This window comes from Streptomyces changanensis (genome assembly GCF_024600715.1).
Taxonomy (GTDB): Bacteria; Actinomycetota; Actinomycetes; order Streptomycetales; family Streptomycetaceae; genus Streptomyces; species Streptomyces changanensis.
The window spans coordinates 57,672-113,989 of sequence record NZ_CP102332.1 but is presented as its reverse complement, the minus strand read 5'-3'; the positions used below and the strand labels follow the sequence as shown (position 1 = coordinate 113,989).

51 protein-coding genes and 2 pseudogenes (1 of these 53 only partly in view) are annotated in these 56,318 nt (G+C 73.1%); 29 read left to right on the top strand and 24 right to left on the bottom strand.

What is annotated here, in order from left to right:
- Both NRO40_RS00475 and NRO40_RS00470 read right to left on the bottom strand, forming a co-directional pair.
- Positions 1-1,307, bottom strand: partial view of a sensor histidine kinase gene (locus NRO40_RS00475; protein WP_058940044.1) — the 5' portion only. The gene continues 994 nt to the left of window position 1, outside the view; 1,307 of the gene's 2,301 nt are visible here — the first part of the coding sequence; its start codon is at positions 1,305-1,307; its stop codon lies beyond the left edge, outside the window.
- 26 nt (positions 1,308-1,333) lie between these two features.
- A complete protein-coding gene (locus tag NRO40_RS00470; protein WP_058940045.1) occupies positions 1,334-2,107 on the bottom strand; it encodes a LuxR C-terminal-related transcriptional regulator in 774 nt (257 codons plus the stop codon).
- 223 nt (positions 2,108-2,330) lie between these two features.
- On the opposite strand from NRO40_RS00470, the gene NRO40_RS00465 reads away from it, so the two are divergent.
- A complete protein-coding gene (locus NRO40_RS00465; RefSeq protein ID WP_058940046.1) occupies positions 2,331-2,714 on the top strand; it encodes a hypothetical protein in 384 nt (127 codons plus the stop codon).
- Between the two features lie 26 nt (positions 2,715-2,740).
- Positions 2,741-3,028 carry a hypothetical protein gene (locus NRO40_RS00460; RefSeq protein ID WP_058940047.1) on the top strand — a complete coding sequence of 96 codons (288 nt, stop codon included), beginning with the start codon at positions 2,741-2,743 and terminating at the stop codon, positions 3,026-3,028.
- A 188-nt stretch (positions 3,029-3,216) separates the two neighbouring features.
- On the opposite strand, the gene NRO40_RS00455 is transcribed toward NRO40_RS00460, so the two are convergent.
- The 4 genes from NRO40_RS00455 to NRO40_RS00440 form a co-directional block, all read right to left on the bottom strand.
- Complete coding sequence (locus NRO40_RS00455) at positions 3,217-3,516, bottom strand: YciI family protein (protein ID WP_058940048.1); 300 nt, start codon at positions 3,514-3,516, stop codon at positions 3,217-3,219.
- A 206-nt stretch (positions 3,517-3,722) separates the two neighbouring features.
- Positions 3,723-5,525, bottom strand: a complete 1,803-nt coding sequence (locus NRO40_RS00450; protein ID WP_058940049.1) for a vWA domain-containing protein — start codon at positions 5,523-5,525, stop codon at positions 3,723-3,725.
- Positions 5,522-6,583 (bottom strand): ATP-binding protein, encoded by a 1,062-nt coding sequence (locus NRO40_RS00445; protein ID WP_058940050.1) that lies wholly within the window; start codon positions 6,581-6,583, stop codon positions 5,522-5,524. Before NRO40_RS00445 ends, NRO40_RS00450 begins: the two co-directional genes overlap by 4 nt.
- A gap of 299 nt (positions 6,584-6,882) precedes the next feature.
- Positions 6,883-7,341 (bottom strand): PPOX class F420-dependent oxidoreductase, encoded by a 459-nt coding sequence (locus tag NRO40_RS00440; RefSeq protein WP_058940051.1) that lies wholly within the window; start codon positions 7,339-7,341, stop codon positions 6,883-6,885.
- Between the two features lie 293 nt (positions 7,342-7,634).
- On the opposite strand from NRO40_RS00440, the gene NRO40_RS00435 reads away from it, so the two are divergent.
- Both NRO40_RS00435 and NRO40_RS00430 read left to right on the top strand, forming a co-directional pair.
- Positions 7,635-8,243 carry an SGNH/GDSL hydrolase family protein gene (locus NRO40_RS00435; RefSeq protein ID WP_058940052.1) on the top strand — a complete coding sequence of 203 codons (609 nt, stop codon included), beginning with the start codon at positions 7,635-7,637 and terminating at the stop codon, positions 8,241-8,243.
- A 101-nt stretch (positions 8,244-8,344) separates the two neighbouring features.
- Entirely contained in the window at positions 8,345-9,298 is a 954-nt protein-coding gene (locus NRO40_RS00430) for an alpha/beta hydrolase (protein ID WP_058940128.1), read from the top strand.
- Between the two features lie 114 nt (positions 9,299-9,412).
- Here the strand turns inward: NRO40_RS00430 and NRO40_RS00425 are convergent, their stop codons facing one another.
- Together NRO40_RS00425 and NRO40_RS00420 are read right to left on the bottom strand one after the other, a co-directional pair.
- On the bottom strand, positions 9,413-10,060 hold the full coding sequence (locus tag NRO40_RS00425) for an HAD-IA family hydrolase (protein ID WP_058940053.1): 648 nt from the start codon (positions 10,058-10,060) through the stop codon (positions 9,413-9,415).
- A gap of 8 nt (positions 10,061-10,068) precedes the next feature.
- Positions 10,069-10,827 (bottom strand): DeoR/GlpR family DNA-binding transcription regulator, encoded by a 759-nt coding sequence (locus NRO40_RS00420; RefSeq protein ID WP_058940054.1) that lies wholly within the window; start codon positions 10,825-10,827, stop codon positions 10,069-10,071.
- A 73-nt stretch (positions 10,828-10,900) separates the two neighbouring features.
- On the opposite strand from NRO40_RS00420, the gene NRO40_RS00415 reads away from it, so the two are divergent.
- The 3 genes from NRO40_RS00415 (at position 10,901) to NRO40_RS00405 (ending at position 14,666) form a co-directional block, all read left to right on the top strand.
- Positions 10,901-12,142, top strand: a complete 1,242-nt coding sequence (locus NRO40_RS00415; protein WP_058940129.1) for an MFS transporter — start codon at positions 10,901-10,903, stop codon at positions 12,140-12,142.
- A gap of 343 nt (positions 12,143-12,485) precedes the next feature.
- Positions 12,486-13,694 carry an NAD(P)/FAD-dependent oxidoreductase gene (locus NRO40_RS00410; RefSeq protein ID WP_257375303.1) on the top strand — a complete coding sequence of 403 codons (1,209 nt, stop codon included), beginning with the start codon at positions 12,486-12,488 and terminating at the stop codon, positions 13,692-13,694.
- An 18-nt stretch (positions 13,695-13,712) separates the two neighbouring features.
- The gene (locus tag NRO40_RS00405; RefSeq protein WP_198549234.1) at positions 13,713-14,666 is read left to right on the top strand and encodes a sigma-70 family RNA polymerase sigma factor; all 954 of its coding nucleotides are present in this window, start codon (positions 13,713-13,715) and stop codon (positions 14,664-14,666) included.
- A 357-nt stretch (positions 14,667-15,023) separates the two neighbouring features.
- Here the strand turns inward: NRO40_RS00405 and NRO40_RS00400 are convergent, their stop codons facing one another.
- Positions 15,024-16,295 (bottom strand): phospholipase D-like domain-containing protein, encoded by a 1,272-nt coding sequence (locus tag NRO40_RS00400; RefSeq protein ID WP_058940056.1) that lies wholly within the window; start codon positions 16,293-16,295, stop codon positions 15,024-15,026.
- Positions 16,296-16,679: 384 nt separating this feature from the next.
- Positions 16,680-17,543: an NAD(P)-dependent oxidoreductase gene (locus NRO40_RS00395; protein ID WP_058940057.1), complete on the bottom strand. Its 864-nt coding sequence runs from the start codon at positions 17,541-17,543 to the stop codon at positions 16,680-16,682.
- 70 nt (positions 17,544-17,613) lie between these two features.
- Between NRO40_RS00395 and NRO40_RS00390 the strand changes: the two genes are divergently transcribed.
- The gene (locus NRO40_RS00390; RefSeq protein ID WP_058940058.1) at positions 17,614-17,979 is read left to right on the top strand and encodes a MerR family transcriptional regulator; all 366 of its coding nucleotides are present in this window, start codon (positions 17,614-17,616) and stop codon (positions 17,977-17,979) included.
- A 296-nt stretch (positions 17,980-18,275) separates the two neighbouring features.
- Here the strand turns inward: NRO40_RS00390 and NRO40_RS00385 are convergent, their stop codons facing one another.
- Entirely contained in the window at positions 18,276-19,103 is an 828-nt protein-coding gene (locus NRO40_RS00385) for a class I SAM-dependent methyltransferase (protein WP_058940059.1), read from the bottom strand.
- A 465-nt stretch (positions 19,104-19,568) separates the two neighbouring features.
- On the opposite strand from NRO40_RS00385, the gene NRO40_RS00380 reads away from it, so the two are divergent.
- Entirely contained in the window at positions 19,569-21,050 is a 1,482-nt protein-coding gene (locus NRO40_RS00380) for a peptidase M16 family protein (RefSeq protein ID WP_058940060.1), read from the top strand.
- A 216-nt stretch (positions 21,051-21,266) separates the two neighbouring features.
- Here NRO40_RS00380 and NRO40_RS00375 read toward each other — a convergent pair whose 3' ends face one another.
- Both NRO40_RS00375 and NRO40_RS00370 read right to left on the bottom strand, forming a co-directional pair.
- Complete coding sequence (locus NRO40_RS00375) at positions 21,267-21,692, bottom strand: STAS domain-containing protein (protein ID WP_058940061.1); 426 nt, start codon at positions 21,690-21,692, stop codon at positions 21,267-21,269.
- Positions 21,693-21,872: 180 nt separating this feature from the next.
- Positions 21,873-22,052, bottom strand: a complete 180-nt coding sequence (locus tag NRO40_RS00370; RefSeq protein WP_157901770.1) for a hypothetical protein — start codon at positions 22,050-22,052, stop codon at positions 21,873-21,875.
- A gap of 743 nt (positions 22,053-22,795) precedes the next feature.
- On the opposite strand from NRO40_RS00370, the gene NRO40_RS00365 reads away from it, so the two are divergent.
- Together NRO40_RS00365 and NRO40_RS00360 are read left to right on the top strand one after the other, a co-directional pair.
- On the top strand, positions 22,796-23,197 hold the full coding sequence (locus tag NRO40_RS00365; protein WP_058940063.1) for an ATP-binding protein: 402 nt from the start codon (positions 22,796-22,798) through the stop codon (positions 23,195-23,197).
- A gap of 780 nt (positions 23,198-23,977) precedes the next feature.
- A complete protein-coding gene (locus tag NRO40_RS00360; protein ID WP_058940064.1) occupies positions 23,978-25,468 on the top strand; it encodes an arsenate reductase/protein-tyrosine-phosphatase family protein in 1,491 nt (496 codons plus the stop codon).
- 442 nt (positions 25,469-25,910) lie between these two features.
- Here the strand turns inward: NRO40_RS00360 and NRO40_RS00355 are convergent, their stop codons facing one another.
- Positions 25,911-26,414: a hypothetical protein gene (locus tag NRO40_RS00355; RefSeq protein ID WP_079046748.1), complete on the bottom strand. Its 504-nt coding sequence runs from the start codon at positions 26,412-26,414 to the stop codon at positions 25,911-25,913.
- Positions 26,415-26,833: 419 nt separating this feature from the next.
- A complete protein-coding gene (locus tag NRO40_RS00350; RefSeq protein ID WP_058940067.1) occupies positions 26,834-27,586 on the bottom strand; it encodes a hypothetical protein in 753 nt (250 codons plus the stop codon).
- A gap of 77 nt (positions 27,587-27,663) precedes the next feature.
- On the opposite strand from NRO40_RS00350, the gene NRO40_RS00345 reads away from it, so the two are divergent.
- The 3 genes from NRO40_RS00345 to NRO40_RS00335 all read left to right on the top strand — a co-directional run bounded on the left by NRO40_RS00345 (position 27,664) and on the right by NRO40_RS00335 (position 29,894).
- A complete protein-coding gene (locus tag NRO40_RS00345) occupies positions 27,664-28,236 on the top strand; it encodes an ArsR/SmtB family transcription factor (RefSeq protein WP_058940068.1) in 573 nt (190 codons plus the stop codon).
- A gap of 524 nt (positions 28,237-28,760) precedes the next feature.
- Positions 28,761-29,276, top strand: a complete 516-nt coding sequence (locus NRO40_RS00340; RefSeq protein WP_232790911.1) for a M23 family metallopeptidase — start codon at positions 28,761-28,763, stop codon at positions 29,274-29,276.
- Between the two features lie 438 nt (positions 29,277-29,714).
- The gene (locus tag NRO40_RS00335; RefSeq protein ID WP_157901771.1) at positions 29,715-29,894 is read left to right on the top strand and encodes a hypothetical protein; all 180 of its coding nucleotides are present in this window, start codon (positions 29,715-29,717) and stop codon (positions 29,892-29,894) included.
- Positions 29,895-30,172: 278 nt separating this feature from the next.
- On the opposite strand, the gene NRO40_RS00330 is transcribed toward NRO40_RS00335, so the two are convergent.
- Complete coding sequence (locus tag NRO40_RS00330) at positions 30,173-30,562, bottom strand: ArsR/SmtB family transcription factor (RefSeq protein ID WP_058940070.1); 390 nt, start codon at positions 30,560-30,562, stop codon at positions 30,173-30,175.
- Positions 30,563-30,657: 95 nt separating this feature from the next.
- Here NRO40_RS00330 and NRO40_RS00325 point away from each other — a divergent pair, with 95 nt between their 5' ends.
- The 7 genes from NRO40_RS00325 to NRO40_RS00295 all read left to right on the top strand — a co-directional run bounded on the left by NRO40_RS00325 (position 30,658) and on the right by NRO40_RS00295 (position 39,880).
- Positions 30,658-32,640: a heavy metal translocating P-type ATPase gene (locus tag NRO40_RS00325; RefSeq protein WP_058940071.1), complete on the top strand. Its 1,983-nt coding sequence runs from the start codon at positions 30,658-30,660 to the stop codon at positions 32,638-32,640.
- A 586-nt stretch (positions 32,641-33,226) separates the two neighbouring features.
- Complete coding sequence (locus NRO40_RS00320) at positions 33,227-34,267, top strand: LacI family DNA-binding transcriptional regulator (RefSeq protein WP_058940072.1); 1,041 nt, start codon at positions 33,227-33,229, stop codon at positions 34,265-34,267.
- Positions 34,264-35,796, top strand: coding sequence for a sugar ABC transporter ATP-binding protein (locus NRO40_RS00315; protein ID WP_058940073.1), 1,533 nt, complete (start codon positions 34,264-34,266; stop codon positions 35,794-35,796). The genes NRO40_RS00320 and NRO40_RS00315 overlap by 4 nt, the downstream gene beginning before the upstream one ends.
- The gene (locus NRO40_RS00310; protein ID WP_058940074.1) at positions 35,786-37,735 is read left to right on the top strand and encodes an ABC transporter permease/substrate-binding protein; all 1,950 of its coding nucleotides are present in this window, start codon (positions 35,786-35,788) and stop codon (positions 37,733-37,735) included. The genes NRO40_RS00315 and NRO40_RS00310 overlap by 11 nt, the downstream gene beginning before the upstream one ends.
- Positions 37,736-37,811: 76 nt before the next feature.
- A complete protein-coding gene (locus tag NRO40_RS00305) occupies positions 37,812-38,714 on the top strand; it encodes a ribokinase (protein ID WP_058940075.1) in 903 nt (300 codons plus the stop codon).
- The gene (rbsD, locus tag NRO40_RS00300) at positions 38,711-39,100 is read left to right on the top strand and encodes a D-ribose pyranase (protein WP_058940076.1); all 390 of its coding nucleotides are present in this window, start codon (positions 38,711-38,713) and stop codon (positions 39,098-39,100) included. The genes NRO40_RS00305 and rbsD overlap by 4 nt, the downstream gene beginning before the upstream one ends.
- 258 nt (positions 39,101-39,358) lie before the next feature.
- Positions 39,359-39,880: a GNAT family N-acetyltransferase gene (locus NRO40_RS00295; RefSeq protein WP_058940077.1), complete on the top strand. Its 522-nt coding sequence runs from the start codon at positions 39,359-39,361 to the stop codon at positions 39,878-39,880.
- 752 nt (positions 39,881-40,632) lie between these two features.
- On the opposite strand, the gene NRO40_RS00290 is transcribed toward NRO40_RS00295, so the two are convergent.
- Both NRO40_RS00290 and NRO40_RS00285 read right to left on the bottom strand, forming a co-directional pair.
- Positions 40,633-41,700: a ferritin-like domain-containing protein gene (locus tag NRO40_RS00290; RefSeq protein WP_058940078.1), complete on the bottom strand. Its 1,068-nt coding sequence runs from the start codon at positions 41,698-41,700 to the stop codon at positions 40,633-40,635.
- Between the two features lie 279 nt (positions 41,701-41,979).
- On the bottom strand, positions 41,980-42,591 hold the full coding sequence (locus NRO40_RS00285; RefSeq protein ID WP_079046734.1) for a lytic polysaccharide monooxygenase auxiliary activity family 9 protein: 612 nt from the start codon (positions 42,589-42,591) through the stop codon (positions 41,980-41,982).
- Positions 42,592-43,625: 1,034 nt separating this feature from the next.
- Between NRO40_RS00285 and NRO40_RS00280 the strand changes: the two genes are divergently transcribed.
- Positions 43,626-43,994: a MarR family winged helix-turn-helix transcriptional regulator gene (locus tag NRO40_RS00280; RefSeq protein ID WP_058940080.1), complete on the top strand. Its 369-nt coding sequence runs from the start codon at positions 43,626-43,628 to the stop codon at positions 43,992-43,994.
- Between the two features lie 220 nt (positions 43,995-44,214).
- Here NRO40_RS00280 and NRO40_RS00275 read toward each other — a convergent pair whose 3' ends face one another.
- The 4 genes from NRO40_RS00275 to uppS all read right to left on the bottom strand — a co-directional run bounded on the left by NRO40_RS00275 (position 44,215) and on the right by uppS (position 48,119).
- Positions 44,215-45,429, bottom strand: a complete 1,215-nt coding sequence (locus NRO40_RS00275) for an RNA polymerase sigma factor (RefSeq protein WP_058940081.1) — start codon at positions 45,427-45,429, stop codon at positions 44,215-44,217.
- 8 nt (positions 45,430-45,437) lie between these two features.
- On the bottom strand, positions 45,438-45,845 hold the full coding sequence (locus NRO40_RS00270) for a YciI family protein (RefSeq protein WP_058940082.1): 408 nt from the start codon (positions 45,843-45,845) through the stop codon (positions 45,438-45,440).
- 124 nt (positions 45,846-45,969) lie between these two features.
- Positions 45,970-47,436: an oxygenase MpaB family protein gene (locus NRO40_RS00265; RefSeq protein ID WP_058940083.1), complete on the bottom strand. Its 1,467-nt coding sequence runs from the start codon at positions 47,434-47,436 to the stop codon at positions 45,970-45,972.
- Positions 47,433-48,119, bottom strand: a complete 687-nt coding sequence (gene uppS, locus NRO40_RS00260; protein ID WP_058940130.1) for a polyprenyl diphosphate synthase — start codon at positions 48,117-48,119, stop codon at positions 47,433-47,435. Before uppS ends, NRO40_RS00265 begins: the two co-directional genes overlap by 4 nt.
- Positions 48,120-48,688: 569 nt before the next feature.
- On the opposite strand from uppS, the gene NRO40_RS00255 reads away from it, so the two are divergent.
- Entirely contained in the window at positions 48,689-49,357 is a 669-nt protein-coding gene (locus NRO40_RS00255) for a hypothetical protein (protein WP_157901772.1), read from the top strand.
- Positions 49,358-49,595: 238 nt separating this feature from the next.
- Here the strand turns inward: NRO40_RS00255 and NRO40_RS30725 are convergent.
- Together NRO40_RS30725 and NRO40_RS00250 are read right to left on the bottom strand one after the other, a co-directional pair.
- Positions 49,596-50,009, bottom strand: a pseudogene (locus NRO40_RS30725) (LysR substrate-binding domain-containing protein); the annotation flags it as partial.
- An 80-nt stretch (positions 50,010-50,089) separates the two neighbouring features.
- A pseudogene (locus NRO40_RS00250) lies at positions 50,090-50,302 on the bottom strand (hypothetical protein); the annotation flags it as partial.
- Positions 50,303-50,486: 184 nt separating this feature from the next.
- Between NRO40_RS00250 and NRO40_RS00245 the strand changes: the two are divergent.
- The 6 genes from NRO40_RS00245 (at position 50,487) to NRO40_RS00220 (ending at position 56,253) form a co-directional block, all read left to right on the top strand.
- The gene (locus NRO40_RS00245; protein ID WP_058940085.1) at positions 50,487-51,056 is read left to right on the top strand and encodes a hypothetical protein; all 570 of its coding nucleotides are present in this window, start codon (positions 50,487-50,489) and stop codon (positions 51,054-51,056) included.
- Between the two features lie 123 nt (positions 51,057-51,179).
- Positions 51,180-51,797: a hypothetical protein gene (locus NRO40_RS00240; RefSeq protein ID WP_058940086.1), complete on the top strand. Its 618-nt coding sequence runs from the start codon at positions 51,180-51,182 to the stop codon at positions 51,795-51,797.
- A gap of 483 nt (positions 51,798-52,280) precedes the next feature.
- Complete coding sequence (locus NRO40_RS00235) at positions 52,281-53,738, top strand: family 43 glycosylhydrolase (protein ID WP_058940087.1); 1,458 nt, start codon at positions 52,281-52,283, stop codon at positions 53,736-53,738.
- A gap of 635 nt (positions 53,739-54,373) precedes the next feature.
- A complete protein-coding gene (locus NRO40_RS00230) occupies positions 54,374-54,907 on the top strand; it encodes a hypothetical protein (protein ID WP_058940131.1) in 534 nt (177 codons plus the stop codon).
- Positions 54,908-55,008: 101 nt separating this feature from the next.
- Positions 55,009-55,605 (top strand): hypothetical protein, encoded by a 597-nt coding sequence (locus NRO40_RS00225; protein WP_058940132.1) that lies wholly within the window; start codon positions 55,009-55,011, stop codon positions 55,603-55,605.
- Between the two features lie 267 nt (positions 55,606-55,872).
- On the top strand, positions 55,873-56,253 hold the full coding sequence (locus NRO40_RS00220; protein ID WP_232790912.1) for a RidA family protein: 381 nt from the start codon (positions 55,873-55,875) through the stop codon (positions 56,251-56,253).
- Positions 56,254-56,318 lie beyond the last annotated feature (65 nt).

Below are 56,318 nucleotides of genomic sequence, written 5' to 3'. Positions count from 1 at the left end.
GCCGTCTGGACCACCGCGACGACGGCCATGACCCCCAGGTGCGGCAGGCACACCGCCGCCAGTCCGCCGCGCACGTCACCCACGGCGGCGCGCAGCGTCTCCCGCTGCCCGCGCGGCCGCCGCGGCGCGCGGCCGCCGTGCGCGTCCGGTGCCGGGGCGCTCCACCGCAGGGTCACCGTCGTGCCGTGTCCGGGCCTGCTGCGCACGTCGGCCACCCCGCCGACGTCGGCCATGCGTCGGCCGACGGAGTCGCGCAGGCCCAGTGCGGTCCGGCGGACCTGGGACGGGACGAATCCGCGGCCGTCGTCCGCCACGGTCAGTTCCAGGCCCCGGCGGTCCCCGCGCAACCGGACCACGACGTGCGCGGCACCGGCGTACCGTACGTTCCGCAACGCCTCGACGGCCGCTCCCGCGCACGCGGCGGCCACCTCGTGGGGCACCGTCAGTTCCGTCGGGAAGTCCGTCGTCACCCGCGGCCGTGGGACGCCGCCCACAGAGGTCGCCGTCAGCCCGGTCAACAGCGGTACGAGGTCGGCGACCCCCGCGCCGTCGCCCGCCCCGTCCCCGCCGCCCGTCCCGTCCACACCACCCGTCCCGTCCACGCCACCCGCCCCGGCCGAGCCGGACGTCAGCGCGGCCACCGCGCGGCGGGCCTCCGCGCGCCGCTCCCCGGCGGTGACGCCGCTCATGCCCGCCGCGCGCAGCGCCGACCCCACGTCGTCGTGCAGCAGCCGCTGGAAGTCACGCCGGGCCCGCCGGGCGGCCCGTTCCCGCGCGGCGGCCTCGCTCGCGTCCTCGTCCTCGCGCATGGCGATGTCCGCGCGGTCACCGGCGGTGCGCAGGACGGGGGCCAGCACCGCTGCGGCCACCCCTCCGGCGAACGCCGGCCAGATCCCCTCCAAGGCGGTCCCCGCGCCCTGCTCCCACCCGGCGACCACCTGCGCCGCCAGCGCGGCCACCGCCGCCGCCCGCCCCCGGGCCCCGGGCAGGTACGCCACGGCGAGGAGGACCGCGGCGGTCGTCACCATGCAGCGCAGGCCCACCACCAGCTCGGCGGACCGGTGCAGCGCGCAGGCCGTGTGCACCACCCCGGCCACGGCCACGGCGGACCAGGCGTCGACCGGACCGATGCGGACGAAGGCCCCCCGGTAGGCCCACACCGTCGCGGACGCGGCGAACAGCGCCGCGGCGGCCACGAGCGACGGACGCCGGTCATCCGAGACGGCCAGCGACACGGCCGTGAGCCACCACGCGAGCGAGAACAGCAGGGACAGACCGGCGAAGGAGCGGCGAAACGCGGTCTCCACACCGGATCGATGGGTATCGCGCCGGGTCACCCGGCGGCATCCGCAGAGGACGCGCCGGGCCCGCCGGGCCCGCCGGCGTCCGTGTGGGTGACGGGGTCGCGGTCGGTGTCCGTGCCGGTCGGGTCGAGGTCGATGTGACCGTCCACCATCGAGCGGTACACCAGCTCGGCGGTGCTGGCCGGCCCGGTCCCCTCGTTCTGCGCGAACGCCTCGATGGACCGCCTCCGGTAGGTCTTGACCGTCTCCTCGCTCAGGTACAGACGGCGGGCGATGGCCGGCGGCTTGAAGCCCCGCGCCAGCAGCTCCAACACCTCCAGCTGACGCTCGCTCAGCCGCAGCTTCCCGCGCCGGTCGTGCACGATCTGGTGGGCCAACCGGCTCGACACGTACGCCTTGCCCGCGTGCGCCGCCCGGATCGCCTCCACGAGTTGGGCGTCCGGATCCTCCTTCAGCACCAGTCCGAGCGCTCCCGCCTCGATGCCCCGACGCACCACCACCGGGCGGTGCTCGCGGCTGAACAGCATGACCCGCGGACCCCACGCGCGCAGGCGGTGGACGTTGGCGGCGACGTCGCTGCCGTCGTTCAGCTCGATGTCGAGCAGGACGACCGACGGGAGCGCCGTCACCCGGGACGGCAGCTCATCGACGTTCCCGGCGCTGCCCACCCAGTCGACCTCGGGCGCCGAGCCGGCGAGACACGCCCGGATGCCGTGCAGGATCATCGGATGGTCGTCGACCGCCGCCAACCGCGGTCCGGTCGCGGTGTCGTCGCCGGTGTGCGGTCCCCGTGCGTCGTTCATACCGCCCCCCTCGCGGCCCGCCGGCCACCCGGCCGGACTCACGGCCGACGGGGACAGGTCTACCACCCGTGGACGCCCGACGTCTGTCCCCGTCCCCGGGGACAGACACGCGTACCGCCGCGCGGTCAAGGTGGGCCGACCAGCCCCGCACGACGCCCGGTTCGCCGCAGCGGCGGACCGGGGCGGAGCCGAGGACGCAGGACATCACACCAGGAGGACGTACATGGGCAGGTTCACCAAGCGGGTCGGCGGCTTCGACTCGCCGCACTCGGTCGAGGACACGTTGCAGGTCCTCTTCAACGGCGTGGCCGAGCAGCTCAGCACCCCCTCGCCGACCGTGTCCGCGCCTGGCGTGGAGGCGGCGGTCTACCTGAGCCGCTTCGACACCAGCGGCGTGACGGTGACGGCGGGCAACAGGATCGAGACCTACTTCACCTTCCACGTCGACCTCACGCCCACCACCGGCGGCTGCACCGGCGAGGCGTACTTCGACCGGCGGATGGGAGCGATCACCCGCTGGATGGGCAACGCCATGGGCCTGACGGGCGGCCTGGCGCTGGTGTTCCAGCGGTGCAGCGTACGTACCCGCGGTTGGACCATCGCCTGACACGACGGAAGGAAGGGTGAACAGTGATGGGGCAGATCACGTGCAGGTGCGGTCAGCGTCTGGAACGGTGCTGCTCCCGCGGGTGCGGCCGCTGCACCTCGGGGCAGCGCTGCCCGCGGCACGGCAAGGACTGGGCCGTCACGACCGGCGGTGACCTGTTCAGCGCGGGCCGGCCGGGCAGCGGCGCCAAGTGCCGCAAGGACCAGGTGCCCGTCGTCAACTGCCCGTACTGCCGGGGGCGGCGGGGCAGGACCTGCGACACCTGCGGCGGTACCGGCCAGACGTGCCCGAACCACGGACGCTTCTGGACGTGACCCCGGGCCCGGGGGGGCCCGGCGCGGTGCGGCCCCTCCCGGGCCGCGCCGCGCCGCTGCGCGAAGGTGTCCCGCCCGTCCCCGAGCGCCTCGCCGCCGGGGACGGCCGCGCTCCGGTGTGGGCGACGACGGCCGGGGGTGCAGGCAGCCGGAGGTCGGCCGCCGTCCACCCCCCCCGCTCCCGACCGTCACGCAGGGAGCTGCTCCTTGTACCGCTCCAGCGCGGGCGCCGTCTTCGTGGCGATGAACTCCGTGATCCGGTACGCGCACACCCCGGCCGTCGTGAAGGGGTCCGCCGCCGCTATCCGCTCGGCGCGGGCACGGTCGATGCCCGCCGCGACGAGCACCCCGCCGTCACGCGGGTCCTTGCGGCCGGAGGCGATGACGACCCCCTCCTCGTACAGGCCGTCCAGCCAGGCCACATGGGCCGCGAGGTGTTCCTCGACGCGCTCGATGGGCGCTGTGTAGGTCAATTCCATGATGAACATGACCGGCAGGCTAGCCGGACGCCGCGGCCCGGCTCGCCCCCGCTGCCGCCTGACCCGCCCGTCCCGGCGCTGCGCCGCCGGGACGAGGCCGGACTTCCGGGTGATCGTCGGCGTACCGCCCCGGGGAGGGCCTGTCGTCGCGCGCCATGAGGCCGCGGGAGCGGAGGAGGTCCTGCCCGTTCGTGTCCCGCCCGAGGACCGCCGGTTCAGCGGAGCCGGAACACCGGCCCCCGTGGGGAGAAGGGCAGCGTCGCGCCGTCCGGGACGAGATAGGCGTGCTCGCGGCGGACACGCAACACGTCGCAGTACCCGTCCGTGATGATCAGCACCGGCGCCTCGGGCGGGAAGTCCTCCGCCCGCTGGAGGAGGTCCACGCCCGGCTGGAGGACCGTACCGCCGCGGCCCCGGACCCTTACCCGCCCGGCGATCTCCGTCGGCGGCAGGTACCCGGCGTCGTACGGGGCCGCGTCGCAGAACACGACGCGGGCGGCCGGTACGTCGCGGGCCTGCGCGTACGAGGCGATGGCGCCGAGCGCCTTGCCGAGGAGCCGCGCGTTCATGGAGCCCGAGGTGTCCAGGACGACGCCGAAGGTGCAGCGCGCGACCTCCTCGGGCGGGAAGTACCGGCCGGCGCGCGGGATGTCCGGGGTGGACGCCTGGCGGCGGGCCGGCCGGGCGTGACTGCGCACCGGCTGGGGGCGGGGTACGTACTCGTCGAACCAGCGGGCCAGCCGCGCGTCCCACGGCACGGGCGGGTGGCTGAGGGCCCGGATGGCCTGGACGAGCCCGGCCGGCAGCAGCCCGCGCCCCCCGCTGACGTGCAGGTCGAAACCCTGGGCCAGGCCGCGCCGGTAGAACTCGTCCAGATCGACGTAGTCGCGGGGCCGCCCGCCGAGGGGCTCGCCCAGGATGTCGCCGACGCCCTTGCCCCGCAGGGTCGCCAGGCGCCGCGTCCTGCGGGCGTCGGTGACGATCCGGTCGTACACCTCCTCGGCCGACAGGCCCTTCAGGTCCGGGTCGTGCAACAGCCCCTCGGGCATGGTGCCCACGCCCATCTCGACAAGCCAGCCGTTGACGACGTAGTCGGCGGCGACGTTGAAGAGGTACGGGTCGCGGGCGCCGCGCCGGTCGCCGTGGCGGAGCGCGGCGTGGAGCATCTCGTGGGCGAGGACGAACCGCCACTCCTCGTCCTCGTACCGGCGCAGCGGGTTCAGGTAGATCTCGCCGAGCGCGGCGTCGACGGCGGCGACGGAAATGCCGTGCCCGCGCGCCAGTTCGGCGTCGGCGACCAGCGTCATGCCGGACGCGACGCCGCCGAGCAGCGGGTAGGAGGAGACGAACCAGCCGAGCGCCCGCTCCAAGGGCTGCTTGATACGGATCTCGCCGGTGACGGCGTCGCGCCGCCCGCCCGCGACGTCCATGGTCGCGGAGACGGTACGGGTCAGGGCCCGGGCGAAGACCAGCTGCCAGTCGGGCGCGGTATGCTCCCGCGGCCACGGCACGAGGACCTGGTCGGGAGCGTCGCCCGCCGTCCCGCGGCGCTCGTGCGCGGCGGGGACACCGGTCTTGCGCCAGCGGGCGGCGAGCTGCTCCTCGTCGCCGTCCGGGAACGTCACCGGGTGGTCCTCGGGGGGCCGGCCGATGTGCAGGGTGAGCATGAAGCGGTTGACGACCGCGCAGCGGGCGGCCAGCTCGACGCGGTCGGGCTGGGCGCGCCTCTCCTGGTGGGCGGGGACATGACCGAAGCCGAGGTGGATGAGGCAGTGGGCGAGGGCCCACGCCCACGCGGCGGGCTCGGCGCGGCGGTCGGGGTGGACGTGGATGCGGCCGTCGGAGTCGACGACGGCCAGCCCGTGACGGGGACTCAGCCCGCAGTCGCGGGTACGGCAGATCTCGGCGTCCAGCGCCGCGAGGGCCGGGTGGCGCTTGACAAGGGCGAGCCCGGCGGCGAACGCCTCCCCTGCCGGGTCGTCGCGCCGGCCCTTGCCCGTCCTCGCGCCTCGGCTCACCGGCGGGCCTCGACCAGCCGGGGCATGTCCCGGGCGGCCTCGACGAGGAACCACGCGGGCAGCACCGGCTGCCCGTCCTCGTCGTCCCGGATGACGGTCTGGGCGACCTCGACGGAGATCTCGGCGAGCTGGACGAGCAGCGACTTGGCGCGGTACGCGGTCTGCCGCAGGGCGGGCGGGATCTGGTCCTTCGTCGCGGGGAGTTCCCTGATGAGACGCCCGCGGAACGCCTCGGCGAGGTAGTAGAGCAGGTCCCGGTCCTCGATACGGTTCGGCCAGCCGGCGTCGCCCTTGATGATGGCGTCGATGCCGTGGGAGTGCCGCACGATCTTGGCGTAACCGCAGAAGGAGACGGCGTGCGCGGGGGTGAGCGTGCCGTGCGCGAGGATCTTGAGGGTGTCCTCGTCGAGCGTGGGCCCGAAGGAGTGCAGCGCGTCGGAGAGCATGTGCCAGGACCGCGGTGTGGAGAACGGCTCCTCGGTCTTGGGTGGCTGCGACCAGAGGTGGTCGGGCCGGTCGGTGACGTAGTCGGTCACCCACGGGTGGATGCCGTTCTCCCCCGCCCACACCAGCCAGTCGGTGGCGGAGGCCCGCAGATGGACGTGCGTGAGACGGTTCACGAGCGCCGAGGCGATGGGCCGGGCGAGGGCGTTGTCGGTGGCGCGGTTGCCGGCGCCGATGACGAGGGACCCGGCGGGCAGCTCGTAATTCCCGACGCGGCGGTCGAGGATCAGGGAGTAGAACGCCTTCTGCACGTCGGGCGTCGCCGCGTTCAGCTCGTCGAGGAAGAGGCAGTACGGCTCGTCGCGCGCGATGGCCTCGGGCGGGCAGAAGACCGACTTGCCGTCCCGGATCTGCGGGACGCCGATGAGGTCCTCGGGCGCTAGCTGGGTGCCGAGCAGGCTGACGCACTCCAGGCCGAGCGACTCGGCGAAGCCGCGCACGAGGGACGACTTGCCGATCCCGGGCGCGCCCCACAGGAAGACGGGGCGGACGGTCGCGAGGCCGAGCAGCAGCTCGGGGATCCGGGCGGGCGTGACGGTGACGGCTGCCTGCAAGCGTGGGGCTCCTGTGCCTTGCGCGGGACCCGTCCGGTACGCCGGACGGCCGGTCGACACCCGCACGACCATGCGGGCCCGCCCAGTCTGAGCGCCCGACGGGTACCGACGCAGCCGAATTTCGGCGCGCCGGACGCCGGGCGGCGGTGCCGGACAAGGACGCGGGTGGTGATGGGGCACGGGCGGGATACAGGTGGTGATGATCCCCGCGCCGGGTTCGGCGCCGACGGCGTCCCGGACGGGACGCGCGTCGCGTGGTCGAGCAGGCCGTGGTGCGGCCGGTGCCGAGGCTGCCGGCGTCAGCCGTCGATGTCGAGCGCCGTGCCGTACAGCCGTTCCACCGCCAACCGTATGACGACCCGGCGCTCGGCGACGAGCTCCTTCAGGAAGGCGTCTTCGTCGCTCGGCCTCGCGGCCTGCGGGACCATCGCGAGCAGCTCTCGCCCGACGGCGTCCCCCGGGACGGTCGTCACCTCGGACACCTCCGCCCGGCCCTCCGCGACGGCGAAGGACCACACGTCACCCCCCGAGACGTGCAGGGCCGCGCGCGGGTCGCGGCGCAGGTGCTTGACCTTGACGCGGTCAGCGGTCGTGGAGAAGCGCAGGACGCGCGTGTCAGGGGACCACTGGTAGAGCATCGTGGTCAGATGCGGATGGCCGCTGCGCTTGTTGGTGGCGAGGGTGCCGAACTGCTGGTGGTCCAGCAGAGTCGAGAGGGCTTCGTCGGACAGGGTTCTGGGTGCGGGGCCTTGTGACATGACAAGCCCAACTCCCTTGTCTGCCCGAGTATTCCGCGGCCTCGCCGGCCCATGCGCGCCAGTCCGCGGGTGCGCCCCGTGGCCGGTGCCCCGCGACGAGGGCTCGGCGGGCCGCCGGCCGGTCCCGGCGAGCCCGTCGAGCCCTTCCGCGGCCGGCGACCACTCGGGCCGGTCGTGCCCGGTGGCGCCGAGCTCGTATTGCATACATGATCTTGTAGGGGCAGCATGGCCCGACGGCGGGACGCGCCGCGGTCATCAGGGACGCGCGGCGGCCGCCGTCAGAGGGGGCAGGCATGATCAGGCTCGCGGACGGGCCCATGACGTGGGTGGCGGCCGGGGACAGCATCACCCAGGGCGTGTTGCACACCCACGGAGCCCGCGGCTGGGTCGAGCACCTGCACGAGCGCGTTCGGTGGCAGCTGGGCCGGCTCACCGACACCGTGGTCAACAGCGGTGTCTCCGCGTGGGGCGCCGTCGACGTACTCGCGGCCCACGAGCGCCTCATCGGCCGGTTCGAGCCGGACGTGCTGTCCGTGTCCCTCGGCACCAACGACTGCCTCGCCGGGGAGGAGGGGCTGCCGGAGTTCCACGACGCGATGCGCCGGATCGTCACCGCGGTGGGCCCGCGGACGCAGGTCGTCCTGCAGACACCGGCACTGGTCGGTGTCTCGGGTCGGGAGCGGCGCGCGGCACTGCCGGCGTACTGCCAGGCCGTACGGGACATCGCGAAGGACACCGGGTCCCTGCTCGTGGACCACGAGGCCCACTGGCGCGAGCACCACGGTGAGACCGATCCGATCCAGTGGCTCGACGACCCGGTCCACCCGAACGCGGTCGGCCACCTGCGGTTGGCGAACCACACCCTGGACGCCCTGGGCTTGGGCCCGCTGGACCCCCTCTGATCGAGAACGTCCTTCGACGCGTTACGGCGCCCTGATCGCCCACGGTGGTCAGCGGCCGGGAACGGTCCACCGAGCTGTCGGCGGACCGGACGGGAGAGACCATGACCTTCGATCCGCAGCTACGAGCCCTGTACGACCAGCGTGCCGCACAAGGCGTCGTGCCGTTGTACGAGATGACCCTCGCCGAGGCCCGGGCGGCGGACCTGGCCGCCGTCCAGGCCGCCGCGGGAACCCCCGAGCCCGTGCGGGAGGTGTTCGACGAGGTGATACCGGGCCCTGCCGGAACACTGCCCGTGCGCGTCTACCGGCCCGAAGCCGACCACGGACCCCTCCCGGTCCTCGTCTACTTCTTCGGCGGCGGCTGGACACTGGGGAGCATCGAGACGAGCGACGCCATCTGCCGGAGCCTGGCCAACGCGGCGGGCTGCCTCACCGTCGCGGTGGGGTACCGTCTGGCACCGGAGAACAAGTTCCCCGCCGCGGTCGAGGACTGTTTCGCGGGCTTGCGCTGGACCGCGGAGCACGCCGCACGTCTGGGAGGCGACGCCTCGCGCATCGCTGTCGGCGGCGACAGCGCCGGTGGGAACCTCGCCGCCGCCATGACCCTCATGGCACGGGACGCGGGCGGCCCCGCCCTCCTGGCCCAACTGCTCGTCTACCCCAACACGGACTACTTCGCGGACACTCCGTCGCGCCGTGAGAACACCGACGCGTTGCTGTTCAACGACAAGTCCGTGCAGTGGTACTGGGACAACTACCTGACCTCCCCCGAGGAGGGAGGGAACCCTCTCGTCTCCCCGCTGCGCGCCTCCTGCCACGCGGGTCTGCCGCGGGCTCTCGTCATCACCGCGGAGTACGACCCGCTGCGCGACGAGGGCGAACAGTACGCCCAGCGCCTGCGCGACAGCGGTGTCCCGGTCGAGTCCACGCGCTACCCGGGGGTGGCCCACGGCTTCTTCGCCATGTCAGGCGCCCTCGACGCGGGCGGCCGCGCCCTCGACCAGGCGGCCGCCTATCTGCGCGCCGCCTTTGCCGGCGACTCCACCGCGGCCTGAGGAGACCGGGGAGGGGACCGCGTACGCGCGGTCCCCTCCCCGGTGGGGCGGCCCCTGGGACCCCGTCCCGCGCGGTGGCCGCGTGGCCCCCGGCGGGCCGTGTGGCCCCGGCGGTCAGCCGCCCGTCCGGTCCGGGCTTTCGGCGGCCGCGTCGAGCCGGTGCTCCCTGAGTGTCGCGCGCAGTGCGGCCGGGCCGGTGAACAACGCACCGCGCAGGCCGGCGGCGCGCGCCGCGCTCACGTTCTCCTGCCTGTCGTCCACGAAGAGGACGTCCGCCGGTTCGACACCGAGCGCCCGCACACTCCAGGCGTACGCACCCGGACGGGGTTTGGCGTGACCGATCCGGCAGGAGAACCCGCACACCTCGAAGTGCCTCAGCCAGGCGTGGTGCGCCTCGTAGTGCGAGGCCAGCTCCGGTGGGATGTTGGAGAGCAGACCGAGGCGCCGGCCCGCCGCCGCGAGCTCCTCGACGAGCGTGACCATCTCCCCGTCGACCGCGCTCCAACTGCGGACGTCGGTCTCGATGAGCGTCGCGATCCGGGCGGTGTCGAAGCGCGCGCCCAGCGCCGTCCCCACCTCGCGCCAGTAGGCCGGACCGATCAGCTCGCCCCGGTCGTACGGCGGGCGCAGTCGCCAGTACGCGTCCCAGAAGGCGGGCGCGGCCGCCCCGGAGGTCGAGACCAGCACCGCTCCCAGGTCCGGGGACTGGTGCCGCGCGATGACGCCGAACAGGTCGAAGAGGACCGTGCCGGGAGATGTCATGGTCCGTCTCACACCTTCCGTACGATGACGCCGGCCGTCGCCAGCGCGTCGGTCACCCCGGTCGGCGCCGTCTCGTCGGTGACCAGGGCATGGAGCGCGGTGGGTGGCGCCACGAACGCCAGGGCCGTGCGGGAGAGTTTGGCCGCCTCGGCGACGGCGACGGTACGCCGCGCGGATCTGATCGCGGCGCGTTTGACGGCCGCGTCGGCGAGGTCGTAGGCGGTCAGCCCGTCCTCGCCGGTGAGGCCGCAGCAGCCGATGACGGCCGTGTCGAAGCGGACCGCGGCGAGGGAGGCTTCCGTGAGGGGCCCGGTCAACGCCAGCTCGCCTGGCCTCGGCTCGCCGCCCGGGAGCAGCAGCCGCACCGACGGGGCGCCGGTCAGCGCGTTGGCGGCGTGCAGTGACAGGGGCATGACGGTGACGCTGCGGTCGCGAAGCGCCCTGGCGACCTCCAGGCACGTCGTTCCGCTGTCGATGACGACGGACTCGCCGTCGGCGATCAGCGCGGCGACGTCCGCCGCGATCCGACGCTTGACGTCCACGCCCTCCTGCGCCCGCAGCCCGAACGGCGGCTCCTCGCCGCGGAGGAGCAGACTTCGGGCGCCGCCGCGGAAGCGTTCCAGCACGCCCTGTTCGGCCAGGACCTCCAGGTCGCGGCGCACCGTCATCTCGGAGCAGCCGGCGAGCCCGGCCAGCTCGGCCACGCTCAGCTCGCCCGCCTCCCGGACGGCGGCTGCGATCCGGCGGTGTCGTTCAGTGGTTCCCATGAGAAGATTGCACACATTCCATGTTCGAAAGTCAATATATCGAACGTCTTGGCTGTTCGTTATGCTCGCCGCCATGAACACATCCGTGAGAGCCGCTCGACGCGCCACGTTCGCCTTCTTCGCCCTGAACGGCTTTGTGATGGGCGCGTGGATCGTCCACATCCCCGCGGTCGAGTCCCGTACCGGGATCAGTCATGCCATGCTGGGGTGGCTCCTGCTCCTGCTGGGCGCCGGTGCGTTCGTCGGGATGCAGTTGTGCGGTCGCCTCACCGACCGCGTGGGCGCCCGCCGGGTCGTGCCCGCGGGGGCCGTGCTGTGCAGTGCGGCGGTGGTGCTGCCGGCCCTGGCCGTCGACGCGGCGACCCTCGGGGCGGCGCTGTTCCTGCTGGGATTCGGCAACGGCTGTCTCGACGTCAGCATGAACACCCACGCCGTCCAGGTGGAGCGTGGATACGGCCGACCCGTCATGTCCGCGTTCCACGCGGTGTTCTCACTGGGTGGCGTCCTCGCCGCGCTGGTCGGCGCGCGGCTCGTCACCTGGGGTTGGGACCTCGGGGTGACCCTGACCGCCGTCGCCGTGACCGGTCTCGTGGTGACCCTCTGCGCCACTCCGGCCCTCCTGGGTCCGCCCGTCCCCGCCGGGGGTGGCGCGCGCTCCGACGGCACGGCGTCCACCGGCACGGCGGCCGACGGTGACGGCGTGCGCCCGGCCGGGCGGCGGCGGACACCCCGACGGGTGTGGGCCCTGGCCGTGCTGGCCTTGCTGCTCATGCTCTGCGAAGGCGTAGCCAACGACTGGAGCGTGCTGCACCTGGAGGACGTGCTCGGCGCGCCCGCCGCCACGGCGGCCTTCGCCTACGGTGCCTTCGCCACGGCCATGACGGTGGGCCGGCTGCTCACCGACCGGGTCGCCGCCCGCACCGGACCCGTGTTCGTCGTCCGCTACGGCGCGTCCGCCGCGGGCGTCGGTCTGGCCGTCGCCGCGCTGTCGCCCTGGGTGGCGCCCGCGCTGGTGGGATGGGCGGTGTTCGGGCTCGGACTGTCCGGCTGCGTCCCGCAGTTCTTCAGCGCCGCCGGACACGCCGACGAGGACGCGGCCGGCGCCCACGTCTCCCGGGTCGCGGGGTTGGGCTATCTCGGCATGCTGGCCGGACCCGCCGTGATCGGCCCGCTGACCCATCTCGTTCCCCTGAACCTCGCGCTGCTGCTGCCCGTGGCGCTCTGCGCGGTGGCGGCCGCGGCCGCCGGCGTGCTCCGCGCCGAACCGCCGCGCGAGGCGGATCGGAGCGGCAGGTGCCGGACCGAGGCGGTGTGACGACCGTCCCCGCGGCAGGCGGCCGAACCGTCCCGTCCGACGGGTCGTACGGGCATCGGGGGACTCCAGGGCCGTGCGGATCGTGCGTCACCGTGCGGCCGGCGCGGTCGAAGGCCGCGTTCGTCGGGACGCTCGTGGTGCCGACGGCGCGGCTGTCCGGGGTCGCCGACGGGACGGCCGGACCGGCGAGCCTGCCGTCGGTCGGCTCCGCGGGCCTCGCTGTGAGCACCGGCGGGCGACGCTCCCGCCGCTCCGTGACCCACATCACAGGTGGTTCCTGTCAGCAATCGGGGCGCTGTTCCGCTCAAGTCACCGAGAGCAAGCGAACCGACAGGAGCGACCCATGAAGCACCGCATCGTCATCCTCGGCGCGGGTTACGCCGGGGCCCACGTGGCCGGGAACCTCGCCCGCCGGCTGTCCCCGGCGGACACCGAGATCACCGTGGTCAACGCCGAGCCGCACTTCGTCGAGCGGCTGCGGCTGCACCAGCTCGCGGCCGGCCGGCGGATCGAGGCGCGGAAGCTCGCGGACGTCTTCGCGGGTACGGGGATACGGCTGCGCCTGGCCCGTGCCACCGCCGTCGACCCCGAGCGCCAGGTCGTCGCCGTGGCCGACGCCGCCGGCAGCGGCGAACTCGGATACGACACGCTCGTCCACGCGCTCGGCAGCCACGTCGTCGACCGCGGCGTCCCCGGCGTGGCGCAGCACGCCTTCGACGTCACCGGCCGGCCCTCGGCGCTGCGCCTGCGCGAGCGCCTGGACGCCCTGGGCAGGCGGCCCGAAGGCGGGAACGTGCTGGTCGTCGGCGACGGGCTGACCGGCATCGAGACCGCCACCGAGATCGCCGAGCTCCGCCCCGGCCTGTCCGTGACGCTGGTCGCCCGGGGCGAGCTGGGCGACCGGCTCTCCGCCGGCGCCCGCCGCCATCTGCGCCGGGCCTGCGACCGGTTGGGCATCACCGTCGTGGAGCACACCAGCGTCGAAGCCCTCGAAGCGACAGGGGTGCTGTGCGCCGACGGCACGGCCCTGGCGTCCGACGCGACCGTGTGGACGGCCGGGTTCGCGGTCGGCCCCCTCGCCGCCGCCGGCGGGCTGGAGGTCACCGAGAACGGTCGGATCGTCGTCGATCGCACCATGCGGTCGGTCTCGCACCCGAACGTCTACGCCGCCGGCGACAGCGCCTACGCCATCGGCGACAACGGCCGGCCGCTGCCGATGTCCTGCGCCTCGGCCGGCTCCACCGGCATGCAGGCGGTGGCCGCGATCGCGGGACGCCTGACCGGCCGCGCGGTCCCGAACACCAAGCTGGAGTACCTGGGCAACCACATCAGCCTCGGGCGGCGGGACGGGATCCTGCAGATGGTCGACGACGAAGGACAGCCGAAGCCGACGTACGTGGGCGGCCGGAAGGCCGCGCGGATCAAGGCGGGCATCCTGACGATGTCGCTATGGGCCACCTCGCACCCGACCTACGGCCTGCCCAAGCGCAAGCGCCGCCTGACCACCGTGCCGGGCGCGTCCGCTGGGTCCGCCCAGCGGTCGATGGCCTAGCCACCTGAGGTGATCCTCGTGAACAGCACCGCCACTGATCGCTTCGACACCGGTCGGTTCGAGGCCAGCCGGACCCGGCTGGCGTCGCTGGCGTACCGGCTGCTGGGCTCCGCCACCGACGCCGAGGACGCCGTGCAGGACGCGTTCCTGCACTGGCAGGCCGCCGACCGGCAGCGGATCAAGGTGCCGGAAGCATGGCTGACCAAGGTCGTCACCCACCTGTGCCTCGACCGGCTCCGCTCGGCACGGGCCCGCCGCGAACGCGCCGTCGGCACCTGGCTGCCCGAACCGCTCCTCGACGGCGACCCGATGCTCGGCCCGGCCGACACGTTCGAGCAACGCGAGTCGGTGTCGCTGGCCGTGCTGACCCTGATGGAGCGCCTGTCACCCGTCGAACGGGCCGTCTACCTCCTGCGCGAGGCTTTCTCCCACAGCCATGCCGAGATCGCCGGGATCCTCGACATCACCGAGTCCGCGAGCCAGCAGCACCTCCACCGGGCTCGGCGCCGCGTCACCGCCGCCCGCCGACCCGGCGGCGAGCGTGACCCGGCATCCGCCCGCAGGATCGTCGAGGAATTCCTCGCCGCTGCCACCTCGGGCCGCACCGAACGGCTGGTCGCGCTGCTCACCGACGACGCGACCGCCATCTCCGACGGCGCCGGTCTGACCGAGAGGCTGCTGCGGTACGACACCGCGCAGCGCATCGCCGCCGTCGCACGGGCCGGCTTCACGCCTACACCCGCGAAGCGGCGACTCGTCGGCGGCACGCCCGCCATCCACTACACGCTCGTCAACGGCGCCCCCGCCATCCTCGTCGTGCTCGGCGACCGGGTCGTCGGCGCGGTGACGTTCGACCTCACCGACGGCCGGATCGCCACCGTGCGGGGCATCGCCGCTCCCACCCGCCTCACCCGCCTCACCGAGGTCTGGCGGCAGCACGAACCGAGGGCGCCCCTCATCGCCCAGTGGTGACCCGGCACCGGACCGCGGCCACACCCTCGGCGCGCCGAGAATGTGGCCGCGGTCCGGTGGTCGGACCGGGCGTCCGGCCGGTACCGCGGTGCCGGGCCCCGCCTTCGACCGGGTGCCGGCATCGACCGGACACCCTCCGGGGCCCCGGCCCGCCGGGCCGCCGCACCGCGTGGCCGTCCGCGGTCGCGCGCACGGGGCAGGTGGGCCTCCGGCAGTCCGCGAGACACGCGGGCCCGTACGGTACGGCCGCCCTCACCCTGACTGCGTTGTGTCCGTCATCGAGCGCCACCCGCGAGGGTGCCCGGCTGCGCCCGGGCGTGCCGGGTGCCCCACAGCCGGGTCGCGTCCCCGGCCCGCTCAGTCGTCCGAGGTCGACTTCACGCCCTTGCACGCGTCGGTGTCGTCCGCGGCCCCCGGGACCGCCGCCGCCTTCGCCGCGTTGAAGTTCGCCACGTACGCGTCGTGATGGGCGGAGTCGTCGATCTTGAGGAGGGCCTCGTCGTTCTCGCGCAGCGCCGGCCCCGAGTAGTTGTGGCTGCCGGTCCAGACCAGCTTGTTCACCGCGCCGTCGTACTTGCCGTCGATCAGCAGGTACTTGGAGTGGATCACGGAGTTGGTGGTCTTGGGGTTGCCGTCCTCGTCGTGGTTGTGACAGCGCAGCGTAGGACCGCCGGAGGCGTGGAGGGCCTCCCAGGTGCCCGGGGTCCCGGAGCCGGCGGCGCTGTCGGTCTCCGCGTAGAGCACGTCGACGGCGCAGCCCGCCCTGCGAAGCGCCGTCAGCTTCTCCGCGACGCCCTGACGGGTCAGCCGCAGCACGGCGACGCGGACCTTGGTCTGGCGGGTGGTGGTGCCCTCGGTCCACTTGCAGGTCACGTTGTCGAGCGTGTTCCAGATGGTGTCCCGGGAGTTGCCCGTCCCCGAGTAGGGGAAGAAGTACGCCTTGAAGGGGGAGTGGGCGACCGACGTGTACGTCCACGCCCGCCAGTCCATCGCGACGAGCTTGTCGAAGTAGCTCGCGTACGTGCCGTACACGGCAGGGTTGGACGGGAGCACGAAGGCGTCGTTCCACATACGGGTGTACGCCGAGGGCGACATGTTCGACGAGCTCTGCACCACCAGGTCGGAAGCCCCGTCCACCTGGGAGAACAGCCAGAACTTGTTGTGGTTGAGGGAGCTGCTCGGCAGCGCGTCGGGATCGCCCAGACAGGACTGCTTGGGCGGGCACAGGCCCACGAACGACCCCTTGGTGCGATCCGTGCCCAGCGCGTCCTTGAGGATGGCGTACGAACCGTCCGTGGGGATCACGCTCGTCGAGTCGAGCATGACCTGTACGTTCACCCCGCGCTGGGTGTGGGCGTCGGCGAGGGCCCGGGCCACCTCCTCGTCGTACAGGTGGTACAGCGCCACCTTGATGTCCGACTGGGGGGCGGCGGTGGATATGTAGGTCAGCAGCCGGATCCGGATCGCGTGCTGCTCTTCGTACGTGCCGGTCGGCTTGTTGAAGATCGGCCCCTGGGGCACGACCGCCGCCGCCTCGTCGGCGCCGCCGAGGTGGATCCCGGCAGCCAGCACCATGGTGCTCAGGGCCGCGGCGAGCCTGCGTGATCTCCAGCGTGATGCCGTGCGCATCGTGTCCCCTCCCGGTTCAAGCCGCCGCCGCAGCGGCGGTCCTGAGGTGTTGTTCGGCATGGCCGATGGTCGGCGCATGACATGTCGACAGGGAAACGATCTTTCCAGAAGCAGCGGAGCGCACCGCACGGGCACCCCCACCCGCCTGCCGCAACAGGAGGGAAGGCCCCCGGCCGGCCGGGGGGCGGCCCACGCCGCCGGGCCCCGACAGCGCGGCCGCCGGCCGATCGGCCCCCCACATGGCCGGCGCGGAGGCCGGGGCCCGCCCAGGCGGCCCGGCCCCCAGGCGGCCCGGCCCCCGGACGGCACGGCCCGCGTCGCACCACGCACGCCCGCCAGACCCGAGGGGCGGTGCCCCGCGGCGCCGAGGACCGTCAGCGCTCCTCACGGCGTGCGGAACTGCTCCACCAACGCCGCGTATCCGCCGGCGCCGTGACCGGCGGTCACCGCTCGCTCGGCCAGTGCCTTGACGAGTCTCGGCAACTCGGCGTTGACGCCGAGCGACTCGCTCTCCTCGACCACGTGCGCCATCGCCGCCAGATGGGTGTCGACCGTACCGTCGTCGGCGGGGTAGGTGCCGTCGTCCACCTGCCGCGCGTAGCCCGGCAGCCAGCCGGCCACCGTGTCGATCGCCGTCTGCGCGACGGGGAGGTACGCGGTGGCGGACACACCGGCCGTCCCCAGGATCGCGGCGCCGTTGAGGAAGCCGTCGAGCATGCCCCACATGAGGACGAGCGTGGCCATCTCGTGCGTCGCCGACAGTCCGGGGTCGTCGCCGAGGTGGAGGCCCGTGCCGAGACTGCCCAGCGTGGACTCGTGGGCCTCGTACAGCGGTCGCGGCCCGCTGTAGGCGACCACGGCGGCGGCCGTGCCGACGGCCTCCGGGACGGCCATGATCCCGCCGTCGAGGTAGCCGCCGCCTCGCCGCGCCACCTCCTCGGCGAGCGCTCTCGCGCGGGAGGGCGTGCCCGAGGTCAGGTTCACCACGACCCGACCGTCGAGCGGTCCGTCGAGGACGTCCGCCACGGCGTCGTAGTCCGACACGCAGACCACCACGAGCGGGGCGGCCGCGAGCGCGGCCGCCGGAGACTCGGCGAGCGTCGCGCCCCGAGCCACCAGGCCGTCGGCCTTGGCCCTCGTACGGTTCCACACGGTCGTCGGGTGTCCCGCGCGCAGGAACGCCTCGGCGAGGGCGCCGCCCATCAGGCCGAGTCCCAGAACCGTGACGGGTGTGCCGATGTGCGTCATGTGCTCCTCCTCTGATCGGTGGGACGATCGTCGACGTTCACACCGGTATGAAGGTCAAGGGGGAGAGCGCATGCTGATCGGGGAGCTGAGCCGGCGGACCGGGGTGAACCCGCACCAACTGCGGTACTACGAGGCGCAGGGCCTGCTGGTGCCCGACCGCGGTGACAACGGCTACCGCGCGTACGGTGACGACGCCGTCCTGGCCGTGGCCCAGATCAGGAAGCTGCTCGACGCCGGGCTGTCGACCCGGGAGATCGGGTACCTCCAACCGTGCGTCAGCGGGGTGGCCCCCGACCTGCGGCCCTGCCCGGAGACCCTGGACCTGCTGCGGGCGCGCATCGCCGCACTGGACGAGCAGATCGACACGCTCGTCGAGTCCCGCGGGACACTGCGGAAGTACCTGGCGGCCACGGAGCGCCGGCTGGCCGGCCAGTAGCACGACGTCAGTTCGGCGTCCGGTCCTGTTGCGGGCCAGATGCGGCCGCGGATGGTGCGGACGCCGGCCCGGCACCACTGCGCGTCCGGTGTGGAGCACCTGGCAGGGTGTCAGATCGGCGTCGAGTCTCCTCGGTCACGCCAATTGGGAGGCGGTTTCACTGACCGCAGCCCGCCGGTGGTCGTCGCCCGTCCCGCCATCCGGCTGCCGAAGGAGCTGCGGGTCCTGCCCGCCCGCCACCCCGTCGCGCTGTTCGCACGCGGCGAATCCGCCGTCCTCCCACGGGCCCCGTGCCGTCACGGGGACAGGGGCAGTTGGTCACCGGTGGCGCCGACCTCCAGGCGCGCGTAGTCGGGGTGGTCCAGTCGGTGGTGCACGTAGATCTGGTCGGCCCACGGTGGGTCGAAGGGCGTGAACGCGCGCAGTCCCAGCACCCGGCCGATCGGCCTGGCGGGGTGGTCGGCGTTGAAGTCGGCGATGGCGGCGGCTTCGCCGATCCGCTCGATGGTGCCGGGCACGTCGTCCAGGTAGCAGGTGACCCGCGGCAGCAGGTGCTCGTGCGCCGGACGCCGGAAGACCTCCAAGGCGGTCACGGTCGAGGAGTAGTAGTCCAGGTCCAGGCTGACGAAGCCGACCGGGTGCCGGCGCAGCAGCTCCGCCCGGGAGGCGAGGTACGCGGGCAGGGTCTCGGCGAGGTCCCCCAGTACCAGCTCCGCCTCGCCCAGGCGGGCGCGGAGCCGGTCGTGGTCCATGGTGTAGAAACCGGGGCCGAACAGGTAGGGGAGATCGCGGGGGTCCCTGGTGGCGGGCATGCCCGCACCGCTGTCGAAGCCGACCACCCGCACCGCCACCCCGGTGGCGGCGGCGTAGTACCGGGCGTGCTCGGCCAAGGCCAGCAGCCCGTTGCCCCCGGCCACTCCGAACTCCACCACCGTCACCCCCCGGTGACCCAACCGCGCGGCCAGCTCGGTGGCCCGGCGCACCCCGTAGGCGTAGTGCGGCCGCTCCACCAGACCGAACCGGTACGCCCCCGCGGAGCCGGTCCCGGGCAACCGTCGCAACAGCCGGTGCAGGGCGGCGTGCCGGGTGCCGGACTTCGACCACTCCCACAGCACGTCCGCCACCCCTCCCTGCGGTCGACGGCCGAAGGGATGACCCTTCTGAGCGGTCGAACGTGAGCTCCTGGGCATCACGACACCCCCTGCACGACGGGCAATGGTCACCCGCAGCCTTCCCTCCCTCCCCCCACGCCCAACCGCGGCCCGTGCCGGGGAGCCCGCGCGTCCGGCCCGGCCCGGTGGGCGCGTCGCCGGGCCGGGAGCCACCGTGCAGCCGGTGGTCCGAGGGCCGGAGCACGGGCCGGTCCGCATGGCCCCCTGGTCGACACCGCGGGTCCGCGTGACGCGACGAACGCATCGCCGTACGTGCTCCGACACCGCCCGGACCGGCCGGCGGCCACCCCCGCGGCGCCGCCCGCCGCTCCCGTGACTCGCCTGCGCTGTCTGGGCCATCCCGCCCGCGGCGCCCTCGATGGCGGGTGGCGCGGGCTCGGCGCGGGCCCGGCGCGGGCTGTCAGTAGAGTCGGGCCCATGCAGCGCACGACCGTCGACGGTGTCACCGTCCTGTGGGCCCCTGGCCCGGCCCCCCTCAGCGCGGCGCTCACCTTCGGGTGCGGCGCCCGCGACGAGAGTTTCCGCACCATCGGGGTCACCCACCTCATCGAGCACCTGGCGATGAGCACGCTGCCCCGGCTGCACCACGAACACAACGCCTCCGTCGACCTGGAAGTCACCCGCTTCACCGCTTCCGGCCGCCCGGAACAGATCACGGCCTTCCTGGCGGCGATCTGCGCCGCCCTGTCCGACCTGCCGCTGGACCGGATCCGGCACGAGGCCGGCATCCTGACCGCCGAGGCGTCCTCGGTCACGTCACCGGCCGCCGCCTTCCTGCTCAACCAGCGGTTCGGGGCCCGAGGTCCCGGTCTCGCGCCCTACGTCGGGCCCGGTTACGACCGGCTCTCCGCGGACGCCGTCCGGGCCCACGCCGCCGCGTACTTCACCCGCGGAAACGCCGTCCTCCAGCTCACCGGGCCTCCGCCCGAAGGTCTGCGGCTGCCCCTGCCCGAGGGCCGGCCGCCGCAACGCACGACTCCGGCCGCGCGTACCGGTGCGTCCTGGGACGAGGCGCCGATCGAGGGAGCCGCCATCGCCCTGGCCACGCCCGTCGGCTCACCGGCGGCCGCTCTCGGTCTCGCGCTCCTCGAGCACCGGCTCACCGAGCTCGCACGGCATCGTCGCGGCCTGAGCTACGTGGTCCAGGCCGAGTCGAGCCTGCGGGACGAACACACCCTGGACACCCTGCTCTCACTGGACTGCCGCCCCGGCCAGGAAGCCGAGACGGCGGAGCTGCTCTGGCAGGAAGCACTGCGCCTGGGTCGGGAGCTGCCCACCGAGGCCGAGCTGAAGGACGAGATCGAGGGCTTCCGGGAGAGCTACGAGGACCCGCGGGCCGTGGAGGCCGAGCTTGACCGAGCGGCTGCCGCCCAGCTGTTCGGACTGCCGCCCCGGGACGCCGCGGCCCGGCTGGCCGCCCTGCGTGCCGTTGTGCCCGAGGACGTGCGTGCCTGTCTCGCGCGAGCCACCGCCGGCGCGCAGTTGGCCGTGGCGCCGGACGTCGAGCCCCGGCTGGCCGCCCCGGACGGACGGCCGCTGCCTCGGGGTGCCTGCTGGGAGCACGGCGTGCTGCCCGCGGGCGAGGTGTTCCGACCGCCGCTGTCGGCGCGCGCGAGGTACGGCGCGGCGCGCCGGTCCCGACTGGTGCTGACCGGCGACGGTGTGGCGGAGATCGACGGGGACGGGCGACTGCACCACATACGCTTCGACGAGATCGTCGGCCTGGAGCGGGATGGTGAGGACCGCACGCTCTTCGGGGCGTCCGGCTGCCTGATGGAGCTCTCGCCCCGGAAGTACAGCGGGTGCGGCAAGGTGATCCGAGCGGTGGACGCCGCGGTGCCGGCGGGCCTCGCGTACGAGGCCTCGGCACTGGCGCCGCAGGACCCCGAGAAGACGTAGTTCGGTTCGGGCCGGGTGAGGGGCCCCGGGGGCGTCGCACGGGCGGGGGAGGAGTGCGGCCGTGCCGGGGAGCCCTGCGGCCCGGCCGTACGGCCATGCCCGGCTTGTCCCTTGCCGCCCGTGAGTACGTCGCCGGGCCCGCCCGGCCCGGCGACCACCCGCCGCTCGGTGCCCGCCCGCCCCCTGGTGGTACCACCGGGGCCCGGGCCGGGCCGGTCACGTCGGGGTTGCCCCGCTGTCGGCGTCGGCGTCGGCGTCGGCGTCTGCGTCGGTGCCGGTGCCGGTGTCGTGTTCGGCCAGGGCCAGCCGGGCCTGCTCGACGGTGGGGGCGAGGGTGAAGATCTCCTGTGCGCCGACGAGCGTCAGGAGGGACATGAGCCGTTCCGGGGCCGCCGCCAACACCAGCCCTCCGTCGGCGTCGAGGACGGCCTCCCGGACCAGCAGCAGAATGGTGAAGCCGCGCGAGTCGCAGAACTCCAGCCCCGCGCAGTCCAGCACGATGCGCCGGTAGCCGGCTGCGAGCAGCTCACCGACCGCACCGGTCAACGGCGCCTCGCCGGCCATGTCGAGCTCACCACTCAACGCCAGCACCGCGTCCCGCTCCACGATCGCCGGCGTGATCTCCAGCCTTGCCACCGGCATCCCGCTCTCCTTCTCCCTCGGCACGGCCATGACGGCACCCACCCTATGAAGTCCCCGACCGGAGCACCCCCCTCGCGCGACACTTCGATTTCCGTCCGGCCCCCCCCGCACGAGTCCCCTGATCACTCACGGCCGCCGTGGTCACGTACGGCGAGCAGCGGGGCGAGGAGTGGCCGCGGCTCACACGGGAGCATCACCGTCCTGCCCGGGGTCGTCGGGAGGCAGCAGGTCGTGCATCCGAGCCGCTTGGCGGCGCACCCGCGCCACCGCCGCCGACATCTCCTGAGCCGCCTGCTCCGCGGCGTCCTCGCCCGTGGCAGCCGTCCCAGCTTCCGTGTCCTCCTCGCGGTCCCTGTCCATGGAGGGGTGAGTGCCCTGGCCACCCACCGGTTAACGCCACCCGAACGGGTGACTTGACCAGGTCCTGGCCGAATCGCGGCCCAGTGACGGAGCCTGCACGAGCGGCCCGGCGCCTCCCGAGCCCGTGCGGCCGACCGGCGCGGCCGACCGGCGCGGCCGACCGGCGCGGCCGGTGTCCGCCGGACCGGGCCCCCGGCAGCTCCGAGCCGGCGGATACGGGGCGGTGACGGACGCAGCCGTTCGCCAGGCCACGGAAATGGCAGCGCGGCGTCGGGGCGGTCGCCCGCTCGGCGGCGACGGCACGCCGGTCCGAGCACCGGTGGGCCGCAGCGGCGGCCTCACCTCGGCCGGCCCGTGCCAGGCAGCCGGCCTGAGCTCCCCGGGTACGACGTCCTCATCCGGAGCCTCACCCGGCGCCCGCGCACGCCTCCGAGGGGGTGGGGGAGAGGTGGGTCACTGACGCAGGTGGGTGAACAAGGCACGATGCCGTCTGGAGGGGTGGCAAGCCTGGGGAGGTCCGCCGCCCCTCCACACTCCTGCACGCCACGAGACCTCCATGCAGGCTCCCCCGCCGCCCGGTCCGTGCCACCCGGTGCCCTACCGGAGACAGGACACCCCCCTCCTCGACCGGCCGCCACACGCCGGGCGAAACGGCTGGACCATCCCTGCGTCGACTTCCCTGTGCCGGGGCACTCGGTAGGACACCACCATGCCCGGACCCTCATGCGCACGGGAAGCGATCCATGACCCCCCACGAGCGTTCCCTCGACTTGACCGGCACCGCCACGGCATCCGCGCGGGCCCGGGAGACAGCCGCCGCCTTCCTCGCCGAGTCGGTACGCCGCCGCGGTCGCCCGGCAAGCCCCGCCGCGAGCGACGCGGTGCTCCTGGTGGCGAGCGAACTCGTCACCAATGCCGTACGGCACGCCCCCGGCCCGTGCACCCTGCGCCTGACCGCACACGAGGAGGCGGTCGTCGTCGAGGTCACGGACACGAACCCCGCGCCGCCGGAGCCCCGCGCTCCGGACATCACCGGCCGGCAGGGCGGCTGGGGCTGGAAACTGGTCACGCGCCTGGCCGATGACGTCCGCGTCCTGCCCGGCCCGGACGGCGGAAAGACGGTGAGCACCCGGCTCCCCTGGTGACCGGTCGACCGCCCCTCACGCCGCGGTAATCGACCCCCGGGTGACTCGGCGGTCGGCCCCGGGGGGCCTGTGTTACCGCCCGTGTCTGCGGTCGCATGCCCGGTTGCGCGGTGCTCGTCGTGCCGCCGCCCGACCTCGGCCGGTCCCACCGCTCGACGTCGGCCGGCCCCACCGCTCACCACCGCGCCCCGCCCGCCGCGCCGTCGACGTGAACCCCCCGGCCCCGCGCTCCGGACCCCGTCCCCTTGCCGTTGCGCTCCGACCGCGCGCCCCACCGGCGCTGCCCCACGGCTCTGGCCCCACCGCCTCACCGGCCCGGCAGCGCGGTGCGGCGCGGTGTGGATCGCGAGCCCGTCGCGGTCATCGGGTGCCCGGCCGGTCGGAGGGTCACCGGCGGGTGTGTCCGGTGGGCGTGCCGCGCGGCCGGGGAAGCGTCGAGGCGGGTGACTCCCCGGCCGAACCGGAGGAGTTCCAGCCGACCGTGCCCAGGTCGAATCCCCGTTGCGTGGTGACGACGACGGCGGGCGGGGGCGTGAGACCGGCGCGGACGCTCGCCCCTTCGTACCGGCGATGCGCTGACGTGCTGCCACACCACCGATGCTCCCGCCGGAAGCGTTGTCAGCGCTGACGGGCACGGTCACGCTTTCCTCGTACAGCCACGCCGAACGGGTAGTCGGGCGGGCGGCATTCGGCATGCCGGCAGTCGGGCCCTCCACCTACGCAGTCCGGGCGGGGGCGTGCGGGCGTGGTCCCCCGGGGCCAATCGGGAGAGGGGCGGGGATGGCTTGGCTCGCGTTCGGGTACTTCCTTTCCTACATTCCCTACGTGCTGCTGCTGAAGGCACTGACGGGGGGCATCCCTCCGGTGGCCGGCCTGCCGGTCGACGGAACGGTCCTGCTGCCGGCGGCCGCGCTGGGGCAGCTCGCCGTCATGCCCCTCTTCCTGGCGGCCAGCGGATGGTGGCGCTACGCGCGCGCGACCGGCACCCTGGGTACGGACCGCACCGTTGTGTCACTCGTGCACGTCGTGGGGGCGGGGTTCTTCACCTCCCTCGTGATCGGCACCACCGCACTCAACTTCACCTTCACCGGCGTATCCGTGTTGCTGGTGCTGCTGCTCATGCGCGGGGGTGTCCTGATCACCTCGCCGCTCATCGACAAGGCCCGCGAACGGCACGTGACGCCCTCCGCGTGGACGGCCCTGCTGCTGAGCCTCGCGGCGGTGCTGGTGGCCGTCGGCGGGGTGCGGGACTTCCACCTCCCCCCGGCAGCGGTGGCGAGCGTGTGCGTCTACCTCATCGGCTATGCGGGCCGGTTCGAGATCATGAGCCGCGTCGCCAAGTCCGGGGTGGTCGCCACCGACCGCCGGTACTTCGCCCTTGAGCACGCCACGGCTCCCCTCTGCCTGGTCGTGCTCCTGGCGGCCGGGGCCCTCGCCGGCCAGCCGGGACTCCGAGCGGGCTTCACCACCTTCCTCACCACCCCCGAGGCCTTGGCGGCGGCATCGGTCGGTGTGGCCTACGAGGTGCTGTTCGTCTTCGGCACGCTGATCTACCTCGACCGTCGTGCGTTCTCCTGGTGCGTCCCGGTGAACCGGTGCGCCAGCCTCGTCTCGGGCGTCATCGCCGCGTACCTGCTCCACCACGCGGCCGGACTGCCGACCCCGACCACTGCCGAGCTGGTGGGCCTCGTCCTGGTCATCGCCGCGATCGGCGCCCTGTGCTACCCGACGGTGGCCTCCCGCCGACGCAGCTCGGGCGGCCGCGCACGGCGGGTGCTGTTCGTCTGCGGGGGCAACACCTTCCGCTCACCCCTCGCGGAGCTGGTGGCCCGCGACGAGGTGGCGCGGCAGGGGAGGGCCGCACCCTCCCTGCGGATCACCAGCGCCGGGGTGACGGTCCCCGCGATGCGGTGGGGGGCACGGATGTCACCCCACACCACCACCGCCCTCACGGGTCTGGGCATCCGCCCGGCCCTCGGGGCCGGGCACCCCCGCCTGCGTCGGGCGCGACCGGTGACGCCGCGCCTGTGCCGCAGCAGCGCGCTCATCTACTGCATGACCCGCGACCACCGGGACGCCGTCCTCGCGGTGGCGCCCGACGTGGCCGGCCGGACCCTGTGCCTCGACCCCGACCGCGACATCCCCGACCCGCACGGCGCGTCAGCCGACGCACACCTGCGCTGTGCCCGGCACATCCAGCGAGCGGTCAGGCAGCGGCTGCGCCAGTTCCCGGGCCCCGACCAGCACCCGCCCGCCCTCAGCACCGGTTGAGCGCGACGGGCCGGCCGGCCCCCTACGACCTCCTGGCCGGCCTCAAGCCGAGAGGTCCCCGCCCACCGTTGCGGCGCCCGCCCCCCCATGCACCGGGGCCGGGCGGTCGACCGGGCAGAGCACGAGCCCCGGATACAGCGGATCTGCCGCGCACTTGAGGGAGGTGACGTGCCGGGCGGGGGACAGGTGAACCGGTGCGGGGAGATTGCCATGCGTGAGAGGAGCGTGGTTCCCACCACGTGCGCGGTGGCGGTGACAGCCTGGTGCCCGTGTCAGCCTCAGCCGTCCCGCCGGCGGCGGCCGGCAGGACCCGTCGCCCGCCACACGACGGGGTGCCCCCGCTCGTCACCCCGTCACCCCCGAACCTCCTCAGCGGGCGCGCCGCCACGGCCGGAGCCCTGGTACAGGGCACTGATCATGGTCCCGCTGGGCACTCCCACCCTCACGCGGGCTGATCAGCCGCGCTCGTCGTCTCGTCGTCGGCCAGTGCGCACAGGGCGAGTGCGGTCGCGTGCTGTTCGGCGGTGAAGCCGAGAGGTTCGACGCCTTGCTGCTCGTACCCGAGCCACATGTGGCGCTGGCCCTCGGCGTACTCCCGGAGGATCTGCCGGGCCTCCTGCGGGGTGACGTCGAGCGCGGTGGCCACCTGCCGCCAGGTGGCGCCCAGTCCGAGGGTCACGTGGATGCGGTTGCCGCGTCCGCACTCCACATCCCGGCGGATGGACTCCCGCAGCGCGAGTACGGCCAGGGCGTCGTCGACGTCGCCGCGTTCGAGCTCGTGGGGGGACCGGGTGGGGGTTCGACGGGCGGGCATCCGGTTGCGGTACAGCCGGTCCTCGTGGCGGCTCACCTTCTCGATCTGCCAGGACAGCGGGGTAGCGGCGGGCACGTCGTCGGGGCAGCGGACCTCCAGGCGTGTCCAGTCGGCGTGCTGGTCGGTCGTCATGGGTTCCCTCCAGGGGGTGGTCGGTCGCGTCAACGAAACCACGGCGCCGAGGACCAGGCCGAGTGCGGCGAGCTGACCTGCGGCGATCCGGGACGCCACGGTGCCGAGGACCGCGAGCACGTGCCCGTCGCGGTCAGGGCGGTCGCCGAGCGGTACGGGGCGAAGGCCCCCACTCGAATCGACCTTCGCGACGGTAAGGCCAGGGGTCAGGCCACCAAGGGCGCCGGTTCCTACGCGGCCGCCCTCGCCATGGACGGTCGAGTTCACCGCGTCCGCCCAAGCCCGCTTGACGGGCTGTGAACGGCACCTCCCCTCGCCGCCCTGGTCGGGCCGGCGCCCGCTCCGACCGCGGCCACCTCGTGGACCGCGCCGGGGCGCACGGGCCTGGGCCAACCCGACTGACTGACAGATACAGTCGGTTACTCGACCGAACCGACCTGTATGTAGGGCCGGATGCCCACCGTGACGTCCATGTCGAAGGCGTTCGACCCCGCCGCGGACGGCAGGCCAAGGGCCCGGTTGAGCGCACGGCTCAGGGGGCCGCAGCCACGGGTGCCCGGGGATGCGAAGCTCGTGTCCTGGGCACCGAAGGCGACGACCAGGGGGTCCCTGGTGATCACCCGGGTGGGATCGGTGTCCTTGAGTACGAGGTGGACCGCGTCCTCGTCGCTGCCCACCGAGCAGCCCGGCGACGGCACGGCCGGCAACCCATGCGCCGAGCCTATGGCGAACTTGATGTCGAACTCGCCGCGCCGGGTGTCGTCGGACAGGAAGTCCGAGTAGCCGCCGTACTGCGGGGTCAGCGTCAACGGGGTGCCTCCCACCCGGATGGGCGCGGCGGTCATCTCCCCGAAGACCTGGCGGAACACACCCCCCACACGACCTTCCGCGAAGGTGATCTTCATGGGCTCGGGGAGCGGCTCGTCGACGGCGCCCAGGCGCAGATGCCCGGTGGCGTGCATGACCTCGCAGCGCCAGGTACCGGGGTCCGCGCCGGCGGGCAGTTCGTCGATGGTCGGGCAGGCGGAGAAGTCGAACGGGGCGGGTGCCGACGGCTGTTCGGCTCCATGTGCGGGTGCGGCGACCAGGGTGAGGCCGGCAAGCAGGGCTCCCGCAGCGGCACTGGTGAAGCGGCGGACGACGGGATGGCAGGTCTTTCGGTTCGGCGTCATGCATCCCAGCATTGCAGAGTTTTCTCTGCAGAGGAAGCTCTGCAGAGAAATGACTGCAACCCGGGTAGACTGGCGCCATGACGGACGAGCGGAGAACGGAAGCCGCACGGCGGCGCACGGTCGACAGCCCCGAGGTGCTCAAGGCCCTGTCACACCCTTTGCGCCTGCGCATCCTGCGCCACCTCGGTGCGGCGGGCCCGGCCACGTCGACGACGCTGGCCGCCGCCCTCGGCGAGAACACCGGGACGCTCAGCTACCACCTGCGCATGCTGGAGCGCAGCGGTCTCGTCGAGGACATCCCCGAGCGCTCCACCGGGCGTGAGCGCTGGTGGCGCGGGGTGCGCGGCCTCGACATCCGCAGGCCGCCGCAGGACGAGCTGACGGAGGCGGAGCGCGCCATGTCGGCCGAACTGGACCGGATGAGGATGGAGGAGGACGTCGAGCTCGCCCGGCAATTCACCGCCGGGCAGGCCGGGTCCGACGGCTGGATGCGGGGTTCACGCAGCCTCGTCCATCTCACGAAGGGGGAGCTGGACGCGTTCCACGACGACTATCTGGCCCTGCTCGCGCGCTACGCCCGTGACCCCGAGGACGCCCCCGGCGACGCGCGCCCCGTACTCCTGCGCTGGTTCGGCCTGCCCGCTGACTGACCGGCACCGGCCCGCGATCCGTCTCATCGACCGACTGGCCGGACGGGTGCGGCCGGGCAGGTGTGAACGGAGCAATGCCTCCGGCGAACTGCCCCGCTCCATGTGTCGTCCGTGTGGCGGGTGGCCCCCACGCCGGTCCGGCGCCGCAGCCGCGTGGCCGCGTCACCGTGCCGGCCGGCCGCGCGTCACCGTGCCGCCCGGCCGGCCGGGTCGTCCGTGCCCCAGCGGTCCGCCGAGTTCGACGGCCCGGTCGAGGCCGGGCGTCCCGCTCGGGCCCGGCGCACTCATCGTCGTCGCGTCCGTGCGGCGGCGACCGCGGACATCCCATCGCACCGAGAGGTCAGGGACGTCAGCCGTTTCGCCACCTTTGGCCCCCGCCCCACCTCCGGTGGAGTTTGCTGCACGTTCTTGCAACAGTCTTGTCGCGTGGGGCCGTTGATGCCAGTGTGGTTCAGTCTGGATCAGACCTGTCAGCGGGAGGCGCAATGCGCAACGCGAGACGACTTCTCCTCAGATTCGGCGCCATGGCAAGCTCGGCACTCACCGTCGCAGCGATCGGCCTCACGGCAGCCCCTCCGGCCGCGGCCGTCGACTACTACTACGAACTCCCCTACCCATCGGGTGAGTCCTACCTCGTCACCCAAGGGCCCGAAGGCACCTACTCCCACACCGGCCCGTACAACGAGTACGCCTGGGACTTCGGCTTGCCGGCGAACTACGAGGTCTCCGCCGCCCAGGGCGGCACGGTGCTCGTCTCGGACTGGTCGCCGTACTGGCAGAACGGCATCGAGGTCATCATCCGCCACTCGAACGGCCAGTGCACCCACTACGCGCACCTCAACCGGGCCATCTACAACACGGGCGACTGGGTCCCGCAGGGCCGGATCATCGGCTGGTCGGGAGCCACCGGGGCGGCGAGCGGCCCGCACCTGCACTTCCAGGTCATCAACTGCAACACCCGCGTCGGTATCCCGGCCACGCTGCAGGGCTGGACGCCGCCCACCGGGTCAAGACCGGTGAGCGTCAACACGCGCGCCTGACAGCGGTGCCGCCCCCGCCTGTACCCGGGGTGAAGAGCGACCGGAGCGGCGGGGGCGTGCCCCACCCGACCGCCGGGCTGCGCACGCCCGGATCCGTGTGCTGATCGTGTCGGCGAGCCGTTGTCGGTCGTGGCTGCGTCGAGCCCTTGCCGGGTGGTGCGCGCGCACGGATGGAGATTGACCAGTACAGGGGCGCGGCCTGCGCGGGGCTGTCCCCGGGGACCGTTCATCGGGCATGAGGATGCACCGTTGTCCAGCGCCGCGGCAGCGTCGGGGCGAGGGGTCCTCCACGGCCGTCCGGCGCCGTCCGGCCGGACTTCCCCGCCCGCCAGATCACCGACCACGTCCACACCGGCCTCTTCGTGGAGCACGGTCGGCAGCCCCAGGGTGCCGCACTGGTTGCCCGGACTGCCGGCGGGCAGGGCGACACCGAGACCCGTGATGATGCCGCTGTGCTGCTTCGTGGCACCACCGGCGCGAGGGCCGCCGATGTTGGCGCAGGCGTTGTCGAAGGCCGCGTTGCCGAAGCCGATGACCGGGGTGGCGGCCGCGGGGGTGGCGGTGGTGAGAGCGCTGATGGCGGCGGTGAGCGACGCCAGTGCGCCGGCGACGTGGTGACGGTTCATGCACCGGCAACGGCCGCCCGCGCAGGTCGGATACGGCTGACAGCCCCGGCCCACGCCTCGGCTGGGGCGTCGGACGCCCCCACCGCCGTCTGCGGACCGGCTGGCGGTGTCCTCCGGGGATGGGGCGAGCGAGGCAGGTCCCGTACGCGGCGGGCGCGGGGACCGGCGGCGCGGCCGGGTGCTGGTGCACGGGTCGCCAAGCGGCGCGCGCACCGCGCGGGCCCCGAAGTCGGACGGCCGACGCCGGGCGCCTGGAGTGGCGCCCGTGGGTCACGGGCCGGCCGGGGCGTCTTCGGCGACGGCTGCGGGGGTGTCGCGCAGTCCCAAGCGCAGGTGCTCGACATGGTGGAGCGCCTGGTCGAGGAGTTCGGCGACGTGGTTGTCGTAGAGGGCGTAGACGATGGAACGGCCGTGGCGTTCGCCGGAGACCAGTCCCAGGTTGCGCAGCAGGCGGAGCTGGTGCGAGCAGGCGGACGTCTCCATGCCGACGGCCTCCGCGAGGTCGCCCACGGAGCAGGGACCTTCCTGGAGGTGGGCCAGGATGCGGAGCCGGGAAGGTGTGGCGAGGGCCTGCAGGGTGGCAGCGACGTCTGCGGTGCCGACGGCCTCCAGGCGTTCCCGGGTGGTGGCGCTGTCGGCGGTGTCGATTCCGTGGCCCATGGTGGCATTGTACCCGTGACACTTGAATAGCTGTTCAACTGTTCCTGTATGGTGGCGGGACAAGCCGACGTCCGCCCGTGAAGGGTTGTTTTGTCATGTCTTCTGCCGTGGAAGAGCGCCCCCCACCCCTCGCTGCCGGGCCGCGTCCGGCACTCCCGCGACGGCGCACGCGGGTCCTCGCGCTGCCGGAGGCCCGGTGGGCGCTGGCCGCGCTCGTGCTGTTCCTGATCGCGCTCCCCCTGCACCTCGCGGGAGCACCGGCCTGGCTCTGGGCGCCGCTGTACGGCGCCGTCTATCTCACGGGCGGCTGGGGGCCGGGATGGGAGGGCCTGAGGGCCCTCAAGGACAGGACCCTGGACGTGGATCTGCTGATGGTGGTGGCCGCGCTCGGCGCCGCCGCCATCGGCCAGGTCCTCGACGGGGCACTGCTGATCGTCATCTTCGCCACCTCCGGGGCCCTGGAAGCCGTCGCGACGGCACGGACCGCCGACTCCGTGCGCGGTTTGCTCGACCTCTCGCCGACGACGGCGACCCGTCTCCTGCCGGACGGCCGTGAGGAGAGCGTCGCGGCCGACTCCCTGACCGTCGGTGACACCATCCTGGTGCGGCCCGGCGAACGGGTCGGGGCGGACGGCCGCGTCCTCGACGGGGCCGGCGACGTGGACCAGGCCACCATCACCGGCGAGCCGCTGCCGGTGCCGAAACGGCCCGGTGACGAGGTGTTCGCGGGCACCGTGAACGGCACCGGTGCCCTGCGGGTGCGGGTCGGACGCGATCCGGCGGACTCGGTCATCGCGCGCATCGTGAAGATGGTCGAGGAGGCGTCCGAGACCAAGGCGCCCATGCAGCTGTTCGTCGAGAAGGTGGAGCAGCGGTACTCCATCGGCATGGTCCTCGCCACACTGGCCGTCTTCGTGGTTCCGCTCGCCTTCGGCTCCGGGCTCCAGCCGGCCCTGCTCCGGGCGATGACGTTCATGATCGTCGCTTCCCCGTGCGCGGTGGTGCTGTCCACCATGCCGCCGCTGCTCTCCGCCATCGCCAACGCCGGCCGCCACGGCGTCCTCGCGAAGTCCGCCGTCGTGATGGAGCGCCTCGGTCAGGTCGACGCCGTGGCGCTGGACAAGACCGGCACGCTCACCACCGGCACGCCCCACGTCACCGACATCCGCCCCCGGCCCGGTTCCGGCCTGGACGAAGAGGGGCTGCTGGCGTTGGCGGCCGCAGCCGAGCACCCCAGCGAACACCCCCTCGCCCGCTCCCTCGTCCGAGCGGCCCACGAGCGCCACCTCACCCTCGACGAGGCCTCCGGCTTCACCTCCGAGCCCGGCCGGGGCGTCACCGCCGTCGTCGGCGGACACACCGTCCAGGTGGGATCTCCGGCCCGTCTCGGCCCCGTCGGCGGCGACCCGGAGACGGGCGGTGTGGTGCGGGCACTCGAAGACGAGGGCCGTACCGCCGTCCTCGTCCTGCGCGACGGCGCCCCGGTCGGAGTCCTGGGCGTCGCCGACCGGCTCCGCTCCGACGCGAAGAGCACCGTGACCGCGCTGGCCGAACTGACCGGTCGACCGCCGGTCCTGCTGACCGGTGACAACGAGCGCGCCGCGCGCCGCCTCGCCGCCGAGGTCGGCATCACGGACGTCCGCGCCGGTCTGCTCCCTCAGGACAAGGTGGCCGCGGTCAGGGAGTGGGAGGCGCAGGGGCGCCGGGTGCTGGTGGTCGGTGACGGCGTCAACGACGCTCCGGCGCTGGCCGCCGCGCACGTCGGCATCGCGATGGGCAAGGCCGGCTCGGATCTCGCGCTGGAGACCGCCGACGCCGTCGTCGTCCGCGACGAGCTCGCCACGATCCCCGCCGTCGTGGCCCTCTCCCGCAAGGCCCGTCGCCTCGTCGCGCAGAACCTGGCCATCGCCGCGGCGTTCATCGTCGCTCTGGTGGCCTGGGACCTGATCGGCACGCTCCCGCTGCCACTCGGCGTCGCCGGCCACGAAGGGTCCACCGTCATCGTCGGCCTCAACGGCCTGCGCCTGCTGCGAGAGCACGCCTGGACCGCTCCCACGACGAGCACGCGACACGAGTGAGCACGGCGGCGGCCGACGCCGCGGCGAGCAGGGCGGTGGCGAGCGGGACGGCGCCGAGCAGCGGGGCGGCGCGCAGGCGGCGGGCGGTCACGTCAGCGGGGAGGCCCGGCCGGTGCCGGCGCGCTCGTGGCGCTCCGGCGGATGCGGCGGAGGCGGCGGAGACGGCCCTACGCGGCGCTCGGGACGCGGGGCGACCCGTGCCGTCCCTGCGGCCGTGGAGGCGCCGGCCGTGCCGAGTCGTACTGGTCGCCCGCCCGCGCCGCCGCCACGCGGTCAGGCCGACCCCACCACCGAGATGACCGGACGGGTACGCACGTCAGGAGGCCGTGGGCGAAGGCGCTCGCGGTCAATTGGCCCGCTCCGAGGCGACGGCGTGGAACTGCGCATCGCGCCGATCCCGGGCGGGCGCCGGCCGGCGCCCTGATCCGTCGGACCGCGCTCCGGGACATCACGATCCGGTCAAGAGGTGCCCTGGGGGTCTTGATTCACTGGCGTGTAATCGATTCCATGCTCCCGTCGATGTAATCGATTCCACGCGTGCCGGCCCCGTGCCGGCACCACTGATCCACAAGGAGGTGGAGCGGCGATGGCCAGTATCAAGGACGTCGCAGCGGAGGCCGGCGTCTCCGTCGCCACGGTCTCGCGCGTCCTGAACGACCACCCGTCGGTCAGCGCCGACGCACGCACCCGCGTGCTGGCCGCCGTCGAGACCCTCGGCTACCGCCCGAACGCCGTCGCCCGCTCCCTGCGCACGGACCAGACCCACACCCTCGGCCTGGTCATCAGCGACGTACTGAACCCGTACTTCACCGAACTGGCCCGCTCCGTCGAGGAGGAGGCCCGCGCGCTCGGCTACAGCGTCATCATCGGCAACGCCGACGAGCGGCCCGACCTCCAGGACCACCACGTGCGCAACCTCCTGGACCGCCGGATCGACGGCCTGCTCGTCTCCCCGACGGACGGGGGCTCGCCGCTGATGCTGGACGCCGCCCGGGCAGGGACGCCCATGGTGTTCGTGGACCGGTGGATCCCGGGCGTGGACGTGCCGGTCGTCCGGTCGGACGGGCGGGCCGCCGTACGGGACCTCGTGGCGCACCTGCACGGGCTCGGGCACCGGCGGCTCGCGATCATCGCGGGCCCGGCGGCGACCACGACCGGCCAGGAGCGCGTGGAGGCCTTCCGCGAGGCGCTCGGCGCGTACGGGCTCGACCTGCCCGACGCCTACACAGGGCAGGGCGACTTCCAGGCCGAGAGCGGCCGCCGGGTCACCGAGGGGTTCCTCGCCCTGGCCGAGCCGCCCGAGGTCGTGTTCGCGGCCGACAACCTGATGGCGCTCGGCGCGCTGGACGCGGTACGCGCGCGTGGCCTGCGCGTACCGGACGACCTCGCGCTGGCCGCGTTCGACGACATCCCGTGGTTCGTGCACACCGATCCGCCGATCACGGCGATCGCCCAGCCGACGGGCGAGCTGGGCCGGGCCGCCGTACGGGCCCTGGTCGACCGCATCGAGGGACGGCCCGGCGAGTCCGTCACCCTCCCCGCCCGCCTCGTCGTACGCCGCTCCTGCGGCGAGAACCCCGACGGGAACCCCGACGGCAACCCCGTGACGAACAGGAGCCAGTCGTGAGCAACACGGAAGAGTTGCTGCGCATCGAGGGCATACGCAAGACCTTCCCGGGCGTGGTGGCGCTGGACGGCGTCGACTTCGACCTGCGCCGGGGAGAGGTGCACGTGCTGCTCGGTGAGAACGGCGCGGGCAAGAGCACCCTCATCAAGATGCTCTCCGGCGCCTACACCCCCGACGCCGGACGGATCCTGGTCGGCGGCGAGGAGACGCGCGTCCAGGGCGCGCAGGACTCCGAGCGGCTGGGGATCGCCACGATCTACCAGGAGTTCAACCTCGTACCCGACCTGACGGTCGCCGAGAACATCTTCCTGGGGCGCCAACCGCGCCGCTTCGGCGTGATCGACCGGAAGAGGATGGAGGCGGACGCCGAGGTCCTCCTCGCACGGGTGGGCGTGAACGTGTCGCCCCGCGCGCGGGTGAGGGAACTCGGCATCGCCCGCCTGCAGATGGTCGAGATCGCCAAGGCGCTCAGCCTGGACGCGCGCGTGCTGATCATGGACGAGCCGACGGCCGTGCTCACCTCCGAGGAGGTCGAGAAGCTCTTCGCGATCGTGCGCAGGCTGCGCGAGGACGGCGTCGGGATCGTCTTCATCACGCATCACCTGGAGGAGATCGCCGCCCTCGGCGACCGGGTGACGGTCATCCGGGACGGCAAGAGCGTCGGGCAGGTCCCGGCCTCCACGCCCGAGGACGAACTCGTACGGCTCATGGTCGGCCGCTCGATTGAGCAGCAGTACCCGCGCGAACGGGCCGACCGAGGCGCCGCGCTGCTGTCCGTCGAGGGGCTCACCCGGGACGGGGTCTTCCACGACGTCAGCTTCGAGGTGCGCGCCGGCGAGGTCGTCGGCGTCGCGGGGCTCGTCGGAGCCGGCCGTACCGAGGTCGTACGGGCGGTCTTCGGGGCCGACGCGTACGACCGGGGCACCGTGAAGGTCGCCGGCACCCCGATCGCCAAGGACGACGTCAACGCGGCCATGACCGCCGGCATCGGGCTCGTCCCGGAGGACCGCAAGGGCCAGGGACTGGTGCTGGACGCGTCGGTCGAGGAGAACCTCGGCCTGGTGACGCTGCGGTCGGCCACGCGCGCCGGGCTCGTCGACCTCAAGGGCCAGCGCGAGGCCGCCGCGCGGATCGCCGGGCAACTCGGCGTGCGGATGGCCGGACTCGGCCAGCACGTGCGGACGCTCTCCGGTGGCAACCAGCAGAAGGTCGTCATCGGCAAGTGGCTGCTCGCCGACACCAAGGTGCTGATCCTCGACGAGCCGACGCGCGGCATCGACGTCGGCGCCAAGGTCGAGATCTACCAGCTCGTCAACGAACTCACCGCCGCCGGCGCGGCCGTCCTGATGATCTCCAGCGACCTTCCCGAGGTGCTCGGCATGAGCGACCGGGTGCTGGTGATGGCCCAGGGCCGGATCGCCGGTGAACTCTCCGCCGGAGAGGCGACCCAGGACGCCGTGATGGCACTCGCCGTCAGCGCCCCGACGACCCCGAACACGACCGGAACGGAGGCCCCCCGTGGCCACTGACACGCTCAAGAGCACGACGGGCGCGGGTGGCGCCTCGGGGGGCCTGCGCCGCCTCCTGCTCGACAACGGCGCACTCACCGCGCTCATCGTCCTCGTCATCGCGATGTCGGCGCTGTCCGGTGACTTCCTCACGACGGACAACCTCCTCAACGTCGGCGTCCAGGCGGCCGTGACCGCCATCCTCGCCTTCGGCGTGACCTTCGTGATCGTCTCGGCGGGCATCGACCTGTCGGTCGGCTCGGTCGCCGCGCTGTCGGCCACGGTCCTCGCCTGGAGCGCCACCTCGGCGGGCGTCCCGGTCTTCCTCGCCGTGCTCCTCGCCGTGGCGACGGGCATCGTCTGCGGCCTGGTCAACGGCGTCCTGATCTCCTACGGCAAGCTGCCGCCGTTCATCGCGACGCTGGCCATGCTGTCCGTGGCCCGAGGCCTGTCCCTCGTCATCTCCGAGGGGTCCCCGATCGCCTTCCCCGACTCCGTCTCCCACCTCGGGGACACGCTCGGCGGCTGGCTGCCCGTGCCGGTGCTGGTGATGGTCGTCATGGGCCTGATCGCCGCCTTCGTCCTCGGCCGGACGTACATCGGCCGCTCCATGTACGCCATCGGCGGCAACGAGGAGGCCGCTCGGCTGTCCGGCCTGCGCGTGAAGAAGCAGAAGCTCGCCATCTACGCCTTCTCCGGCGTCTTCGCCGCCGTCGCCGGTGTCGTGCTCGCCGCCCGGCTGTCCTCCGCGCAGCCGCAGGCCGCCGACGGCTACGAACTGGACGCGATCGCCGCGGTCGTCATCGGCGGCGCCTCCCTCGCGGGCGGTACGGGCAAGGCGTCCGGCACACTGATCGGCGCACTGATCCTGGCCGTGCTGCGCAACGGGCTGAACCTGCTGAACGTCTCCGCGTTCTGGCAGCAGGTCGTCATCGGCGTCGTCATCGCGCTGGCGGTGCTGCTCGACACCGCCCGCCGCAAGGCCGGCGCGACGCCGGCCGCGGCCGGCACCGGCGGCGACAAGGGCAGGCAGGCGGCGACGTACGCGCTCGCGGCCGTCGTCACCGTCGCGATCGTCGGCGCCACGTCCTTCCTGCACAACGGCTCCTCCGCCACGAGCGGCCCGAGGATGGGACTGTCGCTGTCCACCCTCAACAACCCCTTCTTCGTGCAGATCCGGGCGGGCGCCGAGGCCGAGGCGAGGAAGCGGGGCGTGGACCTCACCGTCACGGACGCCCAGAACGACGCCTCCCAGCAGGCCAACCAGTTGCAGAACTTCACCAGTGCCGGCCTCGACGCGATCATCGTCAACCCGGTCGACTCGGACGCGGCCGGCAACTCGGTGAACGCGGCGGGCAAGGCGAAGATCCCGGTCATCGCGGTGGACCGGGGCGTCAACAAGGCTCCGGTGGACACGCTCGTCGCCTCCGACAACGTCGCCGGCGGTGAACTCGCCGCCAAGACCATCGCCGAGAAGCTGGGCGGCAAGGGCAAGATCGTGATTCTGCAGGGCCAGGCCGGCACCTCCGCCGCCCGTGAGCGCGGCCAGGGTTTCGCCAACGGCCTCAAGGCCTACCCGGGCATCCGGGTAGTGGCCCAGCAGCCCGCCGACTTCGACCGCACCAAGGGCCTCGACGTGATGTCGAACCTGCTCCAGGCCCACCCGGACGTCCAGGGCGTCATCGCGGCGAACGACGAGATGGCCCTCGGCGCGATCAAGGCGCTGGGCTCCAGGGCCGGCACGTCGGTCTCGGTGGTCGGCTTCGACGGCACGCCTGACGGACTCAAGGCGGTCGAGGGCGGCACGCTGTACGCGTCCGTGGCGCAGCAGCCGTCCCAGCTCGGCCGGATCGCCGTGGACAACGCCCTGAGGGCGCTCCAGGGCAAGGAGGTCGAGGAGACGGTGAAGGTGCCGGTCAAGGTGGTCACGAAGGAGAACGTGGCCGGCTTCACCGGCTGACATCGGGGAACGGCCGGGCGGTCGTCCACCACTGGTGGGACCGCCCGGCCATGTCACTCACATGGGGAGACAACGCATGTACGACTACGACCTGCTGGTCGTGGGGTCGGCCAACGCCGACCTGGTGATCGGAGTGGAACGCCGGCCCGCCGCCGGCGAGACCGTGCTCGGCTCCGACCTGGCCGTCCACCCGGGCGGCAAGGGCGCGAACCAAGCGGTCGCCGCCGCCAGGCTCGGCGCCCGTACGGCTCTGCTGGCCCGGGTCGGCGACGACGCGCACGGCCGGTTGCTGCTGGACTCGCAGCGTGAGGCCGGCGTCGACACGGTGGGGGTCCTGGTGGGCGGTGCGCCGACCGGCGTCGCGCTGATCACGGTCGACCCGTCCGGGGACAACAGCATCGTCGTCTCGCCGGGCGCGAACGGCCGGCTGGCCCCGCAGGACGTACGGGCCGCGGCCAGCCTCTTCCAGGGCTCCCGGGTGGTCTCGGCGCAGTTGGAGATCCCGCTGGAGACGGTCGTGGAAGTCGTACGGAACCTGGCGCCGGGCAGCCGGTTCGTGCTCAACCCCTCGCCGCCGCGCCCTCTGCCGCCGGAGGTGCTGGCGGTCTGTGACCCGTTGATCGTCAACGAGCACGAGGCGAAGGTGATCCTGGGCGGCTCCGCCGTCGGGGACGCTCCCGAGGACTGGGCGCGGATCCTGCTGGCGAAGGGTCCGCGGTCGGTGGTGGTGACGCTGGGCTCGCAGGGCGCGCTCGTGGCGTCCGCGGAGGGCGTCAGCCGCATCGCGTCCGTGAAGGTGGACGCCGTGGACACGACGGGCGCGGGCGACGCGTTCACCGCCGCGCTGGCCTACCGGCTCGCTGCGGGCGAGTCCCTGGCCCAGGCGGCGGCGTACGCGGCTCGGGTCGGGGCGGCGACGGTGACGAAGGAGGGCGCGCAGGCGTCCTTCCCGACGGCGGCGGAGGTCGCCGCCCGGTGAAGAGGACCGGAATACTCAACCGCCACCTCGCCGGTGCGCTGGCCGAACTGGGCCACGGCCACGAGGTGCTGGTGTGCGACGCGGGCATGCCCATACCGGACGGCCCGCGTGTGGTGGACCTGGCCTTCAGGGCCGGGGTGCCGGCGTTCGCGGAGGTCCTGGAGGGGCTGCTGGCGGAGCTCGTCGTCGAGGGCGCGACGGCGGCGGAGGAGGTACGGCGGGCGAATCCGCAGGCGGCGAAGCTGCTGGACGGTCGCTTCCCCGCGCTGGACCTCGTCCCGCACGAGCGCCTCAAGGAGCTGTCGGCGGGGGCCCGGCTGGTCGTCCGCACGGGCGAGGCACGGCCGTACGCGAACGTGCTGCTGCGCTGCGGCGTCTTCTTCTGAGACCACCGGGCTCGCCCCGCCGCGCCCGGGGCCGGGCGGGCGTGGTGGCGCCGTCCGGCCGGTACCGGGTCCACGGGCGGCCGCATCGCACCAGCCCTCGCCGCGGTCCCGCGCTCGGGACGCCGGTGCCCGCCACGCCCCGCCTGCCGACCCGTCGGCGACGCGCCACCTCGGCCGCCTCAACCCCGGCGGACGTACGGGAGGCTCGCGTGTGATCGGAGCCGTGCGACGATCGCCCGTGAACCCGAGGAGGAACCAGTGCGGTTGCGTGATGTCTCACCCGACGACGTCGACGTCTACGTCCGGATGCGGTGCGATCCCGTCATGATGGCGGGCCTCGGCGGGCCGCTGCCGCGTGAGGGGATAGCGGACAAGGTCCGCCGGGACATCGAGCAGGCGAGCGCCGACCTCGCCTGGATCAAGATGATCGTCCCCGACCCCGCCACCCCCGAGAAGGTGGCCGGGACGGTGACCCTCTGGTCCCATGACGCCGGCGACGCTGAGGGCGACGGACCGGTCTCGGAGATCGGCTGGATGGTCCTGCCGGAGTTCCAGAGGCAAGGATGGGGCAAGCGTGCCGTCCGTGCCCTCCTGGAGCAGGCCCGGGACCAGAACCGCTGGGGAGTGGTGCACGCCTTCCCGGCGACGACCAACGCCGCGTCGAACGGCATCTGCCGCTCGGTCGGCTTCCGCTTCCTCTCGGAGGTCGACATGACGTTCGCCGGCCGGGCCTTCAAGGCCAACCACTGGACCGTCGACCCGAGGACGGACCTGGCCTGACGACGCCCTGCGCGCCGTGGCGTGCCAGTGCCGCATCCGGCGCCGCGGCGAGGGGGCACGCAGCAGGGGACCGCGGGCTTCCCCATCCCCGCGCTCACGGACGGGCCGGCCCGTCCGCTGCCGGGCGTCGGCGCCAGGCCCGGCACGCGTTCACCATCGCGCCGGAACCGGCGGCCGCCATGATCACCGGGATGGCGGGATGGCGGGATGGCGGGACGCGGGGTGTCGGGGTGTCGGGATGGTGGGATGGCGGAGTGTCGGGGTGTCGGGATGCCGGGGCGCCGGCCACCGCCACCGGCCGGTCGGAGAGGACGGCGCACTCACGGCAGGGCTCCGGCCCGGACGGTCCCATTGGCGTCGCCGCCACCAAGCCCGGTCCGAGCCGGCCACCACTGCGGTCAGCCCCCGAACTGCCTGAGCGCACCCGCGCCCGTGAGCAGCGGATCCCGGGGCGCGGTCCCGCGTCACGCGACGAGCGGGTGGGCGGCGACGGCGCCCACCCCGGCCCACGGCCGCGGTCCCGGCCGCTCGGTCCCCGGGTGGAACGCGGTCGTCTCGAACGGGGACGTGCCCCTACGCCGTCCCACGGAGCACCACGGACCGCACCTGCGGCATCAGTACGCCCGGGGCCGTCCGGGGTGGCGCGCATCGGCTGCGGGTGGTACACCTGCCCGTCCTTCATCACCTGCTGGCAGGTGTACGGGGTGGGCCCCATGGGCCGCACCGAGGTGTGCTCGTCACCTTCGGTGTGCTCACGGCCCCTCGACGTACAGGAACTCCGGGCCGTACGTCCTGCCGCTTCCGTCGGGCAGTTCCCGCTCCATCAGGGCCCGCGCCTTGGGGCCCATCTGGAACATGTGGCCCACGGCCTTCCCCACCTCGGCCCTGGCCGCGCTCGGGTCGTCCGTCCGCCACGCCTTCTCCAGCGACCGCAGCATCGAGCTGAATTCTCTGTTGAACAGGTCGAGGGCCTGCTGGACCTCGGGGCTGGGCGCGTTCTCGCCGCCGTTGGCCCACCCGCCTCGCGGAACCCTCCCCATGGGGTGGGCCGGGGGGAAGGGCACCTCGTCGCCGGTGAAGTCCCACATGTCCGGGGATTCCGAGACCTTGACCAGCTTCCTGCCGTGAAAGAGCTCCCGGAACGCGTAGAAGTGCGCCAGTTCCCCTTCCTTGCCGGGGAAGGGGTTCTCGGGCGAGGCGGAGGTGCCCTCGCCCTGTTCCTTGATGACCTCGATGGCGCCGCGCACCTTCTCGATGCTGTCGAGCGGGACGATGTCGTTGCCCTGTCCGTGATGGGTCATGGGGTAGGCGAGCTGCCGGGTGCCCCTGATCAGGTGCCGGTGCGCCTCGAACGCTTCCTCCACCGCGGTGTAGAAGGCCCCGATCGAGGTGAAGGTCTCGTACTCGGCCACGGGGTGGTCCGGGCGTTCGATCTCGGAGAACATCTCGACCGAGGCCTTGCTCAGGCCCTCCAGGAACACGGTCAGTTCGGGCCGTACGCCACCGGGCAGCGGGTACTCGTACTTCGGCGCCACGTTCGGGTCGGCGAGGATAGGAGAGCCACCGATGGTCGTGAGCATGTTGCACACCAGGCCCATGTGGCTCATCTCGTCGAAGATGACCCTCCGGATGGTGTCGTAGACCGGCCCCGAGCCTTCCTTGATCGACCACATGGCACTCGCATACGGGCCGATGGTCGCGATCTCCACCATGATCGCCTGTTGCAGGGCGTTCTTGAGCCAGACCTCGTCGCGGTCCACGGGGAGGACCTCCATCAGTTCGACGATGGCGTTGCTCTCGTATGCGAGAACTGTGGTCATGGCATGCCCTTCGGGTTCACGGGTGGACTGCGTTCGTGTGGGGTGTGCGCCAGGTCCGCTTGCCGGTGACGCCGATCCGTTGCCGTGTGCGTGCCGGGCCGGTGACGCGCGTACAGACGACCAGGGGGATCCCCGGTGGGAGCCGCCGCGCGAGGTGCCGGCGATCGCCTGGACGCTCGGGTCACCGGCCGGGCACTCGGCCGCATTGATGAGTCCCGGGCCGGGTCGCTCGGGACGCGGGGCTGCCTGCCGGCGACGGGCAGGTGCTCCGGGTGGGGCCTACCGCGTGAAGTTCACGTCGATGACCTGGTAGAAGGCGTGGCCGGTGTCGGCGACCTCCCACACGCCGAGGATCACGTGATAGCCGGAACGCGCCGGCAGCTTGATCGTGTGCGGCTTGTCGAGGTTCGGGTCGTGAGGGGCCTCCGGCATCTCCCAGTGCGGGATGTCGCCGTACGGCTTGTACGTCGCGAACGGCTCGGGTTCGAACTGGGCGCGGCTCAGCGGCGCCGTGGGGTCCCAGCCCTCCTTGGTCACGAAGTAGTTGAAACGACGCGTCCGGTGCTTCATCGTGAAGTTCCACTGGAACGGAACCTCAGCGCCTGACTGCAGGTCGTTCTTGGGCCAGTCACGCACCTCGTCGAGCCTGGCCGCCGCCGGCTCGCTTCCGCCACTGGCGATCCGGCCGTCCGGCGGTACCGGCTTGGGTCCGCTGGGGGTGTCCGTCGGCACGTCCGGATCGGCCAGCCCGACCTGGGTCGCCGGGAAGAACTTGCCCGCTTCCAGCCCGCTGGACGGCCAGCCGCCGTTGAATGCGATGTCCGCCCGGGAGCGCGGGTGCGTCATCCACCCGTGCCGTGGAGCGGCCTCCACGCGATCTTCCGTGGCCATGTCTCTCTCCGTTCGCCGTCGATGCGTTGGGCATCGGTGGTGTCCGCTCACGAGGCGGCGAGGCGCGCGGCGTCAGGGCGGCCGCTTCGCCACGGCGTGAGCGCGAGGTCACCGAATGCTACTCTCTGTACATGATATTTTCACGCAGCGTGACCATTCGGGGAGTGTCGTCGGCCTCCGGGGCGCCTGCCGAGCCGGGCCGGGGGAGCGTGCACCGATGCTCGGACCGCTGCGCCGACAGGACCACCTACCCGTAGGCAGTGCCGAGGCGGTCGCGCGGGAGCCGGGAGCCACCGCCCACTCGGCGCACCGTCACCGGAGCGGCGCACGCCGGTGCCTCCGCCGCTCGCCGACCCTCGCCCGCGGTCCGGCGCCCCGGGCGTTCGGACAGCCGGGTCCCGGCCGCCGCGCGGAGCTGCGGGCGTCTCGGCCCGCCCGCTCCCCGTCGAGCCCGGCACCCTGCCGGGCCCGCCCGGCCGGCGAGCCTCCCCCCGCGGAGTCGTCCGGTTGCCGCGCGGTCTGCTCCGGGTCGTCGACCCGTTCTGCGACCACCGGGCGTTTTCGGGGTAGGCGGGCGCCATGTTCTTCTTCAGTAACCGGGTCGGCTGTCTGGGTTCGCTGCTCATCAGCGTGACGGCGACCGCCATCCTGTACATGATCTTGGCACGCTGATCCGGCTGCTCGGCTCCGGCGCCGACGGCCTGGCGATCGCTGTCCTTGGCCGGCCTGCGCCGTGCGTCGCCTGCCGGGGCTGTGCGGCCCGAGCCCGGCCGCCCGGCGCCGGGACCGCCCGGGAAACCGGATGGACCCGTGAACGTGTCACCGGTCAGGGAGCCGGGCCCGCCCCGACCGCCTGCTTCCCGCGGCGGGGGGAGCGGCCGCGCCGTCGCACCGCCGCCTGCTTCCCGGGTCACCCCTACCGCGTGCTGCACTGGCCCGGCCCTGCCCGCGCGGCCGCCGATATCGTGCCCGCCGGGCCGCTGTCGGTACGCCGCACCCGCCAGCGCGCCCAAGCGGCCTGACCTGATGCAGCTGTGGGACTTCGGGCCGCACGCCAGGTCGACCTGGTCCGGCTGCTCGGGTCCGACGCGGCCGCCATGACCCGCACCATCAAGCGGCTCGAACACGCCGGGTTCGTGCGCCGTCGTCCCCGCCCCACCGACAGGCGGGCAACGATCATCGAGCCCACCGAGGCCAGCCTGGCCCTGCGCCACCAGGTCGACGAGATCTGGGCGGAGCTGGAGGAATGCACCGCCGGGGAAATGCCGGAGAATCGGCAGGCCGAGGTTGTCCGGGTCCTGGAACAGATCGAGGCGAGCCTGACCCGCGCCGCGACCCGGCACGCGCAACAGGAGACCGGCGGCCCGGCCGCACCACCCGAAGGGCTGGCCGACCACGTGTAGCCGGCCCCGCCGGGGGCGAACGGGCGACGGCCAGGGAGTCGCTGCGGAGCGTCGGTGGCGCAGAGGCCAGGGGCCGGAGGCGGAACACCGACCGTGCAGGACGGTGGCGGTGTGCCGGCTTGCGGCGACGCTCACGCGTGCGCGGTCGGGCCGGTGCAGGCGATCGGCAGCCCGAAGGCCGGCGCCCGGTGATGCCGGGGGAGTGGGCGAGCGCGACCCGTCAGTGAGACCGGCGGGCGTTGAGCCGGGCGGCCTGGCGGGTGAGGTGGTCACGCTCGGCGAGGTTGGTGGCCTCGTGGGCCGCCTCGGCGTACAGCCGTGCCGCCGTCGCCAGGTCGCCGTCGCGCTCGTGGAGGTACGCCGCCACCGCGGTGTGGCGGGGGACGGGGTGTCCCCTGCTCGACCGGAGCCGGGAGCTCGGGGAAGAGGCGTCCAGCGCCGCGAGCGCCGCCAGACCGGCGCGCGGCCCTTCGGCCTCCCCGACGGCTACGGCGCGGTTGAGCCGCACGACCGGGCTGTCGGTGAGGCGCGTCAGCTCGTCGTACCACTCGACGATCTGCAGCCAGTCGGTCTCCTCGGCTGTGGGCGCGTCGGCGTGGAGCGCCGCGATGGCGGCCTGGGCCTGGAACTCGCCCAGCCGGTCGCGGGCGAGGGCCGCCTGGAGGATGCCGACGCCCTCGGAGATCAACGCGGTGTCCCAGCGGCCGCGGTCCTGCTCGGCGAGCGGCACCAGGCTGCCGTCGGACGCGGTCCGCGCGGCGCGCCGCGCGTGGTGGAGGAGCATGAGGGCGAGCAGCCCGGCCACCTCGGGGTGGTCGATGCGGGCCGCGAGCTGCCGGGTGAGCCGGATGGCCTCGGCGGCGAGGTCGATGTCGCCGGAATAGCCCTCGTTGAAGACCAGGTAGAGGACGCGCAGCACGGTCGCGACGTCGCCGGGCCGGTCGAAGCGCACGTCGGAGACGGTGCGCTTGGCCCGGCTGATGCGCTGCGCCATGGTCGCCTCGGGCACCAGGTAGGCCTCGGCGATCTGGCGGGTGGTCAGCCCGCCCACGGCGCGCAGCGTGAGCGCGACCGCCGATGCCGGGGACAGTGACGGATGGGCGCACAGGAAGTAGAGCTGGAGCGTGTCGTCCACCGCGGGCGCCGGCCCGGGCGCCGGCTCCTCCTCGACGCGCTCCTCACGCCGGCGGCGGGCCGCGTCGGCACGGGCCGCGTCGAGGAACTTGCGCCAGGCCACGGTGACCAGCCAGCCCTTGGCATCCCGCACGGCGTGTCCCATGCCCGAAGAGGCCGGGGAGGGGCCGGCCGTCCAGACCCGCAGCGCCTCGACCAGAGCCTCCTGCACGGCGTCCTCGGCCGCCGCGAAGTCGGCTCCGCGGCGGACGAGGACGGTGAGCACACTCGGCGTGAGGCTCCTGAGCAGCTCCTCGTCCATCGGTGACGTCACTCCGTGATGGTGGGCCGGGCGGTCAGGAAGGGGCGCACCTCCAGCCACTCGTGGATCGGCTTGCCCCCCGCCCCGGGGGCGGCCGACAACTCCCCGGCCAGCTCGACGGCGCGCTCGTGACTGTCGACGTCGATGATCATCCAGCCGGCGATGAGGTCCTTGGTCTCCGCGAACGGTCCGTCGGTGACCGGCGGGCGCCCCTCGCCGTCGTAGCGGACCCACGTTCCCTCGGGGGCGAGCGCCTGCCCGTCGACGAACTCGCCCGTCTTCTCCAACCGGGCCGCGAAGTCGTTCATGTACTGCACATGTGCCGAGATCTCCTCCGGACTCCACCGGTCCATCGGCACGTCGTTGACCGCGGCCGGGGCGCCGCGGTAGTGCTTCAGCAGCAGGTACTTGGCCATCGTGCTTCTCCTCGGTGCTCGTGCGACCCATTGTGGTCGCGTTCACCCCGGGGACGGAGCCGGACGCGCGTTCTCGACATCGCCGGCCACCCTTTTTCGGGGCTCTCGACCTGCCGGACTGGACCTAGGCATCGGCGAGGAGGGGGTCGTACGGGGTGCTCGTGCGGCGGCCCGACATGAAGGACACGAAGTCGCCCACGAAGGCGCTCCGGCCGTAGGCGCCGTCGGTGACGGTGATGTCGCGGTGGAAGGCGGTGCGGAACAGGGCCCGGTACTCGTCCGCGTCGATGCTCCCGCTGCCGTCCCTGTCGGTGGCGTCGAAGAGCACCTCGGCGACGCGGATGAGCGCGGGGCCGGCGAGGGAGGGGACGGCGGCGGCGTACTCGTCGGCGCTGACGCGGCCGTCGCCGTCCGTGTCGAGGGCGGCCTGGAGTTCGCGCCACCAGGCGGCGAAGGCGTCGTAGAGCCGGGTCTCCTCGGGTTCGTCCAGGTCGAGGCGCGTGGAGAGCTCGCGGGCCATGGCGGCGAGGTCGGGCCAGTCGAGGTGGCCGTCGCCGGTCTGGTCCAGCACCTGGCGGAAGAACTCCTCCGCCGAGCGCCGGCCCTCTCCCGCGCCCGTCGAGGGTGCCGGATCGGGGCCGGGGTCGGCGTCGCCCAGTGGGGTGAGGAGGCGGAGCAGGGCCGAGGCCCGCTTCATGCGGGCGCGCAGGGCGGCGACCGTGCGGGCGCGAGGGTCGTCGCCGCCGGGCGAGAGGGAGAGGGTGTCGATGATGCTCTCGGCGTTGATCCAACCCTCGGGCAGGAAGCGGGCGAGCCCGGCCGCGAGGTAGGCGCCCTGCATGAGGGTCGGGGCGCCGGGCATCTCCGGCAGGCCGGCTCGGCGCCGGTACGGCTCGGGGAGCGAGGCGACGGTGATCGCGCCGAGGAGCGGTCCGGCGACAGCCCGGCCGGCCGCCCACAGCGTCGGCGCGCCGTCGAGCAGCGCCGGGGCGGGCAGGTGGTCGAAGAGCCGGTAGAGGATGATGCGGGCCGCCTCGGTGTTCTCCAGCTCGTCCCCGACGACCCGGTCGAAGTACCGCCAGAAATCGTGGAGGTCCTCCGGGAGTTCGCCGGCGTCGCCGTCGAGCGCGGCGAGGTACGCGCGGTACTCGGCGTACATCCGCTCCATCGTGTCCTGGTCGAGCGGCTGGCCGCTCAGCCTGCACATGGTGACGGCGCTTTCGAAGAGGGTGGCGACCACCCAGGCGCGGGCCTCGCGGTCCATCGCGTCGTAGGCGCGGCCGCGGGAGTCGGAGCCGCTCATGCGGGCGTGCAGCCGGTTGAGCCGGGCGGCCTCCCGCTCGCGCACCGCCGGGTCGCTGCCGAACATGCGCCGCATGCTGAGGAAGGTGTTGCGGAGCCGGCGCCAGGGATGGGCGACGAAGGTGGAGTTGTCGACGAGGGCGGCACCGATCTGCGGGTGAGCGGCCTCCAGCACGGTGGCGCGGATCATGGCCAGCGCCCAGCGCGGGTCGTCGAAGAAGGTGGGGAACTGTGATTCCGGGCCGAACAGGGGCGGCTCGTCGGCGGTTTTCGTGGTTCCGATGGTCATGCTGGGTCTCCGTTCGTCCAGGGCGGCACGCCGCCGAAGCGGCGGTCGCGGCGCCGGTAGGTGTGCAGGCAGGCGAGGAAGTCGGGGGCCCGGAAGTCCGGCCAGAGCACCTCGGGGAAGACCCACTCGGCGTAGGCGACCTGCCAGAGCATGAAATTGGAGATGCGCTGCTCGCCGGAGGTGCGGATGACGAGGTCCACGTCGGGGGTGTCGGGGAACGGCAGGTGGTCGGCGAAGAGCCGCTCGGTCACCTCGTCGGCGGGCGTCCCGCTGCGGATCAGCGACCTGGCGGCCTCGACGATGTCCCGGCGCCCGCCGTGGTCGAAGGCGACGGTCAGTGTCATCCCCCGGTTGTCGGCGGTCAGCGTCGTCAGGTCGTCGAAGTCCCGGGCCAGTCCCCGGGGGATGCGCGGGTCGGCGACCCCGAGGAAGCGGCAGCGGATACCGCGGGCGAGGAGCAGCGGCGCGTGCTTCCGTACGACCCGGCGGACCAGGCGCATCAGGTAGTCGACCTCGGTGCCGGGACGGTTCCAGTTCTCGGTGGAGAAGGCGTACAGGCTGAGCCACTCGACGCCGGCGGTCCGGGCCGCCTCGATGATGTCGATGACGGTGGTCTCGGCGGCCTGGTGGCCCGCCGTGCGGGGGAGCGAGCGCCGCTGCGCCCAGCGGCCGTTGCCGTCCATCACGCAGGCCACGTGACTCGGCACCGCGCGCGCCGGCCCGTCGTCCCGCCGCTGCTCGCCGGGCCCGTCATCGCACTGCGTCCCGCCCGGCCGGTCCTCGGTCGCCACGCGTGCGCGCGGGACGCCGTGGTCCGTCACGCCTGGCCCCGTCCCGACCGGAGCGGCAGGACCCGTCATACCACGTTCGGCCACGCCCACCCCGTCTCGCCCGTCTCACCTCGCCCACGCGTCGCCCGGGCGCTCCTTCGGGGAGTCTGGCAGTCCGAAAGGGCCTGACCGGCCGAAACAGGTGACCGTCACCCTTGGTCCGTACGTCCGAGTCCCTCGTGCCAGCCGGCAGGGGACGGGCGCGATGGGCCTGCGGCGCGTGAGCCGGGAGCGGCGCTCCGTGGTGTGGGCGTGTGGGCTCGGTACGGCGCGATGAGCCCACACGGTCACTCGCCACACGGTCGCTCGTGAGGCGCGGCAGGAAACCGACCGGGGCAGGGCCTCCGGAGGTCTCCCGCGCGGCGAATGAGATCATGAGGGCCGGAAACGCCGCCGTGCGGCGACGCGGGGGAGGACAGAGCGTGGCCCAGGGGCGGATGACGTACAACGTGCGGTACGGGACACCCTTGCCGGTCGTCGTCCGCAACGGCGACGGCACGGGGCGCGAAGGGGACGTCACCGTCGGACTGCTCCACCGCGCGCCCGACGGCCACGGAGGCGTCGCGCACCCTGCCACCCGTGCCTTCGACATCCTCGGTGAGGGCCGGACCGCGATCGCCCGGGTGTCGACGGAGGAGACAGGCTCGCACGTGAGCGGACGTCCCGCCGTGTACCGCGTCGACGACCCGTACGGCGCCCCGCTGGGCCGGATCACGTACCGGCGCGGCCTCGCCCTGCGTGGCGCCCGCGCGCGCTGGACCGTCGAGTCGGTGACCGGACACTCCGTGCGCGGCTTCCGTGGACGCCTGTTCTGGTGGGTGGTGTGGTGGCCCGTCGGTCTGCCCGTGAGCCTGGTGTGGCTGGTCCTGTCCCTGCTCGGCGAGGGCGACGACGCCTTCGGCAAGCCGCGCAGGGTCATCTGGCGTGACTCCTCAGGCAGGGCGAGCCTCGTCTTCCGCGGGGTCGCGGACGAATACCGGGTCCTCGACGGGAGCTGGGACCCCCGGCTGGTGGCCGCGCTGCTCGGTCTGCACCAGTCGTACGACCCGTCGGAAGGCAGCGGCGAGAACGGCTGGTACGCGAGGCCCTGAGCCGGGAGCAAGGGCATGACCACGGGCCGGGGAAGCTCGCCTCGTTCCCCGCCGCCCAGCCCCGCACCGCCTGGTTTCCCACCTCCGCCGTACCACCGTCCGCCGCACCACCGTCGGCTGCGGGCCGCCTGTCCGTTCCCAGGGCCGCCTGCTGCCGGAAGCGATCCGGGTGCTCCGCAGCGACCCGGGCGGCCCACGGTCCGGCCCGATCACTCATCGGTGACCAGGGGTGCAGCCCTCATCCTCGCCTCGCTCCCGATGCGGGCATGACGTGCGACGGAAAGTCCTGGGCCGGTGGAAGGCGCGGGGCGGGATTCTCCCGCGCGACGGTGCGCAGCGCTGCGACGACGGCCGTGGTCGTCGGCTTCGCGGTCTCGGCGCGACGCGTTGCGGCGAACAACAGACGCATGATCGGGTCGTCCTCGATACGTGCTGTGCGGAACCCGGGCGCCGCCGGGTCGATGACCGTCCGGGGGGCGAGCGCGGTGGCGAGCCCGGCCCGTGTGAGGGTGAGCTGGGTGGCGATGTCGGCAGTGACGTAGCGCGTCGTGGGTGTGAAGCCGGCCTGGTGGCAGGCGTGCGGGACGGCCTGCCCGCAGTCGGTGGTCGGTGGCGGCGCGGCAAGGCTGTGCGAGGCCGGTTCTCGCAGGGCGACCGGCCGCTCGTCGCCCTCAACCTAGGGGGCGGGCGCGCCGCAGGGGTACCTCAAGAGCATGGCTTCGCCGTGTGCCGGGCGGTGCCGACAGAGATGCCGGAGCCGGCCGCGAGCCGGATGAGGGGGCGTGCCGGCCAGTACACCAGACGGACCGGGGCACGCTGGTGCGGCGGAAACTCGCAGCGGCGGTCACCCTCCCGGGTGGCGGTGAGCATCGTGACCGATTCGGCCCGGGTGTGAGGAAGGTCGAGTGCGGCAGGATGGACAGCCGACTCGGTTGATCTGTCCATGCGTTGAGAGCGGCCTCCCGCTCCCGGCCACCCACACGGAGAAGACGGCCGACGGCCTCGGCGGCCAGACCCGACTCGCCCACCACATTGTCCGCTCGGACCTTCTGGTCCAAGACGGCGTGGGCCACGGCAGTCAGCCCGGTCGGCCCGATCCTCACCCCCCGACGGTACGGAAGGCAGACGCATGTTGTTCGACTGGGCCGCCTGGCAGCACTCCTGGAACGCCCCGCACTCCACGTCCGACCTGGTCTTCCGAAGTCTGTTCGCCGTCATCCTCGCTGTCGCATCGACCGGACCGCTCAGAGAGTTCAACACCGCCTCCAGCTGGCGGGCAGGCACGGTGGGGGCTCGCATCGGCGGCTTCCTCACTCCCGCCTGGGCTCGTGTCGCACTGTTCTGCGCAGTGCTGCTGTCCGGCGGCGCCTTCGCGGCGAATGTGCTCGCCCCGGTCGCCGTCGCCGTGATGACGGCGTGCTTCCTGCTCCTGGCGACGGTCTATCTGTCGCAGGAGTTCGCCGGGACCGTCACCGAAGAGGACGACGGCAGCCGCCACTTCACGGTTCACCACCACCTGCACCTGCTGGGGATGGCGGCGCTGGCCATCACGGCCACCGGGCTGTGTGCCGCCGCCGCGGGGTACGGCGCCACCTCGCATCGGGCCACCGTGTGGATGGCGCAGGGACTGTGGGGGACGATCCCCGCGCACTACTTCGTGTCGGCCGTTTCCAAGATCCGCAAGCGTGGCCTGCGCTAACCCGATCCGCGGCTCTTCCCCTTCTACGTCACGCTCTTCGCCCGCTTCGAGGCCGGCGACGGCAAGGCGGTGACGCGAACCGGCCCGGGCTGGGCCCTGGCGCGTCGGCCGCGCTGGGGTGTCGTGACCCTGTGGGTCGTACTGCTGTTGGAACTCTCGACCCCGTTGGTGATCCTGGGTACAGCGCCCCGCGCCGTGATCTGCGGGAGCCTGCTGCTGTTCCACCTCGGGTCGCTGTGGGTCCTGTCGGTCGACTTCCGGGAGAACGCCATGCTGGTGGCGCTGGGCATGCTGCCGCTCCCGTTCGTCGGCGGGCCCTGGGTGAGCCTCGGACCGCAAGCCCCGGCGGTCATGGTGTTCGCCGCCGCGACCGTGCTTTCCCTCGCCTTCGACGACCGGGTCTACCCCTTCTCCAACCTCCCGATGTTCGCCGCCGCGTACCGGCCCGCGTCCGTGGTCACCCTGCGTTCCCCCGACGGCTCCGAGATCCACCCCACCCCCGAGGTCGTCAACTGCTCCACCTCCGGCCTGTCGCGGGAGTACTCGGCCGCCGAGTCGTCCTCCGACGCGTTGGATGCCTTCGTCACCCAGGTCCGCCGTCGAAACGCCGCCGCCCCCTCCCCGTTGCCTGACGGCGCCACGCTCTGGGTGGAGACCGTCGACGTCGACCCCGCGGGTACGGTCCGCACGTCGCAGCGCAGGTTGTGCTCTCTGTTCCCGTCGACCGCAGACGGCCGCTGAGCGGCCCACCGGGGGAGCCGGCTGCCGTGGTCGCCGTGCCGTCCCCTGCCTACCGGGCCGTCACGGGGGCAGGCCGCATCTCCGCCGGGTTGCGGTCACGTGCCGCCCGGCCGCCGCCCCTCGCGTGTGCCGCGTACCGCCTTCCGTCCCCGAGGGGGCCGGTCGGCCATGTCACTCGGTACGTCCGCAGGTCGGCAACGGTTCGCGGTGAGACGGGATCAGAAGCGTCCCCAGTCGCTCCTGCCAGGGTGGCGTAGGGGAACACGGGCGGGCAGGCGGACGAAGTCTGAGTGAACCGTTGACGCGCAAGCGCTTCGATTCTACGGTCTCGTCCGATGACACGATCGCCGTTCGGTATATCGGACGCCCTCGGCGACGGTCCCCACCATCGAAAGGAGAGCCAGTGAGCCGTCACCACTGCCACGACAGCCAGGACAGCGGCACGCAGAAGTCCGGCGTCGACCCCTCGAATCGGAGCTACGGATGGCCCGTCGCCTCCTGACCCTGCTCGCGGCCCTCCTCCTCGGCATCGGCGTGGCACAGGCCGCGCCCGCCGCCGAAGGCCGCCCGTACACCAACCCGGTCAAAGCCCAGAAGGGCGCCGACCCCTGGATCTCCTACCACCAGGGCCACTACTACCTGGTGACGACGAGCTGGACCCACGTCATCACCATGCGCAAGTCACCCACCCTGGCCGGGCTCGCCACCGCGCCAAGCGTGCAAGTGTGGGACGGCAAGGCCGACCACGCCTCGCGCTGCTGCAACATCTGGGCCCCGGAACTGTACTTCGCCGGCGGCCGCTGGTACCTCTACTACACGGCGGGCGAGGCCGGCACCGATTTCGGTTCGCAACGCACGCACGTCCTGGAGAGCAGCGGGTCCGACCCGCAGGGCCCCTACCACTACAAGAACCGCCTGCAGCATTCCTCGCAGAGCGGCTGGCTCATCGACGGCAGCGTCATGACGGTCGGCGGCAAGCTGTATCTCCTGGCCAGCGCCTGGCAGGGCAGCAACCAGAACGTGCTGATCGCCCCGATGTCCAACCCCTACACGGTCAGCGGCGCGTTCACCACCATCTCATCCCCCACCCACGCCTGGGAGAAGGTGGGCTCGAACGTCAACGAAGGCCCTGAGGTGCTCCAGCGCGGCGGCCGAACCTTCGTGATCTTCTCGGCGAGTGGCTGCATGACCCCCGACTACAAGCTGGGGCAGCTCGAACTCACCGGCCCCGACCCGCTCGCCGCGTCCTCCTGGACCAAGAAGTCCACGCCCGTCTTCCAGCGCGACGACGCGGCGGGCGTGTACGGCCCCGGTCACAACGGCTTCTTCACGTCACCGGACGGCACCGAGGACTGGATCGTCTACCACGCCAACGACTCCGCCTCCGACGGCTGCGACAACGGCCGTACGACGCGGGCGCAGAAGTTCACCTGGAACACCGACGGCACCCCGAGATTCGGGAAGCCGGTCGCTCTCGGCACCACCCTGCCCGGCCCTTCGGGCGAGAGCGCGGCCACCCCGACGGCGTACACCCTCACCAACCGCAGCAGCGGCAAGTGCCTGGAGGTGGCGGGCGGTTCGACCGCCGACGGCGCCAACGTCCAGCAGGGGGGTTGTGACGGCGGCAGCGACCAGAAGTGGCGGATCGAGGACCGGGCCGACGACACGAGCCGCCTGGTGAACGTGGCGAGCGGCAAGGTCCTCGACACCGCCGACTGCTCCACCGCCGACGGCGCGGCTCTGCGTCAGTGGTCGTGGCTGGACAACACCTGCCAGAAGTTCCGCCTCATCACCACCGACGCAGGCTGGATCCGCCTGACCAATCAGGCCACCGGCAAGGTCGCCGACGTCGCCGACTGCTCGGCAGCGGACGGAGCCGACGTACGCCAGTGGACCTGGCTCGGCAACAGCTGCCAGCAGTGGCGGGTCAAACCGGCCTGACCCTGTTCCCGGCCGCCGACGGGCTCGACCACGGCGAGGCATGCGGGGCTCCGCGGGCCCTGCGCTGGGTCGTGCACGGCCGAATCCCAGGGCCCCCGGCCCCCGGCGCCCGGACGCGGCCGCGGCCGTGGTCGTGACCGTGGCCGCGCCGGGCAAACCCGTCACGCTCACCTGGTGCCGGGGCCGCCCGCGCACATCGTGCACGGCCGGGCGATGGGATGCAGGTACAGCTGACCTGTGATCACGACGTGAGGCGGCGGCAGGCTCTGGACGCGGGCCGCGGGGATGTCCCCGAGGACTGGCGGCACGACGTGACGCCCAGCCCTGGGGGACCCCGTCGCGAGCCCGTGCCGAAGCCGGCGTCGGTGGTGTCGCCCGCCAGGCGGGTCCGCCTTTCTCCTGGTCGCGCTCGTGGCCGCCGGTCCGTCGGAGGCTCCACCAGGGCGGCGACGGGAGAGGGCGGGGCCTCGCGTCGAGGGGCACCCGTCATGGACGGACCGGCTGCGGACTTGCGCGGTCCTCGAACACGGCCCCCGAGGACGACCATGATCTTCAGCGGTCATGATCTCGTGGTCTGACGGTAAGGGAGGTGTGGCGAGGTCGGTGCTGGTGCACACTTCTTCGCTGTGGAGATCATGGAGGGCGAGCTACGGCGTCTTCGGTCCGGGCCGAGGGCCGAGGACGACCGGCAGCGGCCGTTTCTCGTACGGGTCCGGTTCACCGCCAAGGACCCCACCCAGGTCATCGCCGACGCGCGTACGGTGCTGACGCGCGTGGTCGAGCGGACAGGCGACTGGCCCGCAGATGAGCGGTGGCCGCGGCTGCTGCCGACGTGGTTCGTCCAGCGGTGCGCGCCCGAGCCCGTGGAGCCAGGGCCTGACGAGCCCTTCGATGTCGAGGCGTGGCTGCGCCAGTGGCAGGCGATGACGCCGGAGCAGAGGGCGGTCGCCAGCCGGGGGCCGTGGACGTTGTCGGACTGGCTGCACCACTTCGACCCGACCGAGGAAGGAGCGGGTGACGATCGCAGCTGGTGGTGGTGGCACGCGGGTACCGATGAATCGGGAGGCGGTTGGGTTCAGGTGGCCACTACCGGCTGGCCGTTCGGCAGCGGTTCGCTGTCCTGGCTGATCGAGGCCAGCGGCGGCACGGATCTCGCCTACGGACCGTAGGCGTCACGCACCGCGCGCGCCACTCCTTCGGCAGCGACTGACAGGCAAGATCACGGCCTACGGCTGGAGCGCCGAGGGTTCAGGTGATCGACAATGAGCGCATGGACGTCCCTGAGCTGCTCCGATCAGTTTCCCTGCTTGTTCCGGAAGAGACCGCCACCGAGAACGACATCACGGTGCGAGACATCTGGGACTACCTCGTCCACGACGAGTGGGAGATCGCCCTGGGCCTGCTGGAGGAACTCGGGGACGGTCGCTCGCTGCCTCTGGCGTTTTGGGAGCAGCTCGCCGAAGCGGCTGAGCAGCTGCGGCTTGAGCGGAGCGCGGCCTGGTGCCACTGGCGGTGCTCCGAGATCCGTCACGGCGTCATCCGGGCGGACCTGACGCTCCGTCCTGCCGCTGAGGCGCGACGCACCACGGCAATCTCCGGCGCCGGTGTTCTGCGACCCATGTGGGACATCGGACACCTCTCGCCCACCGGTGGACGTGCGGTCAGTATCGCCTCGCTCTGGGTTGAGAACATGCCCATGCTGGAGCCCGGAGGGCGGGCCACGGTTCGCCTCGTGCCCCTCACTCCCTCCCACTGGACGCACCTCCGGCCCGGCCGGCAGATCACCATGCACGAGGACCGAAGCGTGGCCGGCACCGCCGTCATCCTGGAGGTTCACGGTCCTGCCATCGCCATGCCGACGGGATGACGTGACTGGCTCACCGCTTCCCTGCCGGTGCACACGTTCTCCTACTTGCCGCAGATCCCAGCACTCGAGAAGGTCCGGCCACCCCGGAGACCTCCGCGCCCACCCGCCGGTCCACCGCGAAGTCACGGGGCCTTCGGGAGTGGATCACGAGCGCCCGTGGCTGTCGTCTGTGCATCACGTCGGTGGCGGGTGACGGCACGCGGCTTCACCGAAGGGATTTGAGGGAGTGTCAGCAGCATGTCCGTCACACCATCCGCTGTCGAACGTGTGCGTGTTTCCGCGGAGCCCGACTGGTACGAGGCAGCCGGCATCTCGCTCGGCATCCGGGTCGGGAACCTGGTCTTCACATCGGGACAGGCCCCGATCGACGCCCAGGGGGCCCCGGTCGGCGTGGGGGACTTCGAGGCCCAAACCCGTCAGGCACTCGCGAATCTGTCCACGGTGCTGACGAACGCGGGATCGAGCCTCGCCGACACGGTCAAGGCGACCGTGTTCGTCACGGAGATCACGCAGCAGGGCGTCTTCGCCAGACTGCGCGCGGAACACTTCCCGGACAAGCCGCACCTCGCGGAGTCGTTCGTCGAGGTCTCCTCACTCGCCGACCCCGAATGGATGATCGAGATCGAGGCGATCGGCCTCGTTCGCTGAGGCCATTCCCGGCCCGACGCCGTGCCGCCACACGCCGTCGGGCACCGGCCGCCGCTCCGTCCGGT

Bases quoted from the DNA above. Each gene is read 5' to 3' on its own strand.
- NRO40_RS00370 (WP_157901770.1), bottom strand. From the start codon at position 22,052: ATGGACAGGGACCGCGAGGAGGACACGGAAGCTGGGACGGCTGCCACG.
- NRO40_RS00330 (WP_058940070.1), bottom strand. From the start codon at position 30,562: ATGGGCCACGGAATCGACACCGCCGACAGCGCCACCACCCGGGAACGC.
- NRO40_RS00350 (WP_058940067.1), bottom strand. From the start codon at position 27,586: ATGACGCCGAACCGAAAGACCTGCCATCCCGTCGTCCGCCGCTTCACC.
- NRO40_RS00365 (WP_058940063.1), top strand. From the start codon at position 22,796: ATGACCCCCCACGAGCGTTCCCTCGACTTGACCGGCACCGCCACGGCA.
- NRO40_RS00455 (WP_058940048.1), bottom strand. From the start codon at position 3,516: ATGTTCATCATGGAATTGACCTACACAGCGCCCATCGAGCGCGTCGAG.
- NRO40_RS00230 (WP_058940131.1), top strand. From the start codon at position 54,374: ATGGAGGGCGAGCTACGGCGTCTTCGGTCCGGGCCGAGGGCCGAGGAC.
- NRO40_RS00320 (WP_058940072.1), top strand. From the start codon at position 33,227: ATGGCCAGTATCAAGGACGTCGCAGCGGAGGCCGGCGTCTCCGTCGCC.
- NRO40_RS00435 (WP_058940052.1), top strand. From the start codon at position 7,635: ATGATCAGGCTCGCGGACGGGCCCATGACGTGGGTGGCGGCCGGGGAC.
- NRO40_RS00355 (WP_079046748.1), bottom strand. From the start codon at position 26,414: ATGACGACCGACCAGCACGCCGACTGGACACGCCTGGAGGTCCGCTGC.
- NRO40_RS00400 (WP_058940056.1), bottom strand. From the start codon at position 16,295: ATGCGCACGGCATCACGCTGGAGATCACGCAGGCTCGCCGCGGCCCTG.
- NRO40_RS00265 (WP_058940083.1), bottom strand. From the start codon at position 47,436: ATGACCATCGGAACCACGAAAACCGCCGACGAGCCGCCCCTGTTCGGC.
- NRO40_RS00470 (WP_058940045.1), bottom strand. From the start codon at position 2,107: ATGAACGACGCACGGGGACCGCACACCGGCGACGACACCGCGACCGGA.
- NRO40_RS00235 (WP_058940087.1), top strand. From the start codon at position 52,281: ATGGCCCGTCGCCTCCTGACCCTGCTCGCGGCCCTCCTCCTCGGCATC.
- NRO40_RS00460 (WP_058940047.1), top strand. From the start codon at position 2,741: ATGGGGCAGATCACGTGCAGGTGCGGTCAGCGTCTGGAACGGTGCTGC.
- NRO40_RS00275 (WP_058940081.1), bottom strand. From the start codon at position 45,429: ATGGACGAGGAGCTGCTCAGGAGCCTCACGCCGAGTGTGCTCACCGTC.
- NRO40_RS00440 (WP_058940051.1), bottom strand. From the start codon at position 7,341: ATGTCACAAGGCCCCGCACCCAGAACCCTGTCCGACGAAGCCCTCTCG.
- uppS (WP_058940130.1), bottom strand. From the start codon at position 48,119: ATGGACGGCAACGGCCGCTGGGCGCAGCGGCGCTCGCTCCCCCGCACG.
- NRO40_RS00395 (WP_058940057.1), bottom strand. From the start codon at position 17,543: ATGACGCACATCGGCACACCCGTCACGGTTCTGGGACTCGGCCTGATG.
- NRO40_RS00245 (WP_058940085.1), top strand. From the start codon at position 50,487: ATGTTGTTCGACTGGGCCGCCTGGCAGCACTCCTGGAACGCCCCGCAC.
- NRO40_RS00270 (WP_058940082.1), bottom strand. From the start codon at position 45,845: ATGGCCAAGTACCTGCTGCTGAAGCACTACCGCGGCGCCCCGGCCGCG.
- NRO40_RS00345 (WP_058940068.1), top strand. From the start codon at position 27,664: ATGACGGACGAGCGGAGAACGGAAGCCGCACGGCGGCGCACGGTCGAC.
- NRO40_RS00420 (WP_058940054.1), bottom strand. From the start codon at position 10,827: ATGGGAACCACTGAACGACACCGCCGGATCGCAGCCGCCGTCCGGGAG.
- NRO40_RS00415 (WP_058940129.1), top strand. From the start codon at position 10,901: ATGAACACATCCGTGAGAGCCGCTCGACGCGCCACGTTCGCCTTCTTC.
- NRO40_RS00225 (WP_058940132.1), top strand. From the start codon at position 55,009: ATGGACGTCCCTGAGCTGCTCCGATCAGTTTCCCTGCTTGTTCCGGAA.
- NRO40_RS00340 (WP_232790911.1), top strand. From the start codon at position 28,761: ATGGCAAGCTCGGCACTCACCGTCGCAGCGATCGGCCTCACGGCAGCC.
- NRO40_RS00375 (WP_058940061.1), bottom strand. From the start codon at position 21,692: ATGCCGGTGGCAAGGCTGGAGATCACGCCGGCGATCGTGGAGCGGGAC.
- NRO40_RS00360 (WP_058940064.1), top strand. From the start codon at position 23,978: ATGGCTTGGCTCGCGTTCGGGTACTTCCTTTCCTACATTCCCTACGTG.
- NRO40_RS00285 (WP_079046734.1), bottom strand. From the start codon at position 42,591: ATGGCCACGGAAGATCGCGTGGAGGCCGCTCCACGGCACGGGTGGATG.
- NRO40_RS00465 (WP_058940046.1), top strand. From the start codon at position 2,331: ATGGGCAGGTTCACCAAGCGGGTCGGCGGCTTCGACTCGCCGCACTCG.
- NRO40_RS00390 (WP_058940058.1), top strand. From the start codon at position 17,614: ATGCTGATCGGGGAGCTGAGCCGGCGGACCGGGGTGAACCCGCACCAA.
- NRO40_RS00380 (WP_058940060.1), top strand. From the start codon at position 19,569: ATGCAGCGCACGACCGTCGACGGTGTCACCGTCCTGTGGGCCCCTGGC.
- NRO40_RS00305 (WP_058940075.1), top strand. From the start codon at position 37,812: ATGTACGACTACGACCTGCTGGTCGTGGGGTCGGCCAACGCCGACCTG.
- NRO40_RS00425 (WP_058940053.1), bottom strand. From the start codon at position 10,060: ATGACATCTCCCGGCACGGTCCTCTTCGACCTGTTCGGCGTCATCGCG.
- NRO40_RS00430 (WP_058940128.1), top strand. From the start codon at position 8,345: ATGACCTTCGATCCGCAGCTACGAGCCCTGTACGACCAGCGTGCCGCA.
- NRO40_RS00290 (WP_058940078.1), bottom strand. From the start codon at position 41,700: ATGACCACAGTTCTCGCATACGAGAGCAACGCCATCGTCGAACTGATG.
- NRO40_RS00325 (WP_058940071.1), top strand. From the start codon at position 30,658: ATGTCTTCTGCCGTGGAAGAGCGCCCCCCACCCCTCGCTGCCGGGCCG.
- NRO40_RS00410 (WP_257375303.1), top strand. From the start codon at position 12,486: ATGAAGCACCGCATCGTCATCCTCGGCGCGGGTTACGCCGGGGCCCAC.